The organism is Streptomyces bambusae (assembly GCF_020532645.1).
Lineage (GTDB): Bacteria > Actinomycetota > Actinomycetes > Streptomycetales > Streptomycetaceae > Streptomyces > Streptomyces bambusae.
The window spans coordinates 1-57,377 of the sequence record NZ_JAJAUZ010000024.1; the positions used below are offsets into that span (position 1 = coordinate 1).

General features: G+C 73.8%; 47 protein-coding genes (1 of these 47 running past the window's edge). 26 read left to right on the plus strand and 21 right to left on the minus strand.

The window, feature by feature from the left end; translation table 11 throughout:
* Positions 1-144: 144 nt before the first annotated feature.
* The 4 genes from LG634_RS18205 to LG634_RS18220 form a co-directional block, all read right to left on the minus strand.
* Positions 145-1,380, minus strand: a complete 1,236-nt coding sequence (locus LG634_RS18205; RefSeq protein ID WP_226734914.1) for a branched-chain amino acid ABC transporter substrate-binding protein — start codon at positions 1,378-1,380, stop codon at positions 145-147.
* 563 nt (positions 1,381-1,943) lie between these two features.
* Positions 1,944-2,363 (minus strand): hypothetical protein, encoded by a 420-nt coding sequence (locus tag LG634_RS18210; RefSeq protein WP_226734915.1) that lies wholly within the window; start codon positions 2,361-2,363, stop codon positions 1,944-1,946.
* A 169-nt stretch (positions 2,364-2,532) separates the two neighbouring features.
* Positions 2,533-3,021, minus strand: a complete 489-nt coding sequence (locus LG634_RS18215) for a PaaI family thioesterase (RefSeq protein WP_226734916.1) — start codon at positions 3,019-3,021, stop codon at positions 2,533-2,535.
* 105 nt (positions 3,022-3,126) lie between these two features.
* Entirely contained in the window at positions 3,127-5,409 is a 2,283-nt protein-coding gene (locus LG634_RS18220) for an FdhF/YdeP family oxidoreductase (protein ID WP_226734917.1), read from the minus strand.
* 112 nt (positions 5,410-5,521) lie between these two features.
* On the opposite strand from LG634_RS18220, the gene polA reads away from it, so the two are divergent.
* Positions 5,522-8,242, plus strand: a complete 2,721-nt coding sequence (gene polA, locus LG634_RS18225) for a DNA polymerase I (protein ID WP_226734918.1) — start codon at positions 5,522-5,524, stop codon at positions 8,240-8,242.
* Positions 8,243-8,467: 225 nt separating this feature from the next.
* Here the strand turns inward: polA and LG634_RS18230 are convergent, their stop codons facing one another.
* The gene (locus LG634_RS18230) at positions 8,468-9,262 is read right to left on the minus strand and encodes a DUF4184 family protein (RefSeq protein WP_226734919.1); all 795 of its coding nucleotides are present in this window, start codon (positions 9,260-9,262) and stop codon (positions 8,468-8,470) included.
* 182 nt (positions 9,263-9,444) lie between these two features.
* Here LG634_RS18230 and LG634_RS18235 point away from each other — a divergent pair, with 182 nt between their 5' ends.
* From LG634_RS18235 to pgfA, 3 genes are all read left to right on the plus strand, one after another.
* The gene (locus LG634_RS18235; protein WP_226734920.1) at positions 9,445-10,593 is read left to right on the plus strand and encodes a lytic transglycosylase domain-containing protein; all 1,149 of its coding nucleotides are present in this window, start codon (positions 9,445-9,447) and stop codon (positions 10,591-10,593) included.
* Positions 10,594-10,952: 359 nt separating this feature from the next.
* Positions 10,953-11,093: an SPW_0924 family protein gene (locus tag LG634_RS18240; RefSeq protein ID WP_226734921.1), complete on the plus strand. Its 141-nt coding sequence runs from the start codon at positions 10,953-10,955 to the stop codon at positions 11,091-11,093.
* A 10-nt stretch (positions 11,094-11,103) separates the two neighbouring features.
* Positions 11,104-12,111, plus strand: a complete 1,008-nt coding sequence (gene pgfA / locus LG634_RS18245; RefSeq protein WP_226734922.1) for a cell envelope lipid trafficking protein PgfA — start codon at positions 11,104-11,106, stop codon at positions 12,109-12,111.
* Here the strand turns inward: pgfA and hrpB are convergent.
* Positions 12,098-14,650, minus strand: coding sequence for an ATP-dependent helicase HrpB (hrpB, locus tag LG634_RS18250; RefSeq protein WP_226734923.1), 2,553 nt, complete (start codon positions 14,648-14,650; stop codon positions 12,098-12,100). The two genes, pgfA and hrpB, sit on opposite strands and share 14 nt — an antisense overlap.
* A 5-nt stretch (positions 14,651-14,655) precedes the next feature.
* On the minus strand, positions 14,656-15,528 hold the full coding sequence (locus tag LG634_RS18255; RefSeq protein ID WP_226734924.1) for a class I SAM-dependent methyltransferase: 873 nt from the start codon (positions 15,526-15,528) through the stop codon (positions 14,656-14,658).
* Positions 15,529-15,856: 328 nt separating this feature from the next.
* Between LG634_RS18255 and rpsA the strand changes: the two genes are divergently transcribed.
* The 3 genes from rpsA to coaE all read left to right on the plus strand — a co-directional run bounded on the left by rpsA (position 15,857) and on the right by coaE (position 19,141).
* A complete protein-coding gene (rpsA, locus tag LG634_RS18260; protein ID WP_226734925.1) occupies positions 15,857-17,362 on the plus strand; it encodes a 30S ribosomal protein S1 in 1,506 nt (501 codons plus the stop codon).
* Positions 17,363-17,559: 197 nt separating this feature from the next.
* Positions 17,560-18,498 (plus strand): PAC2 family protein, encoded by a 939-nt coding sequence (locus tag LG634_RS18265; protein WP_226735000.1) that lies wholly within the window; start codon positions 17,560-17,562, stop codon positions 18,496-18,498.
* A gap of 43 nt (positions 18,499-18,541) precedes the next feature.
* A complete protein-coding gene (coaE, locus tag LG634_RS18270; protein ID WP_226734926.1) occupies positions 18,542-19,141 on the plus strand; it encodes a dephospho-CoA kinase in 600 nt (199 codons plus the stop codon).
* Positions 19,142-19,182: 41 nt separating this feature from the next.
* Here coaE and LG634_RS18275 read toward each other — a convergent pair whose 3' ends face one another.
* Positions 19,183-19,512: a DUF6343 family protein gene (locus tag LG634_RS18275; RefSeq protein ID WP_226734927.1), complete on the minus strand. Its 330-nt coding sequence runs from the start codon at positions 19,510-19,512 to the stop codon at positions 19,183-19,185.
* A gap of 114 nt (positions 19,513-19,626) precedes the next feature.
* Entirely contained in the window at positions 19,627-20,235 is a 609-nt protein-coding gene (locus LG634_RS18280) for a hypothetical protein (protein ID WP_226734928.1), read from the minus strand.
* 155 nt (positions 20,236-20,390) lie between these two features.
* Between LG634_RS18280 and LG634_RS18285 the strand changes: the two genes are divergently transcribed.
* The 4 genes from LG634_RS18285 (at position 20,391) to LG634_RS38245 (ending at position 26,859) form a co-directional block, all read left to right on the plus strand.
* Positions 20,391-21,818 carry a helix-turn-helix domain-containing protein gene (locus LG634_RS18285; RefSeq protein WP_226734929.1) on the plus strand — a complete coding sequence of 476 codons (1,428 nt, stop codon included), beginning with the start codon at positions 20,391-20,393 and terminating at the stop codon, positions 21,816-21,818.
* Positions 21,819-21,927: 109 nt separating this feature from the next.
* On the plus strand, positions 21,928-24,795 hold the full coding sequence (locus tag LG634_RS18290) for an SCO1167/SCO6262 family helicase (protein WP_226734930.1): 2,868 nt from the start codon (positions 21,928-21,930) through the stop codon (positions 24,793-24,795).
* Positions 24,792-26,009 carry an SWIM zinc finger family protein gene (locus tag LG634_RS18295; RefSeq protein ID WP_226734931.1) on the plus strand — a complete coding sequence of 406 codons (1,218 nt, stop codon included), beginning with the start codon at positions 24,792-24,794 and terminating at the stop codon, positions 26,007-26,009. The genes LG634_RS18290 and LG634_RS18295 overlap by 4 nt, the downstream gene beginning before the upstream one ends.
* A gap of 187 nt (positions 26,010-26,196) precedes the next feature.
* Positions 26,197-26,859, plus strand: a complete 663-nt coding sequence (locus LG634_RS38245) for a chaplin (RefSeq protein ID WP_226734932.1) — start codon at positions 26,197-26,199, stop codon at positions 26,857-26,859.
* A gap of 104 nt (positions 26,860-26,963) precedes the next feature.
* Here the strand turns inward: LG634_RS38245 and LG634_RS18305 are convergent, their stop codons facing one another.
* Positions 26,964-27,623, minus strand: coding sequence for a DUF2293 domain-containing protein (locus LG634_RS18305; protein WP_226734933.1), 660 nt, complete (start codon positions 27,621-27,623; stop codon positions 26,964-26,966).
* Positions 27,624-27,690: 67 nt separating this feature from the next.
* Positions 27,691-29,139 (minus strand): WGR domain-containing protein, encoded by a 1,449-nt coding sequence (locus tag LG634_RS18310; RefSeq protein ID WP_226734934.1) that lies wholly within the window; start codon positions 29,137-29,139, stop codon positions 27,691-27,693.
* 92 nt (positions 29,140-29,231) lie between these two features.
* Here LG634_RS18310 and LG634_RS18315 point away from each other — a divergent pair, with 92 nt between their 5' ends.
* Positions 29,232-29,882, plus strand: coding sequence for a nucleoside/nucleotide kinase family protein (locus LG634_RS18315; protein ID WP_226734935.1), 651 nt, complete (start codon positions 29,232-29,234; stop codon positions 29,880-29,882).
* Between the two features lie 231 nt (positions 29,883-30,113).
* Here the strand turns inward: LG634_RS18315 and LG634_RS18320 are convergent, their stop codons facing one another.
* On the minus strand, positions 30,114-31,013 hold the full coding sequence (locus LG634_RS18320; RefSeq protein WP_226734936.1) for a carbohydrate kinase family protein: 900 nt from the start codon (positions 31,011-31,013) through the stop codon (positions 30,114-30,116).
* Positions 31,010-31,945, minus strand: a complete 936-nt coding sequence (locus tag LG634_RS18325; protein WP_226734937.1) for a pseudouridine-5'-phosphate glycosidase — start codon at positions 31,943-31,945, stop codon at positions 31,010-31,012. The genes LG634_RS18320 and LG634_RS18325 overlap by 4 nt, the downstream gene beginning before the upstream one ends.
* Before the next feature lie 169 nt (positions 31,946-32,114).
* Here LG634_RS18325 and LG634_RS18330 point away from each other — a divergent pair, with 169 nt between their 5' ends.
* Positions 32,115-32,483: a cupin domain-containing protein gene (locus LG634_RS18330; RefSeq protein ID WP_226734938.1), complete on the plus strand. Its 369-nt coding sequence runs from the start codon at positions 32,115-32,117 to the stop codon at positions 32,481-32,483.
* 9 nt (positions 32,484-32,492) lie between these two features.
* On the opposite strand, the gene LG634_RS18335 is transcribed toward LG634_RS18330, so the two are convergent.
* The 3 genes from LG634_RS18335 to LG634_RS18345 form a co-directional block, all read right to left on the minus strand.
* Positions 32,493-33,773 (minus strand): MFS transporter, encoded by a 1,281-nt coding sequence (locus LG634_RS18335; RefSeq protein ID WP_226734939.1) that lies wholly within the window; start codon positions 33,771-33,773, stop codon positions 32,493-32,495.
* 95 nt (positions 33,774-33,868) lie between these two features.
* Entirely contained in the window at positions 33,869-34,414 is a 546-nt protein-coding gene (locus tag LG634_RS18340) for a methylated-DNA--[protein]-cysteine S-methyltransferase (RefSeq protein WP_226734940.1), read from the minus strand.
* Positions 34,415-34,463: 49 nt separating this feature from the next.
* Positions 34,464-35,465 carry a glycerophosphodiester phosphodiesterase gene (locus LG634_RS18345; protein ID WP_226734941.1) on the minus strand — a complete coding sequence of 334 codons (1,002 nt, stop codon included), beginning with the start codon at positions 35,463-35,465 and terminating at the stop codon, positions 34,464-34,466.
* Between the two features lie 279 nt (positions 35,466-35,744).
* Between LG634_RS18345 and LG634_RS18350 the strand changes: the two genes are divergently transcribed.
* From LG634_RS18350 to LG634_RS18370, 5 genes are all read left to right on the plus strand, one after another.
* On the plus strand, positions 35,745-36,614 hold the full coding sequence (locus LG634_RS18350; protein WP_226734942.1) for an MHYT domain-containing protein: 870 nt from the start codon (positions 35,745-35,747) through the stop codon (positions 36,612-36,614).
* Positions 36,615-36,665: 51 nt separating this feature from the next.
* Complete coding sequence (uvrB, locus tag LG634_RS18355; RefSeq protein ID WP_226734943.1) at positions 36,666-38,807, plus strand: excinuclease ABC subunit UvrB; 2,142 nt, start codon at positions 36,666-36,668, stop codon at positions 38,805-38,807.
* Positions 38,808-39,000: 193 nt separating this feature from the next.
* Positions 39,001-39,579: a TerD family protein gene (locus tag LG634_RS18360; RefSeq protein ID WP_226734944.1), complete on the plus strand. Its 579-nt coding sequence runs from the start codon at positions 39,001-39,003 to the stop codon at positions 39,577-39,579.
* A gap of 49 nt (positions 39,580-39,628) precedes the next feature.
* Positions 39,629-41,548, plus strand: a complete 1,920-nt coding sequence (locus tag LG634_RS18365; RefSeq protein ID WP_226734945.1) for a TerD family protein — start codon at positions 39,629-39,631, stop codon at positions 41,546-41,548.
* Between the two features lie 250 nt (positions 41,549-41,798).
* Positions 41,799-42,791 (plus strand): TerC/Alx family metal homeostasis membrane protein, encoded by a 993-nt coding sequence (locus LG634_RS18370; RefSeq protein WP_226734946.1) that lies wholly within the window; start codon positions 41,799-41,801, stop codon positions 42,789-42,791.
* A gap of 63 nt (positions 42,792-42,854) precedes the next feature.
* Here LG634_RS18370 and LG634_RS18375 read toward each other — a convergent pair whose 3' ends face one another.
* The 3 genes from LG634_RS18375 to LG634_RS18385 form a co-directional block, all read right to left on the minus strand.
* Complete coding sequence (locus LG634_RS18375; protein ID WP_226735001.1) at positions 42,855-44,150, minus strand: MFS transporter; 1,296 nt, start codon at positions 44,148-44,150, stop codon at positions 42,855-42,857.
* 228 nt (positions 44,151-44,378) lie between these two features.
* Positions 44,379-45,035 carry an MBL fold metallo-hydrolase gene (locus tag LG634_RS18380; protein WP_226734947.1) on the minus strand — a complete coding sequence of 219 codons (657 nt, stop codon included), beginning with the start codon at positions 45,033-45,035 and terminating at the stop codon, positions 44,379-44,381.
* 24 nt (positions 45,036-45,059) lie between these two features.
* Complete coding sequence (locus LG634_RS18385) at positions 45,060-45,758, minus strand: maleylpyruvate isomerase family mycothiol-dependent enzyme (RefSeq protein ID WP_226734948.1); 699 nt, start codon at positions 45,756-45,758, stop codon at positions 45,060-45,062.
* A 174-nt stretch (positions 45,759-45,932) separates the two neighbouring features.
* On the opposite strand from LG634_RS18385, the gene uvrA reads away from it, so the two are divergent.
* A complete protein-coding gene (gene uvrA / locus LG634_RS18390; RefSeq protein ID WP_226734949.1) occupies positions 45,933-48,860 on the plus strand; it encodes an excinuclease ABC subunit UvrA in 2,928 nt (975 codons plus the stop codon).
* A gap of 124 nt (positions 48,861-48,984) precedes the next feature.
* On the opposite strand, the gene LG634_RS18395 is transcribed toward uvrA, so the two are convergent.
* On the minus strand, positions 48,985-49,848 hold the full coding sequence (locus tag LG634_RS18395) for a carbohydrate kinase family protein (RefSeq protein ID WP_226734950.1): 864 nt from the start codon (positions 49,846-49,848) through the stop codon (positions 48,985-48,987).
* An 89-nt stretch (positions 49,849-49,937) separates the two neighbouring features.
* Here LG634_RS18395 and LG634_RS18400 point away from each other — a divergent pair, with 89 nt between their 5' ends.
* On the plus strand, positions 49,938-50,354 hold the full coding sequence (locus LG634_RS18400) for a Rieske (2Fe-2S) protein (RefSeq protein WP_226734951.1): 417 nt from the start codon (positions 49,938-49,940) through the stop codon (positions 50,352-50,354).
* Positions 50,355-50,427: 73 nt separating this feature from the next.
* Here LG634_RS18400 and LG634_RS18405 read toward each other — a convergent pair whose 3' ends face one another.
* The gene (locus LG634_RS18405; RefSeq protein ID WP_226734952.1) at positions 50,428-51,420 is read right to left on the minus strand and encodes a hypothetical protein; all 993 of its coding nucleotides are present in this window, start codon (positions 51,418-51,420) and stop codon (positions 50,428-50,430) included.
* A 243-nt stretch (positions 51,421-51,663) separates the two neighbouring features.
* Here LG634_RS18405 and LG634_RS18410 point away from each other — a divergent pair, with 243 nt between their 5' ends.
* From LG634_RS18410 to whiA, 6 genes are all read left to right on the plus strand, one after another.
* The gene (locus tag LG634_RS18410; protein WP_226734953.1) at positions 51,664-52,287 is read left to right on the plus strand and encodes a papain-like cysteine protease family protein; all 624 of its coding nucleotides are present in this window, start codon (positions 51,664-51,666) and stop codon (positions 52,285-52,287) included.
* A 5-nt stretch (positions 52,288-52,292) separates the two neighbouring features.
* Complete coding sequence (locus LG634_RS18415; protein ID WP_226735002.1) at positions 52,293-53,111, plus strand: hypothetical protein; 819 nt, start codon at positions 52,293-52,295, stop codon at positions 53,109-53,111.
* Between the two features lie 65 nt (positions 53,112-53,176).
* Entirely contained in the window at positions 53,177-55,219 is a 2,043-nt protein-coding gene (uvrC, locus tag LG634_RS18420; protein ID WP_226734954.1) for an excinuclease ABC subunit UvrC, read from the plus strand.
* Positions 55,216-56,166 (plus strand): RNase adapter RapZ, encoded by a 951-nt coding sequence (gene rapZ, locus LG634_RS18425; RefSeq protein ID WP_226734955.1) that lies wholly within the window; start codon positions 55,216-55,218, stop codon positions 56,164-56,166. The genes uvrC and rapZ overlap by 4 nt, the downstream gene beginning before the upstream one ends.
* A gap of 14 nt (positions 56,167-56,180) precedes the next feature.
* Complete coding sequence (locus LG634_RS18430) at positions 56,181-57,212, plus strand: gluconeogenesis factor YvcK family protein (RefSeq protein WP_372482451.1); 1,032 nt, start codon at positions 56,181-56,183, stop codon at positions 57,210-57,212.
* Positions 57,203-57,377: the 5' portion of a DNA-binding protein WhiA gene (gene whiA / locus LG634_RS18435; RefSeq protein WP_226734956.1), read on the plus strand. 815 nt of this gene lie beyond the right edge of the window; the window shows 175 of its 990 coding nt (coding positions 1-175); it begins with the start codon at positions 57,203-57,205; its stop codon lies beyond the right edge, outside the window. Before LG634_RS18430 ends, whiA begins: the two co-directional genes overlap by 10 nt.

The window sequence follows — 57,377 nt, forward strand, 5'->3', positions numbered from 1 at the left end:
GCCGGGCGGGGGGGGGGGGGGGTGTGGCGGGGGGGGGGGGGGCGGGGGCCCCCCCCCCGCGGCGTGGTTCTGGTGTTGAGTCACAGGCCGGGGCCTGTCAGGCCGGGAGGGCCTGGGGGATTACGAGGTGAACCCGGGGGCTGCTTACTCGTTGAAGGTGTCGCTCTTGACGTCGACCCACTTGCCGCCCTTGACCTGGTAGACGGTCAGCTGCTTGTTGGTGGTGTCGCCGTACTCGTCGAACGCGACCTTGCCGGTGACGCCGTCGAAGCTGACCTTGCCGAGGGCCTCGACGACCTTGGCGCGGGCGTCCTCCGGGACCTTGTTGCCGTTGGCGGAGACGACGGCCTTGACGGCCTGGATGATGGACCAGGCGGCGTCGTAGGAGTAGCCGCCGTAGGCCGCGTAGTCGTCCTTGTAGCCGCCGGCCTTGTAGTCGGCGATGAAGTTCTTCGCGGTGGGCAGCTTCTCGACCGGGTAGCCGATCGAGGTGGCGAGGTCGCCCTCGTTGGCCTCGGCGGAGGCGCTGATGAAGGCCGGGTCGTAGATGCCGTCGCCACCGAAGGTGGGGATCTTGGCGCCGGTCTTCTTGATCTGGTCGGAGAGCAGGCCGCCCTCGGGGTACTGGCCGCCGAAGTAGACGGAGTCGGCGCCGGAGGACTTGACGCGGTTGGCCGTGGCGGAGAAGTCGGTCTCCTTGACGGTCACGTGGTCGGTGCCGACGACCTTGCCGCCGAGGCGCTTGAACTCGTCGGAGAAGATCGCCGCGAGGCCGGCGCCGTAGGTCTGCTTGTCGTCGACGACGAAGACCTTCTTCTTGCCGGCGTCCTTGAAGAGGTACTGGGCGGCGAACTTGCCCTGGACCACGTCGGTGGCGGCGGTGCGGAAGTAGGTCTTGAAGGGGCGCTTGAACTCGCCCTTGCCCCAGTTGTCGCCCTGGCTGAGCGAGGGGTTCGTGTTGGCCGGGGAGACCTGGGCCAGGTTGGCGGAGTTGAAGACGCCCTGCATGGACTGGGCGACGCCCGAGTTCAGGGGGCCGACGACGCCGAGGACTTCCTTGTTGCCGACGAGCTTGGTGGCGTTGGCCTGGCCGGAGGCCGGGACGGCCTGGTCGTCGAGGGCCTCGACCTTGAACTCGACTCCGGGGACCTCGTTGTTCTTGTTGGCCGTCTTGGCGGCCAGGTCCACGGAGTTCTTGATGCCCTGGCCGAGGGCGGAGAGCGAGCCGGTGAGGGGGGCGTCGACGCCGATCACGACGACGGTCTTCTTGTCGCCGGAGTTGTCGGACTTTCCATCTTCCCCGCGCGATCCACAGGCGGAGAGGGTCAGCGCCCCGGTGGTGATCACGGTGGTCAGAACGAGCAAAGAACGGTGTCGCACGATTCTTCCTTTCCCTGGCGCGGCTCCCGCTGTGGGGTGCCGTTCGGTCGCCGGGCCGCTCTGGGAGGTACGCGGCCGTGCTGGTTGCGCCCGGCGGCGCGGTGACTGGCCGTGACTCTAGAGCGGAGGTGGCGAACTCGGGGAGCGGGGAAAGGAGGATGTGACGCTCTTGTTATGCCAAGGCCAAGAATGTGTGCCGGGAAGTGCGACAGATCGGACCTTTGGGGGTGTCGTTGATCGTCCGCATGGTGAGAATTCCCAGCTCCGCTAAGGGGCTTGAGGCTTTGATGGTACTGACGCTGATCGTTTTGGCATTTCGGTAGCGCAATGTGTCCGGCGTGATTCCCCGGCGGGGCTCTGATGTGCGAAAACGGGCTTCGGCGGGGCATTCCGCAACGCTGGATGATTACACAGGGTGATGGTGGGTCGGAAGATCATCGGATGGTGCCGGAGCGTTCGAGGGGCGCGTGCAGGGCTCCGACCTGCTGGCCGTGCGCCTGCTGTGCGCCCCCCGGTCGGGTGACCGGAACGCGGACGGCGGGCGCGGCAATCCGGAGACCGGCTCAGCGCGGCGGGCGCCAGTTCTCGGAGCTGCGCAGCGCCCCGCGCTCCTCCGTGCAGCGCTGCCGCGTGCGCCGCTCGATCAGCTCAAGTGCCGCCTCGCGGCCGCGAGTTCGCTGTTCCGCGCGGGCCTCTGCGAGTACCTGCTCGTGGATCTCGAACTGTCCGTTCGACATCCCCTTCTGCTCCCAGTCGAGACCGGCCCACTTACCGCCCGTGAGTGCCTCGCGGGCCCAGTAGGTGATCAGGCTGGTGCAGACGTCGGCGGGGGAGCTGGTGCGCGGGGCGGGGCTGGGGGTGGTGCTCGGGGTGGCGGGGCCGGGCGGGGCGGGCGGGCCGGGTGTGGAGCAGCCGGCGGCGGCCAGGGCGGCGAGGAGCGCGCAGCCGGCGTACCGGGCCAGGGCGTGCGGCGTGGTCCCCATGAAGGGGACGGTAGGACGTCACCTTCGGTGACACAACGGTCGCGGCACGATTGCCGCGCGCCGCCGGGCCCTCCCCGGCGGCCTGGCGGAGGGCCGGGGAGCGCCGCGCGGCGGCTGCGGACGGGGCCGGGTGCGGGTTCCCGTACCGACTTGCCCGTGCGGGTGCGGGTCAGGGGGTGGCGGGCGTCGCCGGCGGTTCGGCGGCGTCCAGCTCGCGGAGCATGCAGGTCAGGCGGGCCGTGCAGACCCGCCGGCCGTCCTCGTCGGTGATGGCGATCTCGTACGTGGCGGTGGAGCGGCCGCGGTGCAGCGGGGTGGCGGTGCCGGTGACCAGGCCGGAGCGGGCCGCCCGGTGGTGGGTGCAGTTCAGGTCCAGGCCGACGGCGATCTTCCGGTGGCCGCCGTGCAGCATCGCACCGACCGAGCCGAGGGTCTCGGCGAGCACGGCGGAGGCGCCGCCGTGCAGCAGCCCGTACGGCTGGGTGTTGCCCTCGACGGGCATGGTGCCGACGACCCGGTCGGGTGCGGCCTCCAGGATCTGGATGCCCATGCGGTTGCCGAGGTGGCCCGCGGAGAACAGGGCGGGCAGGTCGATCCCGAGCCCGGCGTACTCGTCGATGATCTCCTGCGGGAACTTCACGTGCGTCTGCTCGCCCATGGGGCCGGCTCCGTTCGTAAACGACCGTTAACTAGGGTCTTCATATCAGGTGACCGGGGAGTACGGACAGCCGCCCGCACTCCCCGGCCCGCACGTCCGGGCAGGTCAGGCGCCGCCGCCGGCCGGCTCGAAGCGGACGATCACCGACTTGCTGGCCGGGGTGTTGCTGGTGTCGGCGGTCGAACCGAGCGGCACCAGGACGTTCGTCTCCGGGTAGTACGCGGCGGCGCAGCCGCGCGCGGTCGGGTAGTGCACCACCCGGAACCCCGGAGCGCGCCGCTCCACCCCGTCCTTCCACTCGCTCACCAGGTCCGTGTACGCGCCGTCCGCCAGGCCCAGACCGCGGGCGTCGTCGGGGTTGACGAGGACCACGCGGCGGCCGCCGGTGATGCCGCGGTAGCGGTCGTCCAGTCCGTAGACCGTGGTGTTGTACTGGTCGTGCGAGCGCAGCGTCTGCAGCAGCAGCCGGCCCTCGGGCACCTCGGGGTACTCGACCGGGGCGGCGGTGAAGTTGGCCTTGCCGGTGGCGGTCGGGAAGCGGCGCTCGTCGCGGGGGGCGTGCGGCAGGGTGAAGCCGCCGGGCCGGGCGACGCGGGCGTTGAAGTCCTCGAAGCCGGGCACCACCCGCGAGATCCGGTCGCGGACCGCCCCGTAGTCGCGCTCGAACTCCTCCCACGGGGTCGCCGACGCCTCGCCGAGGACGGCGCGCGCCATCCGCGCCACGATCGCGGGCTCGGACAGCAGGTGCGGGCTGGCCGGGACGAGGTTGCCGCGGGAGGAGTGCACCATGCCCATGGAGTCCTCGACGGTCACGAACTGGCGGCCGGTGGCCTGCACGTCCTTGTCGGTGCGGCCCAGGGTGGGCAGGATGAGGGCGCGGCGGCCGGTGACCGCGTGGGAGCGGTTCAGTTTCGTGGAGACGTGCACGGTCAGGGCGGCCTTGCGCATGGCGGCCTCGGTGACCTCGGTGTCGGGGGTGGCGCCGACGAAGTTGCCGCCCATCGCGAAGAACACCCTGGCCTCGCCGTCGCGCAGCGCCTCGATGGAGCGGACCACGTCGAAGCCGTGGTGCCGGGGCGAGGTGATGCCGAACTCCTTGTCGAGGGCGTCGAGGAATGCCGGTGCGGGCCGCTCGAAGATGCCCATCGTGCGGTCGCCCTGCACGTTGGAGTGGCCGCGGACCGGGCAGACGCCGGCGCCGGGGCGGCCGATGTTGCCGCGCAGCAGCAGGAAGTTGACGACCTCGCGGATGGTGGCGACGGCGTGCTTGTGCTGGGTGAGGCCCATCGCCCAGCAGACGATGGTGCGCTTCGAGGCGAGCACCATGCGCAGCGCCTCCTCGATCTCGGCGCGCTGCAGGCCGGTGGCCTTCAGGGTCTCGTCCCAGTCGGCTCCGGCCGCCGCCGCGGCGAACTCCTCGTAGCCGTGGGTGTGTTCGCGTACGAAGGTCTCGTCGACGGCGCCTTCGGTGGCGAGGACCAGCTTGTTGAGGAGGCGGAAGAGGGCCTGGTCGCCGCCGATGCGGATCTGGAGGAACAGGTCGTTGAGGGCGGCGCCGCGGATCATGCCGAGCGGGGTCTGGGGGTTCTTGAACCGCTCCATGCCGGCTTCCGGCAGCGGGTTCACCGAGATGATCTTCGCGCCGGCGGCCTTGGCCTGCTCCAGGGCGGAGAGCATCCGCGGGTGGTTGGTGCCGGGGTTCTGGCCGGCCACGATGATCAGATCGGCCTGGTGGAGGTCTTCGAGGGAGACGCTGCCCTTGCCGATGCCGATGGTCTCGACCAGCGCCGAGCCGGAGGACTCGTGGCACATGTTCGAGCAGTCCGGCAGGTTGTTGGTGCCGAACTCGCGGGCGAACAGCTGGAGCAGGAACGCGGCCTCGTTGCTGGTGCGGCCGGAGGTGTAGAAGAGCGCCTCGTCGGGGGACGACAGGGCGCGCAGCTCCTCGGCGATGATCGCGAAGGCGCGTTCCCAGGTGACGGCCTCGTAGCGGTCGGCGCCCTCGGGCAGGTACATCGGCTGGGTGAGGCGGCCCTGCTGGCCCAGCCAGTAGCCGGACCGGCCGGCGAGGTCGGACAGCGGGTGCGCGGCGAAGAAGTCGGGGGTGACCCGGCGCAGGGTGGCTTCCTCGGCGACGGCCTTGGCACCGTTCTCGCAGAACTCGGCGGTGTGCCGCTTGTCGCCCTCGGGCCAGGCGCAGCCGGGGCAGTCGAAGCCGTCCTTCTGGTTGACCTTGAGGAGGGTCTGCGCGGTGCGGCGCAGGCCCATCTGGGCCTGGGCGATCTTCAGGGTGTGGCCGATGGCGGGCAGGCCCGCCGCCGCGTGCTTGGGGGGCGCGACCTGCGGTGCGTCCTGGACCGGATCCCCTGCGGGCGGCTTGGTGGCCATGTCGCTCCCCTTTGAACGTGGTGCCGTGCGGTGTGGTGCCACTCCGATCCTGTCACGCCCCGGGAGGCGGGCAGCCGCTGCATTGTCGGCGGGGCCGACTAGGCTCGGGGGCGTGGCAGAGACAGCAGCGAAGCAGACCGACCAGACCCCAGCGGAGCAGCGCCCGCGCCTGATGCTCATGGACGGGCATTCCCTGGCGTACCGGGCGTTCTTCGCGCTGCCCGCGGAGAACTTCACGACCGCTGCGGGCCAGCCGACGAACGCGATCTACGGGTTCGCTTCGATGCTGGCGAACACCCTGCGGGACGAGGCGCCCACGCACTTCGCGGTGGCGTTCGACGTGTCGCGCAAGACCTGGCGGTCGCAGGAGTTCCCCGAGTACAAGGCGAACCGCTCGAAGACGCCCGACGAGTTCAAGGGGCAGGTCGAGCTGATCGGCGAGCTGCTGGACGCGATGGCGGTGCCGCGGTTCGCGGTGGACGGCTTCGAGGCCGACGACGTGATCGCGACGCTGGCCACGCAGGCCGAGGCGGCCGGCTTCGACGTCCTGATCGTCACCGGTGACCGCGACTCGTTCCAGCTGGTCAGCGGGCAGACCACGGTGCTGTACCCGACCAAGGGCGTCTCCGAGCTGACGCGGTTCACGCCGGAGAAGGTCCAGGAGAAGTACGGGCTGACGCCCTCGCAGTACCCGGACTTCGCGGCGCTGCGCGGCGACCCGTCGGACAACCTGCCGGGCATCCCGGGCGTCGGCGAGAAGACCGCCGCCAAGTGGATCAACCAGTTCGGTTCGTTCGCGGAGCTGGTGGAGCGGGCCGACGAGGTGAAGGGGAAGGCCGGGCAGAACTTCCGCGACCACCTGGACGCCGTGAAGATGAACCGCGTCCTGACCGAGATGGTCCGTGACGTGGAACTCGGCAGCACCCCCGCCGACCTGGCCCGCAAGCCGTACGACCGGAAGGCCGTCACGGGCGTCCTCGACGTCCTGGAGATCCGCAACGCCTCGCTGCGCGAGCGGCTGCTGGCCGTGGACCCGGGCGCCGAGCAGGACGAGGAGCCGGCACCGGCCGCCGGGGTGGAGCTGGACGGCAGCGTGCTGGGCGCGGGCGAGCTGGCCCCGTGGCTGGCGGCGCACGCGTCGGGCCCGCTGGGCGTGGCCACGGTCGACAGCTGGGCGCTGGGCGCCGGCCGGGTCGCCGAGGTGGCGCTGGCCGCCGCCGGCGGGGCGGCTGCCTGGTTCGACCCGGCGCAGCTGGACGAGGCCGACGAGCAGGCGTTCGCCGCGTGGATCGGCGACGCCGACCGCCCCAAGGTGATGCACAACGCCAAGGCCGCGATGCGGGTGTTCCCCGAGCACGGCTGGACCGTCGCGGGCGTCGCGATGGACACGGCGCTGGCGGCGTACCTGGTCAAGCCGGGCCGGCGGTCGTTCGCGCTGGACGTGCTGTCCGTCGAGTACCTGGGCCGCGAGCTCCAGCCGGCCGCCGCCGACGGGCAGCTGGCGTTCGGGGCCGACGAGTCCGCGGAGGCGGACGCGCTGATGGCGCAGGCCCGCGCGGTCCTCGACCTCGGTGACGCGTTCACCGGCCGGCTCGCTGAGGTCGGCGCGGTCGAGCTGCTGCACGAGGTGGAGCTGCCGACGTCCGAGCTGCTGGCCCGGATGGAGCGGTACGGCATCGCCGCCGACCGCGACCACCTGGAGGCGATGGAGCGGCAGTTCGCGGACGCCGTGCAGCAGGCGGTGAAGGAGGCCCACGCCACGGTGGGCCACGAGTTCAACCTGGGCTCGCCCAAGCAGCTCCAGGAGGTGTTCTTCGGCGAGCTGGGCCTGCCCAAGACGAAGAAGACCAAGACCGGCTACACCACGGACGCCGACGCGCTGGCCTGGCTGGCCTCGCAGACGGACCACGAACTCCCCGTGATCATGCTGCGGCACCGGGAGCAGGCGCGGCTGCGGTCCACCGTCGAGGGCCTGATCAAGACGGTCGCGGCCGACGGCCGGGTGCACACCACCTTCAGCCAGACGGTCGCCGCCACCGGCCGGCTGTCGTCGACCGACCCGAACCTGCAGAACGTCCCGGTGCGCACCGACGAGGGCCGGGCGATCCGCCGCGGCTTCGTCGTCGGCGACGGCTTCGAGTCGCTGATGACGGCCGACTACAGCCAGATCGAGCTGCGCGTGATGGCCCACCTGTCCGAGGACGAGGGCCTGATCGAGGCGTTCCTGTCCGGTGAGGACCTGCACACCACGGTCGCCTCGCAGGTGTTCGGCGTGGAGCGGTCGGCCGTCGACGCGGAGATGCGGCGCAAGATCAAGGCGATGTCGTACGGGCTGGCGTACGGGCTGTCCGCGTTCGGCCTGTCGCAGCAGCTGGGCATCGACCCGGCGGAGGCGCGCGGGCTGATGGACACGTTCTTCGAGCGGTTCGGCGGCGTGCGGGACTATCTGCAGCGGGTGGTCGACGAGGCCCGGGCGACCGGGTACACGGCGACGATGCTGGGCCGCCGCCGGTACCTGCCGGACCTCAACAGCGACAACCGGCAGCGGCGCGAGGCGGCCGAGCGGATGGCGCTGAACGCGCCGATCCAGGGGACGGCGGCGGACATCGTCAAGGTCGCGATGATCCGCGTCGACCGCGCGCTCGTCTCGGCGGGACTGTCCTCCCGGATGCTGCTCCAGGTCCACGACGAAATCGTCCTGGAGGTCGCGCCGGGGGAGCGGGCGCAAGTCGAGGAGCTGGTCCGCCGGGAGATGGCGGCCGCGGTGGAACTCCGCGCGCCGCTGGACGTCTCGGTCGGCGCCGGCCCCGACTGGGAGTCCGCCGCCCACTGACCCCCGGGTTCCCTCAATCGCCGGACGGGCCGGAGTCTGCCGGCGGGGGCCGCCGGACTTCCCTGTAGCGCTGGATGCTGCGGGGCAAGATCCAGCCCCGCCGGCGATTGAGGCGCGGGGTCCGGGGCGGAGCCCCGATCTTTCAGCCCGTCCGGCGTTTGAGGACCGGGGGTCCCGGGGCCGAGCCCCGGTTCGGGGAAGGGGCGGGGGAGAGGCCCCGCAGGGTCAGGGGTGGCGGAGCCGGAGGGCGGCGGCGTACAGGAGCAGCCCGCACAACAACCCCGTACCGGCCCCGAAACACAGCGCCGGCACCATGTCGAGCACGGTCGAGACCGGCGGGTCATAGGACAGCCACAAGAGCAGCCGCTGCCCGGCCCCCACCACCACCGCCCCGCCCAACAGGCACAGCACCCCCATCCGCCCCCGCCCGCTCAGCGCCACCCCCGGCACCCCCACCGGCTCGACCTCCCGCAATGCACGCCCCACGAACCACCCCAGCACCACCAGCCCCACCACAGAAGACCCGTACTGCAGCACGGCGAACCAGGGCTGCCCACCCCACCCGGTCCGCGCCAGTGCCGGAAACGCATCGGTCCCCCACCGGTCGTGGTGCGTGAAGCTGTCCCACACCACGTGCGTGGCCGCCCCCGCCACCGCCGACACCCAGAACGCACCGGCCAGCGGCAGCACCCGCCGCCCCCGCCACACCTCGCCCCGGACCACCCCGTACACCCGCCCCCGCCACCGCCCCGGCAGCAGTGCCACCACCGGCTCCCGCACCAGCAGCCACACCCCCGCCAGCACTCCCGCCAGCAGCACGTCCACGGTCAGCACCCCGGTCACCGAGTGCGTGAACGTCCCGAACGCCATCGCACCCGGCACCGCACTCGCCGCGAAGAACGCCAGGTCCGGCGCGAAGGACCCGGCGACCAGTCCCGAGGCGACCAGCAGCCCCCGCCCCCGCCCGCTGCGCCGCAGCCCCGGCAGTACGGCCGCGGCATGGCTGAGTGTGAACGGCATGGAACCGCCTTCCTGGCTGGATCTCGGGCGTCCCAGTATGCGCAGGCCACAGCACACGTGGGGGATTGGTGAACGCCCCCGCCAACCAGTGCCGTTTCACAGCGAACTGTCGTACTGTCACGCGGACGCAGGCCGTCGAGGGGGAGAGGGCCAGGGCCATGGCAGCAGCACGTTCAGCACGCATGCGGCACCGCGGAGGCGCGGCCGCCGTCCTGTCGGCGCTCGTCGCCGGCGTCGCCGTGGCCTCGCAGGGACCGGCCGGGGAGGCGGCGGCGAGTCCCGCCGTGCAGCCGGTGGCGGCGGCCTGGCAGCCGCCCGTGGCGAGCACCGAGTACTACACGGCCCTGCCGCCGCTGGACTCCCCGCTGCCGCCCGGCGACCCCGCACCCCAGCCCGCGCCCACGCCGTCGGCCACGCCCGCGGCCCCGCGCCCGGCGGCACCCCCGCGTACCGCGCCGGTGCTGCGGACCCCGATGGCCGGGCCCGGCAGCCGCGGGATACCCGCCACCGTGCTCGCCGCCTACCGGCAGGCGGAAGCGACCGTCGCCGCCGGCGACCCCGGCTGCGGCCTGCGGTGGCAGCTGCTCGCCGCGATCGGCAGGGTCGAGTCCGGGCAGGCGCGCGGCGGGCTGGTCGACGCCGCGGGCACCACCTACACGCCGATCCTGGGGCCCGTCCTCAACGGCAACGGCTTCGCGGACATCTCCGACACCGACGGCGGTGCGTACGACGGCGACAGCCGGTGGGACCGGGCCGTCGGCCCGATGCAGTTCATCCCGTCCACCTGGCGCACGTGGGGCCAGGACGCGAACGGCGACGGCGTCCGCAACCCCAACAACATCTTCGACGCGGCCCTCGCGGCCGGCCGCTACCTCTGCGCGGGCGCCCGCGACCTGCGCACCCCGTCCGACCTCGACCGCGCGGTCCTCAGCTACAACCACTCGACGGAGTACCTGAACACCATCCGCTCCTGGTACGCGTACTACCTCACGGGCACCCGCGAACTCCCCAACCCGAAGCCGCCGCTGAATCCCACCCCCAAGCCCAAGCCGAGCCCGACCCCCACGCCGACGCCCAAGCCGACGCCCACGCCGACGCCGACCCCGACCCCCACGCCGACGCCCACGCCCACGCCCAAGCCGACTCCGAAGCCGACCGCGACGCCCACGCCCACGCCGACGCCGACGCCCACGCCGACGCCCACGCCGACTCCGACCTCGAAGCCGACCGCGATGCCCACGCCCACGGCCACACCCACGCCGAGCGTGACCCCCGCGCCCGAGCCCACGGCGACGTCCAAGCCGTCGGCGAATCCGAGCCCGTCGGCCTAGGGGTCTCCCCCACCTCGCCCCTTCCCGAAGCGGGGGCTCCGCCCCCACGCCCCCGGTCCTCAAACGCCGGACGGGCTGGAGTCTTCCCTGCCCGGACTTCGGCCGCCGCCCGCTGAGGGGCAAAATCCAGCCCCGCCGGCGTTTGAGGCGCGGGGTCCGGGGCGGAGCCCCGATCTTTCAGTCCGTCCGGCGTTTGAGGACCGGGGCCCGGGGCGGAGCCCCGGTTCGGGAAGGGGCGGGGAGGGGAACGGCCCCGCAGGGTCACAGCCGCCCGCACACCACCGGCCTGTTCAAATCTGCGGGCCGCGTTGCTACGGTGCCCGCCCTGACACCCCGTCACATCCCGGAGGTGCACCCCCGTGCGCGCACTCCTCGCCGCAGCCACCGGCCTGGCCGCCGCCCTGCTCCTGGTGTTCCTCGCCACGGCGATCGGCCCGCCGGAACCCGGCACCTCCCCCAAGCCGCTCCTCACCACCATCCCCTCCGCCCCCGGAAAGTGAGGAGGCCGGCATGCGCCGCAGAGCGAGCCTCGTCCTGCTCTCCCTCGCCGTGTTCTGCACCGCGCTCGCCCCACTGCTGCGCTGGTGGATGTACCCGAGCTTCGCGAAGATCCCCCCGGGCCAGTACCAGGAGGCCGTCCTGGAGGCGAAGCCCGCGACCCTGCTCGACTACGGCACCCTCACCCCCCGCAAGGTCCCCAGGATCACCATCGTGCAGACCCTGAAGGGCAACGTCGAACGCTCGAAGGAGATCGAGGCGAGCGCCGGCCGCGACGTCGTCGTCTGGGACGCGCTCTCCTACATGGCCGGCCCCGACGGCAAGATGGTCTCCGCCATCCCCGAGCGGTACATCTTCGACGCCCACACCCAGGACCCCGTACACGCCACCGGCGAAATGGTCGACGGCGACCCCGTCCGCCGCACCGGCATCGAGTTCAAGTGGCCGTTCTTCACCGAGCCGCGCGACTACCTCTACTTCGACGCCCAGACCCGCACCTCCGCGCCCATCCACTACGTCGGCCCCCGCAAGTTCCGCGGCCTGGACGTCTACTACTACGAGCAGACCATCCCGTGGACCAAGGTGCCGTTCCCGAAGAAGATGCCGCTGCCCGGCTTCGACGCGTCCACCATCGAGAAGACGTTCGGCACCAGCCGCTGGTACACCACCAAGCGGATGTTCTGGGTGGAGCCCGTCACCGGCGCCCCCGTCAACGGCGAGGAGATCCACACCGAGGAGCTGCGCGGCGGCACCCTCGCCGCCAACGCGCCGGACCAGCGGCTCGTCGTGTTCGACGGGCACGTCAAGATGCGCGAGGACTACCTCCGGCACACCGTCGACCTGGTCGCCGCGAACCGCATCAAGGTCCTCGCCCTGCACACGTACGCCCCGGTCGGCTCCGCCGTCTGCGGCGCCGTCCTGCTCGGGCTCGCCCTCTGGCTGGAGGCCCGCGGCCGGCGCCGGGACGCCGCCTGCCGGCCGGCCCGGGACCCGGCGGGCGAGCCGGTCAGCGCCCCCTGAGCCGCGCGTTCGTGAACCGGGTGGGCTCCGCGCCCGCGGGGTCCTCCGGCCACGGGTGCTTCGGGTAGCGGCCGCGCAGCTCGGCGCGCACGGACCGGTAGCCGTCCGCCCAGAACGACGCCAGGTCCGCGGTCACCGCCGCGGGCCGCCCGGCCGGCGACAGCAGGTGCACCAGCACCGGTACGCCCGGGGCGCCGCCCACCCGCGGGGTCTCCCGCAGGCCGAACATCTCCTGCAGCTTCACCGCCAGCACCGGCTGCTCGGCCGAGTAGTCCAGCCGGATCCGGGAACCGCTCGGCACCTCAAGCCGCTCCGGCGCCAGCTCGTCCAGGCGGGCCGCCTCCCCGGTGGCCCACGGCAGCAGCCGGTTCAGGGCCTGGCCGGCGTCGATCCGGGCCAGGTCCGCCCGCCGCCGGGCCCGCGACAGCTCCGGCTCCAGCCAGTCGTCCGGCCGGGCCAGCAGGGCGGCGTCCGACACGTCGGGCCACGGGCCGCCGGCCACCCGGTGCAGGAACGCCAGCCGCTCCCGCAGCCCGGCCGCCTCGGCGGTCCAGCGCAGCAGGCCCGGACCCTCGCGCCGCAGCCCGTCCAGCAGCGCGGCCCGCACCAGGGCCGGATCGGGGTCCCGCAGCGGCCGCACCGCCAGCTCCACCGCACCCAGCCGCTCCACGCGGCGCGCCACGACCTCGCCGTCCGCCCAGCCGACCTCCTCGCCCGCGGACAGCAGGTGCCCGGCCGCCTCCCGCGCCGCCGCCTCGTCGAGTACGGCCCCCAGCCGCACCCGCGCGGACGCCGCGTGCACGCCCCGGTCCGCCACCGCGACCGCCAGCCACGGCGCACTCCGCAGCGCGGACCCCTCCGCCACCTCGGCCCCCGTGCCGGAGGCCATCAGATACGCACCCCCGGCCCGCGCCCGCGCCACCCGCTCGGGAAACGCCAGCGCCACGACCAGCCCGGCCGCCACGTCATCCGACAGGGTCCCGGCGGCCCCGCCGCCCGAAGCCCCGGGAACGCCGTCCGCCGCCCCGCTCAGCCGCCGCACCTCCGTCCGCCAGCGGGCCGCGTACGCGTCGCCGCCCAGGCGGGCCGTGCGCCAGGCGGCGGCGAGGTCGTCGCCGTACTCGCGCGGCGGCTCCTCGCTCAGCAGTGCGACCAGCTCGGCCGCCCGCCGGGCGCCGGTCCGCGGGGCCGCGTCGAGGAGGGCGCGGGCCAGCCGCGGGTGCAGTCCGAGCCGGGCCATGCGGGTGCCGCGGGCGGTGGCCCGGCCGGCCGCGTCCACCGCGCCGACCGCGGCCAGCACCTCGCGCGCCGCCGCCAGCGCCCCCGCCGGCGGCGCGTCCAGCAGCGCCAGCCCGGTCGCCTCCGGATCGCCCCAGCACGCGGCCTGCAGCGCGAAGGACGCCAGGTCCGCAAGCCTGATCTCCGGCGCCGGGAACGCCGGCAGCCGGTCGTGCTCCGCCTCCGCCCAGCACCGGTACACCACGCCCGGCGCCTCCCGCCCGGCCCGTCCCGCCCGCTGCCGGGCCGCCGCCCGGGAGGCCCGTACGGTCGTCAGCGAGCCCAGCCCGCGCGCGTGGTCGGTGCGCGGCTCGCGGGCCAGCCCCGCGTCCACCACGATCCGCACCCCCGGCACGGTCAGGCTGGACTCGGCGACCGCGGTCGCCAGGATCACCCGCCGCCCGGCACCGCCCGCCAGCACCGCGTCCTGGACCGCGGCCGGCGCCCGCCCGTGGACTTGGAGCACCTCGGCCGGCACTCCGGCCAGCTGCCCCGCGACCCGGGAGATCTCCCCGACGCCGGGCAGGAAGCACAGCAGGTCGCCCTCGTGTTCGGCCAGCGCCCGCCGGACCGTGCCCGCGACGTGCGCGAGCAGCGCCGGGTCCACCCGCATCCCGTGCGGCGGCCGCACCGGCCGGGCCGGCGGCGCCCACACCACGGACACCGGGTGCGCGACCCCGGCCGCCGTCACCACGGGGGCGTCGCCCAGCAGCCGGGCCCAGCCCTCGGCGTCCGTCGTCGCCGACGCCGCCACCAGCTCCAGCTCGGGCCGCAGGGTGGCGCGCACGTCGAGCAGGAACGCGGCGACGGTGTCCGCGTCCAGATGCCGCTCGTGGCACTCGTCGAGGACCACCACGTCCACCCCGGACAGCTCCGGGTCGCGCTGCAAGCGCTGCAGCAGCACACCGGTGGTCACCACCTCCACCACCGTGTCCGGCCCGGCCACCCGCTCCCCGCGGACCGTGAAGCCCACCGCGCCGCCCGGCTTCCCGCCCAGCAGCCAGGCCATCCGCCGCGCCGCAGCCCGGGCCGCGATCCGCCGCGGCTCGGCCACCACGACCCGGCGCACCGGCCGCGGCGCCGCGGACCCGGGCGCCGGCACCAGTCCGGCCAGCACCAGCGGCACCAGCGTCGTCTTGCCGGTGCCGGGCGGCGCGCACAGCACGGCGGCGCCGTGCCCGGCCAGGGCGTCGGAGAGGGCCGGCACGGCCTCCCGGACCGGGAGGGCGGCCAGCGCGTCGGAGCGTATGGCGGCGGCCACGGCGGTCAGTCCCGTTCGCAGACGAAGACCGCCGTGCCCGGGATCAGGTTGCCGCGCAGCGGGGACCAGCCGCCCCACTCCTGCGCGTTCCACGCCGGCCACTCGGGCTCGACCAGGTCCAGCAGCCGGAACCCGGCCGCCACCACGTCGCGGACCCGGTCGCCGACCGTGCGGTGGTGCTCGACGTACACGGCCCGGCCGGTCTCGTCCTGCTCCACGTACGGGGTCCGGTCGAAGTAGGACGCGGACACCGACAGGCCCTCGGGGCCCGGCTCGTCCGGGAACGCCCAGCGGATCGGGTGGGTGACCGAGAAGACCCAGCGGCCGCCGGGCCGCAGCACCCGGTGCACCTCGCGCATCACCTTCACCGGGTCCGCCACGAACGGCACCGCGCCGTACGCCGAGCACGCCAGGTCGAAGGAGCCGTCGCGGAACGGCAGCGCCCCGGCGTCGGCCTGGACCAGCGGGAGGTCGCCCTCGCCGATCCGCAGGGCGTGCTGGAGCATCCGGTGCGACAGGTCCAGCGCGACCGGCCGGGCGCCCCGGGCGGCCAGCCAGCGGCTGCACTGCGCGGCGCCGGCGCCGATCTCCAGGACGTCCTTGCCGTGCAGGCCGTCGGCCGGGCCGAGGAGCGCCGCCTCGGCCTCGTCGAGTCCCTCCGGGCCCCAGACGAAGCGGTCGTCGCCGAGGAAGGCGCCGTGCTCGCTCTGGTACTCGTCGGCATTGCGGTCCCACCAGCCGCGGCTGGCCCGGCTGCTCTCCGCGTCCCCGGCGTCACGCCGGGTGGCCTCGGCGTCGTCGGAGTCGTCCCAGGCGCCCTCCGGGCCCCCGTGCGTCGCGTCGTACACGCCTTCGGTGGCGTCATCCTCTTGGTTCATCGGGCCCGCCGTCGTAGTCTTCGCAGCACGCAGCCGCGCCTGTCTGCACACGAGTTGTGCCGGGAGTGCGGTGTTCCGCCCGGGGTGGGCGCCTTCGCGCATTGACCCTGTCCGGCTGCCCCCGTATGCTACAAGTTGCGCTGCGAGCCTGTGCTCCTCGGACCTAGCAGGCTGCGCTCGCATCTGTTGCAACCTCTCGGTTTTCGAGGCTTCCGTGCCGCCCCGGCGGCGCCGGCCTCTTTGGCTGTCCGGCTCAGGCAGACGCGATAAAGGCTCCCGGCGTAGCAGTACCTACGACTTTCTGTCCGTAACCGGAGCCCTTTCCCACATGACGAGCAGCACCGAGACCACCGCCACCACCCCGCAGGTTGCGGTCAACGACATCGGTAACGAGGAAGCCTTCCTCGCCGCGATCGACGAGACGATCAAGTACTTCAACGACGGCGACATCGTCGACGGCGTCATCGTGAAGGTCGACCGGGACGAGGTCCTGCTCGACATCGGTTACAAGACCGAAGGCGTCATCCCGAGCCGCGAGCTCTCGATCAAGCACGACGTCGACCCGAACGAGGTCGTCAAGGTCGGCGACGAGATCGAGGCCCTTGTTCTCCAGAAGGAGGACAAGGAAGGCCGCCTGATCCTCTCGAAGAAGCGCGCCCAGTACGAGCGTGCCTGGGGCACCATCGAGAAGATCAAGGAAGAAGACGGCATCGTCACCGGTACCGTCATCGAGGTCGTCAAGGGTGGTCTCATCCTCGACATCGGCCTCCGCGGCTTCCTCCCGGCCTCCCTGGTCGAGATGCGCCGTGTCCGCGACCTCCAGCCCTACGTGGGCAAGGAGCTCGAGGCGAAGATCATCGAGCTGGACAAGAACCGCAACAACGTGGTCCTGTCCCGCCGCGCCTGGCTCGAGCAGACCCAGTCCGAGGTCCGCCAGACGTTCCTCACCACCCTGCAGAAGGGTCAGGTCCGCTCCGGCGTCGTCTCCTCGATCGTCAACTTCGGTGCCTTCGTGGACCTGGGTGGCGTCGACGGTCTCGTCCACGTCTCCGAGCTGTCCTGGAAGCACATCGACCACCCGTCCGAGGTTGTCGAGGTCGGCCAGGAAGTCACCGTCGAGGTCCTCGACGTCGACATGGACCGCGAGCGTGTCTCCCTGTCGCTGAAGGCGACCCAGGAGGACCCGTGGCAGCAGTTCGCCCGTACCCACCAGATCGGCCAGGTCGTTCCGGGTAAGGTCACCAAGCTGGTCCCGTTCGGTGCGTTCGTCCGCGTGGACGAGGGCATCGAGGGCCTGGTCCACATCTCCGAGCTGGCCGAGCGCCACGTCGAGATCCCGGAGCAGGTCGTCCAGGTCAACGACGAGATCTTCGTCAAGGTCATCGACATCGACCTCGAGCGTCGCCGGATCTCGCTGTCGCTGAAGCAGGCCAACGAGTCCTTCGGTGCCGACCCGGCGTCGGTCGAGTTCGACCCGACCCTGTACGGCATGGCCGCGTCCTACGACGACCAGGGCAACTACATCTACCCCGAGGGCTTCGACCCCGAGGCCAACGACTGGCTGCCGGGTTACGAGAAGCAGCGCGAGGAGTGGGAGCGCCAGTACGCCGAGGCGCAGGTCCGCTTCGAGCAGCACCAGGCGCAGGTCATCAAGAGCCGCGAGGCCGACGAGGCCGCCGCTGCCGAGGGCGCTGCCGCCCCGGCCGCCGGCAACGCCGGTGCGGGCATCTCCGGTGGCTCCTACTCCTCGGAGTCGGACGACACCTCCGGCGCCCTGGCCTCCGACGAGGCCCTGGCCGCGCTCCGCGAGAAGCTGGCCGGCGGCCAGAGCTGATCGCAGCGCATCGCGCTCCGGCGCGAGCCTGAGCTGAAACGGTAAGGCCCGTCCCCTCTGGGGGGCGGGCCTTACCGCGTTGTGCGGCGCATTCCCCGGCGCACTTCACTGAGTGTTCACGGGCGGTGCCCCCGCCCGGGGGAATGGCTGCGGCTCCTCGTACGTTCATTGCATTGACGCGAGGAGGAGTGGTGACGGTGCTTGATCCACAGGGTTTGTACGAGTGGGACGCGAAGGGTCTGGCGGTGGTGGACCTGGCGCTGGCCCAGGACTCCGCCGGACTGGTCATGCTCTACCACTTCGAGGGCTACATCGACGCCGGCGACACCGGCGAACAGATCGTCGGCCGGATGCTGGAGACGCTGCCCCACCAGGTGGTCGCCCGGTTCGACGCGGACCGGCTGGTCGACTACCGCGCCCGGCGGCCCGTCCTGACCTTCCAGCGCGACCGCTGGACGGCCTTCGAGGCCCCGCAGCTCGACGTACGGCTCGTCCAGGACGCCACCGGAGCGCCGTTCCTGCTGCTGTCCGGTCCCGAGCCGGACGTGGAGTGGGAGCGCTTCGCCAAGGCGGTCGAGCAGATCGTCGAGCGGCTCGGCGTGCGGCTCTCCGTGAACTTCCACGGCATCCCGATGGGCGTCCCGCACACCCGGCCGGTGGGCCTCACCCCGCACGGCAACCGCACGGACCTGATGCCCGGCCACCGCAGCCCGTTCGACGAGGCGCAGGTGCCCGGCAGCGCCGAGTCGCTCGTCGAGTTCCGGCTCGCGCAGGCGGGGCACGACGTGCTGGGCGTCGCCGCGCACGTGCCGCACTACATCGCCCGCTCCCCGTACCCGGACGCCGCCCTGACGGCCCTGGAGGCCATCACCGCGGCCACCGGCCTGGTGCTGCCGGGCGTCGCGCACTCGCTGCGCGCCGAGGCGCACCGGACGCAGACCGAAATCGACCGGCAGATCCGCGAGGGCGACGACGAGCTGGTCTCGCTGGTGCAGGGACTGGAGCACCAGTACGACGCGGCAGCCGGGGCCGAGACCCGCGGCAACATGATCGCGGAGCCGGCGGAGATCCCGTCCGCGGACGAGATCGGCCGCGAGTTCGAGCGCTTCCTCGCGGAGCGCGAAGGGGACGCCTGACCCGCAGGGCCCGGACGGGCGTGCGGGGCATAGGCTTCGGCCCATGCTGAGAGTGGGCCTGACGGGCGGGATCGGTGCCGGCAAGAGCGAGGTCTCCTCGCTGCTGGCGGGGTACGGAGCGGTGGTCGTCGATGCCGACCGCATCGCTCGGGAGGTCGTGGAGCCCGGTACGCCGGGGCTCGCGGCCGTGGTCGAGGCCTTCGGGGAGTCCGTGCTGACCCCCGAGGGAAGCCTGGACCGGCCGGGTCTGGGTGCGATCGTCTTCGCCGACCGCGAGAAGCTGCAGACGCTGAACGCGATCGTGCACCCGCTGGTCCGGGACCGGTCCGCCCGACTGGAGGCGGCCGCCGGGGCGGACGCGATCGTCGTGCACGACGTACCGCTGCTGACGGAGAACGGGCTCGGGCGGCTCTACGACCTGGTGGTCGTGGTGGACGCGGCGCCCGAAACGCAGCTCGCGCGGCTGACGCAGCGGCGCGGGATGACCGAGGACGAGGCCCGGTCGCGGATGGCGGCCCAGGCGACGCGCGCGGAACGGCTCGCCGTGGCCGACCTCGTCATCGACAACGACGGCCCGCTGGAAGCGCTGGAGCCGCAGGTCAGGAAGGTCTGGGAGGAGCTGGTCGGCCGCGCGGGCCACTGAGCCCGGCTTTCGCAGCGCCCCCAGGTCTCCGGCCTCCGCCGTCACCGGGCCCCGTCGCGGTGGTCCGGCTGCTGCCCGTACGGCGGGCCCGGGTGCCCGGGCGGCGGCGGATCGTCGTCGTGCAGCGGCTCGTACGGCGGGACGTCGCGGCCCGGCTGGTAGTGCGGGCCCTGGTGCAGGCGGTGCACCACCATCATCAGGTCGGCGCCGACCACGATCGTCAGGACGGCGCAGGTGATCGCCCACCCCATCCGGTCCGCGAGCGCGAAGGCGGCCGTGCCGGCCACGCCCCACAGCAGCCCCCAGATGCTCAGCCAGAAGCGCAGCCGCAGCGGGCTGCGGGCGGTCAGCGGTTCGTTTCCGGTACGCATCGGGCATCGCCTCGTCCTGCGTCCATCGTCTCACCGCTGCTGCCCGCAGCGCCGCCGCTCACGCACGGAGCGCGGGGCCGGTGCGTGCGACCGGCCCCGCGCGGTCCGGGGCGCCTACGGGTTGAGCTTCTTGACAGCCGTGATCGTCGTCTTCTTGAAGGCGGCGACCGGGACGTCGTTCAGGGTGCCCATGCGGGTGAAGTCGACGACCGTGACGGTGGAGCCGTCGCGGCCGATGCCGAACAGGTTCACGCCGTGCTCCGACTCCGGGACCGCGGTGTGGACGCCGTAGACGTGCGCGCCCTCCTCGACGGCCAGCTTGCCGTAGTCCTGCCAGCTGGCGGTGCCGCCGGGGGTCTTGCGCAGCCAGTCGGCGGCGCAGGCCGCGACCTTCTTCTCCAGGGTGGCCGTCAGCTTCTTGGCCTCGGTCACCGAAGCGGCGCGCACGGAGACCTGGCGGGCGCCGGTGTCCAGGTCGGTGCCGAAGGTGCGGTGCCAGGTGCCGGCCACCGGGAACGCCTTGGCCAGGCAGAACAGGCCGGGCGACGGAGCTCCCTTCCTGACCGGGCCGGTGCTCCAGGAGGTGCCCGGGACGGCAGGCAGGTCGCTGCCCTTGAGGAAGCCGGGCGCCGTGGGCGCGGCGGTGGCCGCCGGGACGGTGACGGCGGTGACGGCGGCCGCGGCGAGGGCGGCGACGGCGAGGGCGGTGGAACGCTTGAACACGATGGTGCTCCCCGTTTCATGCAGTGTGTGTCGCTGTTGCCTCCGAGCCTGTCCGGGGTGGCGGGTGCCGCACAATGGAACGGCGCCGATCCGGGACGATGGAACGGCCGCACAGGGGCTGACCTGGGGGAACGCCCTCTGCATGGAACGGTGTCATGGGACGGGGGGAAGCCGTGGGCAAGGCGGAACGAGCCGCGGAGACGCAGGAATTCGCGCGTCTGATGCGGCAGGTGAAGGAACGGTCGGGACTCAGCTACGGGGTGCTCGCCAAGCGCCTGCACACCGGCACGTCGACGCTCCACCGGTACTGCAGCGGGGACGCCGTACCGGCCGAGTTCGGGGCGGTCGACCGGTTCGCGCGGGCCTGCGGGGCCGGCCCGGAGGCGGCCCTGGAACTGCACCGCGCCTGGCTGCTGGCCGACGCCCGGCGGCGGTCGGCGGCGCGGGCGGGGGCCGAGGGGGGAGAGCCGGCGGCCGAGGAGGACGGCTCGGCCGCCGGAGCCGCCGAGCCGGCCGGACTCGCTCGACCCGTCGAAGCCGTGGCCGTGGCCGAAGCCGTTGTCGATGCCGTTTCCGGACCCGTGGATGCCGGCGTCCGGGCGGAGGCCGGGGAGCTGCCGGACGTACGGGTGGGGCCGCCCGCGGCGGACGTGCGTACGCCCTGGTACCGGCGGGGCGGCAGGTCCGCGGCCGCGGCGGCCGTGGCCCTGGCGGTCGGTCTGGTCCTCGCGCTGGTGCTGGCGATCGGCCTGCCCGCCGGGGGCGGCGAGCGGACGGCCGGCGGGCTGCGGTCGCCGCAGCCGCTGCCGCCGGGGCCGGCCCTGTCCTCGGGCGGCCCGGCCGCGCCGACCACGGAGCCGGCCGGCGCGCCTTCGGCGACCCCGTCCGGCAGTCCTCCGGCCGGCTCCCGTACGGCGAGCCCGGTGCCCACGCCCGCCCGGAGCAGTGCCGTGCCGCCACCGGTGCCCGCGCGGCCGCTGACCGTCGGCGTCCGCTCGCACGTGTGGCAGGCCGGCTGCGACCACGCCTACCTCATCGGCCGGCCCCCGTCCGCGGTGCCCGCGCCGCCCGTCGAACAGGACGCCCCCGGCTGGGCGCGGGCCCAGCGGGCCGTGCACGCCGAGCGGCAGATCGTCGAGGCCACCGTCGGCGGGCGGACCGGGCAGCCCGTGGTGCTGCAGGCCTTGCACGTACGGGTCACCGGGCGCGGCACCCCGCCGCCCTGGAACGTGTACGAGATGTCCCCGGGCTGCGGGGGTTCGCTGACGCCCGCCGTGTTCAGCGTGAACCTGGACGCCCCGCGCCCCCTGGCCCGGCCGGTCGCAGGGCACGACGGCGAGCACGACCTGCCCGCGCCGTCGTTCCCGCTGAAGGTCTCGGAGCGGGAGCCGGCGGTGCTGCGGGTGGAGGCGGCCGCGAGCGGCTGCGACTGCAGCTGGTACCTGGAGCTCCAGTGGACCGCGGGCGGCCGTTCCGGCACCACCCGGATCGACGACGGCGGCCGGCCGTTCCGCACCAGCGCGGTCGCGGGCCGGCCCGTCTACGGTTACGCAGCGGAGTCGGGGCGCTGGGCCACGGGCTGAGCCGATCCGCGGCAGCCGGACGATATCCACAGGCCAGGCCCGTTGTCAGTGCCCGCGCCTAGACTCGCAGTGAGTGACCGACCGGCTGCCCATGGGGAGGGAGGCTGCGATGGACCCGCGTGAGAGCGGACGCGCGCTGCTGCGCCATGCCGCCGTCTTCATGCCCGCGGAGGTGCCGCGGGAGGGGCGGGTGGCCTTCTGGTCGCCCGCCGCCGAACCGCTGCCCGGAGCGCTGCCGGACGACGCGCGGCACACCCTGCTGACGGTGGCCGGACCACACGGTTCCGGAGCGCGCCGCAGATCCGTGCCGGCCGTGCTGCTGCCCGTGGCGGCGGCCGTCCCCCTGCTGTCGCGGGCCGCGTCCGAGCCGGGCGCCCACCTCGCGTCCCGCTGCTGGGGCGCGGCAGCCCGGCAGGCCCTCCAGCTCACCGCGCGGGGCCTGCTGCTGCCGGGGGTGACGGCCGGCGGCGAGGACGCCTGGCGGGCCGGGCCGCTCACCGCCGACGACCTCGCCCACCTGCGGGCGGTCGCCGCCGCGATGCCGTACGAGGCGCACGCGATGCCGCTGCCCGACGGGCGCCCGCTGCTGCTGCCGGAACCGGAAGCGCTGCTGCGGGCGTTCCTCGACGCGGTGGCCGACAGCCTGCCGCGCACCCCGGCGGCCCCGCACGCGGCGGGCCGGCCGTTCGCGGCCGCGGAGCCGCAGCAGGTGCCGGAGATACGCGAGTGGGCGGTGCAGGTGGCCGCGGGCGCCGATGCCGGTGTGGGCGTCTCGCTCCGCCTCGACCTCAATGCCTTCGGCCTCTTCGAGGCCTCCGCCGACACCGGGCAGGAGCCCGCGGGCGGCCGGCGGGCCGGGGACGCGGAAGAGGTGCGGCGGGCCGGGGCGGCCGTGGTGCAGGTGCACAGCCTGGCCGATCCGACCCGGATCACGGACGCGGGACTGCTGTGGGCCGGGCAGGCGGCGAGCGACAGCTTCGGGCCGCGGTCGCGGATCGACGCCGTGCTCGCGCTGCGCCGGGCGGCCCGGGTCTGGCCGCCGCTGCTGCGGCTGCTGGACCAGCCCGTGCCCGACGTCCTCGCCCTGTCGGATTCCGAGCTGGAGGACCTGCTCGGGGCGGCCGCGCCGCGGCTCGCCGCCGCCGGGGTGCCCGTGCACTGGCCGCGCGAGCTCGCCCGCACCCTGACCGCCACCGCGGTGGTGCGTGCCGCGCCCGGCTCGGCCGCCGACGGGACCTCGTTCTTCGACGCGCAGAAGCTGTTCGCGTTCGAATGGGAGGTGGCGCTCGGCGGCGACCGGCTCACCCCCGGCGAGCTCGACCTGCTGGCCGAGGCCCACCGGCCCGTCGTCCGGCTGCGCGACCAGTGGGTGCGGGTGGACCCGGAGCTCGTCCGCAAGGCCCGGCGGCGGCACCTGGGGGTCCTCGACCCGGTGGACGCGCTCGCGCTGGCGCTCACCGGCGAGACCGAGGTGGACGGCGAGGCCGTGGCGGCGGTGCCGGTCGGTGCGCTCGCCGCGCTGCGCACCCGGCTGACCTCCGACCTGACGCCGCTGCCCGAACCCCCGGGGCTGTCGGCCGTACTGCGGGAGTACCAGCGGCGCGGCCTGGCCTGGCTCGACCTGATGACCTCCCTCGGCCTCGGCGGCTGCCTCGCCGACGACATGGGTCTCGGCAAGACGGTCACCCTGATCGCCCTGCACCTGCACCGGGCCCGTCCCGAACCGACCCTCGTGGTCTGCCCCGCCTCGCTGCTGGGCAACTGGCAGCGGGAGATCGAGAAGTTCGCGCCGGGCGTGCCCGTGCGCCGGTTCCACGGCAGCGGCCGTACCCTCGACGGCCTCGCCGGTGGTTTCGTGCTGACCACGTACGGGACGATGCGGGCCGGCGCCGCCCGGCTGGCCGAGCAGCGCTGGGGGATGGTCGTCGCCGACGAGGCCCAGCACGTGAAGAACCCGCACTCGGCCACCGCGAAGGCGCTGCGGACCATCCCCGCCCCGGCCCGGGTGGCACTCACGGGCACCCCGGTGGAGAACAACCTGTCCGAGCTGTGGGCGCTGCTCGACTGGACCACCCCGGGGCTGCTCGGCCCGCTCACCGCGTTCCGCGCCCGGCACGCCCGGGCCGCCGAACAGGGCGAGCACCCCGGGCACGAGCAGGCCGTCGCCCGGCTCGCCCGGCTGGTGCGGCCGTTCCTGCTGCGCCGCCGGAAGTCCGATCCGGGCATCGCACCGGAGCTGCCGCCGAAGACCGAGACCGACCACCCGGTGGCCCTCACCCGTGAGCAGGTGTCGCTCTACCAGGCCGCCGTCACCGAGACGATGGCGCTCATCGAGGCCAGCGAGGGCATCGCCCGCCGCGGCCTGGTGATGAAGCTCCTCGCCTCGCTGAAGCAGATCTGCAACCACCCCGCGCAGTTCCTCAAGGAGGAGCGGCCGCGGATCGCCCACCGGTCCGGGAAGCTCGCCCTGCTCGACGAACTCCTCGACACCATCCTGGCCGAGGACGGCGCCGTGCTGGTCTTCACCCAGTACGTCACCATGGGCCGGATCCTCGCCGACCACCTCGCCGGCCGCGGCGTGCCCTGCCAGCTGCTGCACGGCGGCACCCCGGTGGCCCGCCGGGAGGAGATGGTCGACCGGTTCCAGTCCGGCGAGGTACCGGTGTTCCTGCTGTCCCTGAAGGCCGCGGGCACCGGGCTGAACCTCACCCGCGCCGGACACGTCGTGCACTACGACCGCTGGTGGAACCCGGCCGTGGAGGAGCAGGCCACCGACCGGGCCTACCGGATCGGCCAGACCCAGCCCGTGCAGGTGCACCGGCTGATCGCCGAAGGCACCGTCGAGGACCGGATCGCCGAACTCCTCGCCGCCAAGCGGTCCCTGGCCGACGCGGTGCTGGGCAGCGGCGAGGCGGCCCTGACCGAACTGACCGACGCCGAACTCTCCGACCTCGTCTCCCTGCGCAGGCCCTCATGATCACCGCGCGGGACGACCGCCGCCGCACCTTCGACGCCCTGCCCGCCGGGGCACAGGCCGCCACCTGGTGGGGGAAAGCCTGGGTGGCCGCCCTCGAAGCCCTCTCCCGGGACCAGGGACGCCTCGCCCGAGGCCGCAGCTACGCCGAGGAGGGCCGGGTCGAGGCGGTCACCGTGACCCCCGGCCGGCTGGTGGCGTACGTCCGCGGCAGCCGGTCCCGCCCGTACCGGACCGAGATCGCCCTGGACGTCTTCGCCGCCGAGGACTGGGAGGTGTTCCTGGAACGGACCGCGGCCGACCCCGGGTACCTGGCCGCGCTCCTCGAAGGGGAGGTGCCGCAGGGGCTCGCCGAAGCGCTGCTGCCCGGCCCCGGCGAGCTGCACCCGCGCTGCTCCTGCCCGGACCCGGGGCGGCCGCCGTGCAAGCACGCGGCCGCGCTCTGCCACCGGGTGGCGCACCTGCTGGACGCCGACCCGTTCGTGCTCCTGCTGCTGCGCGGCCGCGGCGAGCGGGAGCTCACCGAGGAGCTGACGCGGCGCAACGCCGCCCACGCCGCCCGGGAGCAGACCGCGGGCGCCCCGGGCCTGCCGGGGGTGCCGGCCCGGACGGCGGTCGCGCCGCGCAGCCTGCCGCCGCTGCCCCCGCCGCTGCCGGACCCGCCGGGGCCCGGCCATCCGCCGTCGTACCCGGACGGCCCGGGGGCTCCGGACCCGCTGGCGCTGGACCAGCTGGCCACGGACGCGGCGGCGCGGGCGTACGCGATCCTCGCCACCGGGCGGGATCCGATGGCGGGGCTCACCCTGTGGCAGGACGCCGTGCGGCTGGCCGCCGCCCACCCCACCCAGGGGCTGACCGGGGCGGCCCGCGCCCTGTACCGGGACCTGGCGCGGGCCGCCGGGCGGCCGGTGCACGACCTGGCGCGGGCGGCCACCGCCTGGCGGCACGGCGGGCTCGCCGGCCTGGAGGTCCTGGAGGAGCCGTGGGACCCGCCGGCCGGTCCCTTCGACCGGGCCCGGCCGGCCCTGCTGGCCGCCGGCGAGGGGCAGTTCCGGCCGGAGCGCAACACCCTCACCCTGGGCGGCCGCCAGCTGCGCCTGGGCCGCGACGGCCTCTGGTACCCGTACACGGGCACGCCCGGCGCCTCGCCGGGGCCGGACTGGTGGCCCGCCGGTCCGTCGGCACCGGACCCCGTCGCAGCGCTGCACCGGCCTTGACCTGCGGAATTTCATAGGCAGACAGGGAAGTCGCAGTACACGATGGAGTGAAATGCATACCGGCTCTATAACCCGAACGGGTTTACCGCGTTGTTCCCGGTGCGGGTGGAACACCCGTCAACTCCTCCGGAAGGCAGGGAAACTGATGCGGCAGAGTCGGCCGAGTCGGCAGCTTCGTCGGAACGGTGTGATCGCGGCGGTCGTCGCGGGTGGTGCGCTGTCGGTTGCGGGAGCCACCGGGTACGCCTTCGCCGATGCGGACGCGGAGGGCGCGACGGTGCGCTCGCCCGGGCTGCTGTCCGGGAACCTGGTGCAACTCCCCGTCCACGCGCCGGTGAACGTGTGCGGCAACACGGTCAACGTGGTCGGGCTGCTCAACCCGGCTGCCGGCAACACGTGCGTGAACGAAGGCCGCCATACCGGCCCCGCCCCGCACGGGAGTTCCAAACCGGAGCCCCGGCCGGCCGGGGGAGCGGTGGCCCAGGGCAGCGGAAAGGATTCGCCCGGCGTGCTGTCCGGCAACGGCATCCAGCTCCCGGTCGACGTCCCGGTCAACGTGTCCGGCAACTCCGTGAACGTGGTCGGCATCGGCAACCCCGCCACCGGCAACACCTCGGTCAACACCACCGAGCCCGGCCGCAGCGGCGCGAAGCCCCCGCAGCCGCACCGGCCCGTGCAGCAGCCCAAGCCGCCCGCCGAGCGGCCGGTGACCCCGCCCGCCCCCGAGCGCCCCGGCCCGGTGCTCGCGCACACCGGCGCCGACGCCGTCGGCCTTGCCGTCCCCGCGGGCGCCGCCCTGCTCCTCGGCGGCGCCGTCCTCTACCGCCGCTTCCGCCCGGCCGGCCGCTGACCCCGGCGGCGCCGGGCGCCTGCCGGGCGGCCGCGAGGCACCGCCGGACGTCCCGGCGGCCCGCAGGTGCCGCCGCCGGCCCGCCTCAGGCCGCCAGGATCGCCTCAGGCCGCCGCCGGCCGCCGCCAGGCCGCCAGGATCGCCTCGATGCGCGGAGCCAGCCGGGCGCGTGCCCGATGGCGCGGTACCCCCGCCATCAGCAGCGCGTCGTACTCCGTGTCGACGTGGCGCACGGAGGCCCGCACCGCGACCGAGACCGCGTCCTCGTCCAGGGCGCGGCCGGCCGCGGTGCGGCCCACCCGCCCGCTGCCCCGCACCGACGCGTGCGCGGCCACCGCGAGCGCCCGCTCCGGCGGGATGCCGGGGAACAGCCGCCGTATCTCCGCGGCGAACGCGGCCGTGAACCGGGCGTCCGAGGCCTCCCGCAACACCCGGTCGCGCTCCCGCCGCCGCGCCCGCGCCTCGGCGTCCGCGAGGCAGCGGACCTCCGCGCGCGCCAGCGCTTCTTCCTCGACCAGCAGGCCCTGCCGCTCGTGGCGCCGCCGCCGCTTCTCGTACCGCACCACCACCGCGTACAGCGAACTGCCCTCACGGGCCCGCCGGGTGAGCGCGGCATTGCCCCGCGGCAGGTAGACGAGATGACCGAGATCGACGCAGTGCAGGCAGCGCGGCACCCCGTCCTCACGGACGAGCATCGGCAGCGGCCCCTGCCGGCAGCCCGCGCACCGCACCGGCTTCAGCGCCTCGAACACGACGAGGTTCATGCCTGGTTGATACCGCCGCCGGACCGCCCTCTCACCTCTGCCCGGCCCCGTTTTCGCCCGCCGCCGCTCAGATCAGGCGGCGTATTTCCCCGCGGACGCGGTAGAAGCCTCCGGCCGCCGGGTGCAGGCCGTCCACCACGTACCGCGCCCCGGGCTCCCGGATGCCCCGCGGGAACTGCACGTGCCAGCCCGTCTCGTACCCCCCGGAGATCACCTGCACCCGCAGCCGGCCGCCCTGCTGCACGCACTCGACGACCACCCCGCCCGCAGCCGCCACCGAGGCCGCCGGAACCGCGGCCACCGCCGCCGGGGAGGCCGGCGGGGCGTAGGTCGGCAGCGCCGCCGCGGACTTCACGTCCACCGTCGCCGGCAGCGAGCCCTGCTCGGCCGCCGCGATCGCCGACTCGCTCGCGTCCACGCACAGCAGCGAGCCGTCCGAGGTGACCAGGTACAGCTTCCCGGCCAGGTACTGCATCGACAGTGCCGCCCCGGCACCAGTGCCCAGCTTCCACAGCCGCTGCCCGGACGCGTCGAAGCAGTACACCGACGAGGCCAGGTCGCCGGCGAACACGTACCGGCCGTCGGGCGACGTCGCGCACGAGTACACCGCCGCATCGCACCGGTACGTCGCCTCCACCGCGCCGGTGGTCTTCGACAGCCGCTGCACGGTGTGCCGCCCGGTGCCCGCGTACACCGCGTGCTCCTCCTGCCAGCCGAACAGCACTCCGCCGTCGGTCCGGGTGTGCCACAACTCCCCGCCGCCGTCCGGCCGGTACGCCGTGACGCCCTGGCTGTGGCCGTGGTAGACGGCGCGGTCGTCCGCCCGCACCATCCACGCGTGCGCCCCCGCGGAGCGGCGCGACCACTGGAACTCGTCCTCGTGGTCGATGACCGTCAGGCCGCCGTCGCGGTCCGACACGTTCAGCACGCCCTCGCGGATGTCCAGCCAGAAGATGTCCACGTCCGCCGCGATGTCGTAGGCGCCGAAGGGCACCTTCGACGACAGGTCGTACACCGTGCCGTCGTCACAGCCCGCGTAGATCCAGAACTCGTCCGCGACCAGGCACTTGACGCCGTCCGGCAGCGAGTAGCGGGCCAGCACCTCGCCGCCGTGGCTGAGGGTGTACACGTCGCCGTCCTGGTTGCCGACCCAGCAGCGGTCCTCGTCCACATGGATGCCGAACGCCGCGGCGCCGGTCCGGAACCGCCACAGCACCGGTGCCGTGGCCCGCGCCGTCGACGGAGTCGCCGTCACCTGGCGGCGCGTCACCGCCCGGGCCGCCCGCTGCCCCCGGACCGCCGGCGCGTACCCCTTGCGGACCTTCTCGGCGATCTTCTTCGCCGCGGCCGCCCGGGCCTTCTCGACCGTGGGGAAGGAGGAGCTCTGCAGCTGGCCGTCCGCGCCGATCCGCCCGTAACGCACCGAGACCGCGGTCCCGTCGACCGTCACCTCGTAGAACTTGTGGGCGCCGCCGCCCTCTTGCGACAGCTCCAGATACGTCGTGTTCCGAGACATGGCAGACCCCTCCCCAGGCCGGGATCCGACGGGTTCGTCCCGCCGCAGATCCACTGATCACCACGCTAGGGGGGACCACTGACAATGGACGGGTGCAGCTCGAACCGATCACCTGGGAGCGGATGGCCGAGGCGCTCGCCCGCCATCTCGACGGACCCGCCCGCGCCGCCGCGGCCCCCGGCGGCTGGACCCGGGTGGCGGTGGACGGGGCGCCCGCGGCCGGTACCGGAACGCTCGCCGCCGCGACCGCCGACGCGCTCCGGCTGCGCGGCCGCCCGGTCCTCGTGGTCGCCACGGACGGGTTCCTGCGGCCCGCCTCGCTCCGCTTCGAGTTCGGCCGGGAGGACGCCGAGGGCTACCCGGACGGCTGGTACGACGTCCCCGCGCTGTGGCGGGAGGTGTTCGGGCCACTGGAGCCGGGCGGCAGCGGTCGGGTGCTGCCGGACCTGTGGGACCCGGCGGTGGACCGGGCCACCCGCAGCCCGTACGTGACGCTGCCGACGGGCGGGGTGTTGTTCGTCCACGGCCCGATGCTGCTGAAGCACTGGTTCCCGTTTGACTTCACCGTCCACATCGGGCTGTCGGCCGGCGCGCTGGCCCGCCGTACCGACCCCGGCGCCCGGTGGACCCTGCCTGCGTTCGCCCGCTACGAGGCGGAGACAGGCCCGGCGGCCGCCGTCGACGTCCTGGTCCGCGCCGACGACCCGCGCCATCCGGCCTGGTCGGGGCTGCCGACCGCCTGAATCCGCGCGCCGGGCCCCGCCGCGTCCGGGCCGCCCCGCCATGCCACCCGCCGCCACAACCCACATGCCGCCAGAGCCCACGGGCTGTCCGAGTCCACCGGCCACCCGCCGCCACCGCCCGCCCGGGGGCACCTCGCGCCACCGGCCGCACGTCTGACCCACCGGCCGTCCGAGCCCAGGCCCGCCCGAGCCCGCAGCTCACCCGCCCCCGCCGCCCGCCCGGGGGCACGCTCACGCCGGTCGGCCGCCCGTCCGGGACACGGCTGCCGCGCCCGCCCGGCAGCCGGCCGCCGCGGCTGCTGCCGGGGCCGCGCCCGCCAGCCGGGCTGCCAGGAAGCCGCCGGTGAAGGCGTCGCCCGCGCCCGTCGAGTCCACCGCCGCCGGGGCCGGAGCGCCCGGCACCCGGGCGGTGACCGCGCCGCCCTCGGCGACCAGCGCGCCCGCCGCCCCCTGCGTGACCACGACCAGCGGCACCCGCCGGCTCAGCGCGGCCGCCGCCTCCGCCGGGGCCGCACCCGCGGGCTGCCCCGCCAGCAGGGCCGCCTCCGCCTCGTTGGGCAGCAGGATCCCGGCCCCGGCGACGTCGTCGAGGAACCGTTCGGGCCCGGCCGTCCGCAGGAAGCCCGCGGACGCCGGGTCCACGCTCACCGGCACGCCCCGGTCCCGAGCCGCCCGCAGCACCAGCCGGGCCAGGTCCCGGCTCGGCACCGCGAAGAACAGATAACCGGACAGGTGCACGTGCGCCACCCCGTCCAGCAGCCCGTCCGACCAGTCCGCCGGCGACAGCCGCAGCGCCGCCCCGCTGTCCGTCAGGAACGTCCGCTCGGCCGCCGCGTCCACCAGCGACACCACCGTGCCCGTCGGCTCCTGCGGATCGACCACCAGCCGCGGCCGCACCCCCGCCCGGCGCAGCGCCGCCTCGTGCCAGGCGGCCGAATCGGCGCCGACCCGGGCCAGCAGCGCGACCTCGGCCACGCCCGCATGCGCCGCCCAGCAGGCCGCGTTCGCCCCCGCCCCGCCCGGCAGCGTGCGGATCCGGGCCGGGGTGTCGGTGGCCGGCGCCAGCGGCTCCGGATGCAGCGCCACCACGTCCGTGACGACGTCCCCGACGACCAGCAGCGACCCGGTCACCGGGCGGACCGCTCCGCCCAGGCCGCGGCGATCCGCGCCGCCAGCCGCACGTTCCCGCGGACCGCCGCCAGGTTCGCCTCCAGCGAGGCCCCGCCGGTGTGCGCGACCAGCCGCTCCAGCAGGAACGGCGTCACGGCCTGCCCCGTCACCCCGCGCTCCCGGGCCTCAGCCAGCGCCTCGGCGAGGACCCGGTCGTGCAGCTCCGGATCGAGCTGCTCGGACTCGGCGACGGGGTTGGCCACCAGCAGCGCCGACGACGGCCCGCCCAGCGCGTCCTGAGCGGCCATCACCTCCGCCACCTCGCCGGGCCGGTGCACCGTCCAGTCCACCGGCTCCCCGGAACTGGCCAGGTAGAAGCCGGGGAACCGGTCGGTGCCGTAGCCCAGCACCCCGATTCCGAGGGTTTCCAGCCGCTGCAGGGTGGCCGGCACGTCCAGGATCGACTTCACGCCCGCGCACACCACCGTGATCCGGGTGCGCGCCAGCAGCGCCAGGTCCGCCGACTCGTCCTGAGTCCGCGTCCACTCCCGGTGTACGCCGCCCAGCCCGCCGGTCGCGAACACCCGCAGCCCGGCCCGCGCGGCCAGGAACGCCGTCGCGGAGACGGTGGTCGCCCCCGACACCCCCGCGGCGACCGCAGGCGCCAGGTCGCGGTGGCCGAGCTTGCGCACCGGGTCGTCGCCCGCGACCCGCTCCAGCTGCTCCTTGTCCAGGCCCACGTACGGCACCCCGTCGAGCAGGGCGACGGTGGCGGGCACCGCCCCCTCGGCGCGGACCAGGGCCTCCAGCTCCCGGCCCGCGAGCAGGTTGCGGGGGCGGGGCAGGCCGTGGGCGAGGATCGTCGATTCGAGGGCGACGACCGGCCGCCCCGCGGCGACCGCCTCCCCGACTTCCTCCGACAGGACCGGTACGACAGGTGAAGTAAGTGGCATGTCCCCATCCATGGCACGGCGGCCGGGGCGGCAAACGCCCCCGCCGCGGACCGGCACCACGGTGGCGCGAACCCGCCGCCGCGCTGGACAGGATGACGGGCCGACGCGCCCGATCATGGACGCGTTGGCCGCCGTGGCGGCCCGGCCGGGCGGGCTAGGGTGACCCGCCATGAGCACCAGTGAGCACCACCCCGGCCCCGGTTCGTTCGCCGTCTCCGTGACGGACGCCGAGCTGGAGGCCGAAGCACTCGACCCGAGTCAGATCGTGTCCGGCAATCCCGTGATCACCGGAAAGGTGCTGTGGGAGTCCCCCGACGGGAAGCAGCTGCGCGGGATCTGGCAGATCACTCCGGGTGTGGTCACGGACACCGAGGCCGACGAACTGTTCGTCGTCGTCAGCGGCCGCGCGACGATCGAGGTCGAGGGCGGCGAGACCCTGGAGGTCGGCCCGGGCACGGCCTGCGTGCTGCGCGAGGGCGACCGGACGACGTGGACGGTCCACGAGACCCTGCGCAAGGCGTACCACATCACCCTCTGACCGCCCCGGTCACTCCGAGGCGGACCGGCGCGCCGTGAACAGGGCGAGGCCCGCCATCGGCACCAGCAGCGCCGCGCCGATCGCGTTCAGCCAGCCGTAGCCGGCCTGGGCCACGACCAGGCCGGCCGCGGTGCCGCCGACCCCGGCCGCCGTGTTCATCGTCAGATCGGACAGGCCCTGCACGCCGGCCCGGGCGGCCTGCGGTACGGAGTCCGTCAGCAGGGCCGAGCCCGACACCATGCCGGCCGACCAGCCCAGGCCCAGCAGGAACAGGCCCGCCGTGGTCTGCCCGTGCCGCGGCCCGGCGGTCCCGGCGAGCAGCGCGGCCAGCGAGAACAGTCCCGCCGACAGCCCGATCACGGACAGCCGGCCGAGCCGGTCGGCGAGCCAGCCCATCACCGGCGAGAAGGCGAACATGCCGGCGATGTGGATGGAGATCACCAGGCCGATCAGCTCCAGCCCGGCGCCGTGGTGGCCGAGGTCCAGCGGGGTCATCACCATGATCGACACCATCGTGGTGTGCGAGACCGCGATGGTCACCAGCGCGAGCCGGGCCCGCGGGGACGCCTTCACGGCGGCGAAGGCCGCCTTCAGCGAACGGGCCGCCGCCGTCTGCCCGGCAGGACCGGCCAGGGCGCGGGCGGTCAGCAGCGGATCCGGCCGCAGCAGCACCCCCACCACCACGGCGGCCAGCACGAAGATCCCGGCGGCCCACACGAAGGGGCCCGCCGTCCCGGGTATGGAGGTGCCGTCGAAGCTGCGGCTGGCAGGGGCCGACAGGTTCGGGCCGAGCACCGCGCCGAGCGTGCTCGCCCACACCACCGTGGAGATAGCCCGCGCCCGGTGGTCGGGCTCCGCCAGGTCGGCCGCCGCAAACCTGGCCTGCAGGTTCGCCGAGGAGGCGGCACCGAACAGCGCCATGCCGAGCAGCAGCAGCGGGAAGCTCTCCGCCATCGCCGCGACGACCACCAGGACGCCGCCCAGCGCGCCCGTCAGGTACCCCAGCACCAGGCCCGGCCGCCGGCCGCGCGCGGTCATCAGCGCCGCCAGCGGCAGCGAGACCAGTGCGGTGCCCGCCACCGCGGCGCTCGACGCCAGTCCCGACAGCTCCTCGGTGCCGCTGATCTCGGTGGCGAGCACCGGGGCCAGCGCGATGCTGATGGGCACCCCCAGACCGCTGACGATCTGGCTGGCCATGAGCACCCGGGAGATGCGCCGCTGCAGGGCGGGCAGCGCCTCGGCGGACACCGCGGGCCCGGGCTGCGTACTGGGAGAAGAGTCGGTAGTCACGGCCGCAGTGTCGCACTCGTGTCCGACCGGGGCGCGACGGCGGAACCCCGGCCGACCACGCCTTCCGCGCCCGGAACCGGCCGCGGCCGCCGCCCTCAGAACAGCGGCTGCGGGAGGACGCCCTCCAGCGCCAGCAGGATCCGCTTGGCCTCCGCCCCGCCGCCGAAGCCGCCCAGCCCGCCGTCGCTCTCCACCACCCGGTGGCAGGGCACGACCACCGGCAGCGGATTGGAGCCCATCGCCGCCCCCACGGCCTGGGCCCCGCCCGGCCGGCCGGCCCGCGCGGCCAGCTCCCCGTACCCGATGACCGTCCCGTACGGCACTCCGGCTGCGAGTTCCCGCAGGCACAGGCGGTTGAAGCCGGCGCTCAGCCGCCAGTCCAGGGGGATCCGGAAGTCCCGCAGCCGGCCGTCGAAGTACGCCGCGAGCTGGCGTATCGGCTCGGCCAGCAGGACCTCCCGGCCGGCCGGCGGCCGGACCGCCGGCGTGCCCAGCCGTGACTCCAGCGCCTCGGCCATCCGCTCCCTGCCGTGGAACTCGACCCGGACCAGGCCCGTGCCGGTGGCGGCGAGGAACAGCGGACCGACGGCGCTGTCGACCAGGGTCCATTCGAGCTGCTGCGCGTCGCTGTTCTCGTTCACGCCACCACGGTACGGCCGGCCGCCGACAGCGCCCCCGGACCCTGTGGACTCAGAAGCCGCCCACCGCGTCCCGGACCACGTCCGGCGTGTTCGAGATGATCCCGTCGACGCCCTGGTCCCGGACCCGGCGCGCGAGGTCCGCGTTGTTGACCGTCCACGTGTTCACGTCCAGCCGCTTCCCGTGCGGCCCCCGCAGGGCGTGCACCGCGTCCACCCACTCCTTCGAGAGCGTGTTGTACGCCGGGTTGATCCGGTCGGTGAAGGCCGCGTAGTCGCGCAGCTGCGAGACCGGCGGAGTGCCCAGGAAACCGGTGGTCAGGTCGGGCCGCTCTCGGTGCACGGTGCGGATCGAGTCGGCACTGAAGCTCTGCACCACCAGACGGTGCGTCACGTGGTGCTCGTCCAGCCAGCCCGCCCGGTCCAGCACCCGCAGCAGGTCCTCCTCGATCCCCGGGTACAGCTCCGGCTTCTTGATCTCCAGGAGCAGCCGCTGCTGGTTGAAGCCGATCCGCCGCAGGTACTGGTCCAGCGTCGGCACCCGGGCCCCCCGGTACGCCGCGCCGAACCAGCTGCCCGCGTCCAGCCGGGCGATCTCCGCCGCCGTGAAGTCCCCGACCCGCCACGGGGACCGGCCCGGGAAGACGGTCTCGACGTCGGTCGTGCGGGCCAGGGTGTCGTCGTGGATGACCACCAGCTCTCCGTCGCGGGTGCGCTGGACGTCGTTCTCGACCCAGTCGATGCCCAGGCGCTCGGCGTAGTCGACGGCCTCCAGGGTGTTCTCCGGGGCGTACGCCGAAGCCCCCCGGTGAGCGACCGCGACCGGCGCGCCCAGCCGGAACGGGTCCCGGCCGCGGGCGGCCCGCCCGCGGGGCCCGCCGGGCCCGGCCGCATCCGGCGCGGGGGCTCCGGACAGCACGCCCGGCACCGTGGTGGCGGCCGCGGCCGCCACCACGGACGAGGCGGAGGCGGGGCCGTCGGAGGCGCCCTGCGGCACGGCGAAGGTGAGGCCCAGCAGCGCGGCGGCGGCCGCCGCGAAGGATCGTACGAACATGGCGTTCTCCTCGGTGTCGGCTGCCGGACGACCGGCGGGCGACGCGGTGGTGACCACGGGTCAGCGTGACAGCGCACCTGCAACGGGGGACGGGCCGCGGGTGGCCACGGGATGAACGAATCCGTCCGGAACGTCGCGGTGGCGGAAATCAGGCGGGGCCAATCTGGGCGGAGGCGGTGCGCGGGTGCACCCACTCGGCCTAATCTCGCCATCAATCGGGCCCGTACCAGCGAAAGTTGGACCGGCAAGCGGCCTGACGCGGCGGAAGGGCGGGCAAGGATGCACGGCACGGACGCGGTGTCCGGCGGCTACGGGGTGATCAACGGCTTCAGTTATGGCCTGATCACGCCCCTCGCCGCATATCTGATGGCCTGTCTGGGCGGCGCGCTCGGACTGCGGTGCACTACCCGGTCCCTCCTCGTCGAGCGCTCCTGGCGGCCCGGCTGGCTCGCCCTCGGGGCGACCGCCATCGGATCCGGAATCTGGACAATGCACTTCATTGCGATGATGGGCTTTTCCGTCGCGGGGTCGCCACTGAACTACGACAAACGGATCACCTTCGCGAGCCTCGGCGTCGCGATCGTGATGGTGGGAATCGGGATCTTCATCGTCGGGTACCGCGGCAGCACCCCGATGTCCCTCGTGACCGGAGGCACCATCACCGGTCTCGGCGTGGCCTCCATGCACTACCTCGGCATGGCCGGCATGCGGCTGCACGGACGCATCGAGTACGACACGAAGATCGTCGCGCTGTCCGTCGTCGTGGCCGTCGTCGCCGCCACCGCCGCGCTCTGGGCCGCCGTCAGCATCCGCGGCTTCCTGCCCGCCGTCGGCGCCAGCCTCGTGATGGGCCTGGCCGTCACCGGCATGCACTACACCGCGATGGCCGCCGTCCGGGTCCGCATGGTCGGCGGCCTCGGCCGGCTCGGCGGCGACGAGCCGACCACCCTGCTGGCACCCCTGCTGGTCGGACCGGTGGTCTTCCTGGTGCTGGCCGGGGTGGTGGTGATGTTCGACCCGCTGCTCGTCATGGGCAACCAGGACTGGCAGAAGCCCGGCGAGGTCCGCCGGCCCGTCCCCGCCCCGCCGCGGCCGGTCTGGCCCGCGCGACCGCCCTGGGAGGAGGCTTCCTACCAGCGGGAACGCTGATCCGATGGGCAACGCGGCAAGACTGTCGGTGCAGCGTCGTACGGTGGAGCCATGCGGCCCGTATCGAAGATCGAACAGCTCCGCCGGAGCAGTGGTGCCCCTTTCGAGGTGGTCAGTCCCTACCAGCCCAGCGGCGACCAGCCCGCGGCCATCGCCGAGCTGGAGCGGCGCATCCGCGCGGGGGAGAAGGACGTCGTCCTGCTCGGCGCCACCGGCACCGGCAAATCGGCGACCACCGCGTGGATGATCGAGCGGCTCCAGCGCCCGACCCTGGTCATGGCACCGAACAAGACCCTGGCGGCCCAGCTGGCGAACGAGTTCCGCGAGCTGCTGCCGAACAACGCGGTCGAATACTTCGTCTCGTACTACGACTACTACCAGCCCGAGGCGTACGTCCCGCAGTCGGACACCTACATCGAGAAGGACTCCTCCATCAACGAGGAGGTGGAGCGGCTGCGGCACTCGGCGACGAACTCGCTCCTGACCCGCCGCGACGTGATCGTCGTCGCCTCCGTCTCCTGCATCTACGGCCTCGGCACCCCGCAGGAGTACGTGGACCGCATGGTCCCGCTGAAGGTCGGCGAGGAGATCGACCGGGACGCCCTGCTGCGCCGCTTCGTCGACATCCAGTACACCCGCAACGACATGGCGTTCACCCGCGGCACCTTCCGGGTCCGCGGCGACACCGTCGAGATCTTCCCGGTGTACGAGGAGCTGGCCGTCCGCATCGAGATGTTCGGCGACGAGATCGAGGCCCTGTCCACGCTGCACCCGCTGACCGGAGAGGTCATCAGCGAGGACCGCGAGCTGTACGTGTTCCCCGCCAGCCACTACATCGCCGGCCCCGAGCGCATGCAGAAGGCCATCGCCGGGATCGAGGCCGAGCTCGCCGGGCGCCTCGCCGAACTGGAGAAGCAGGGCAAGCTCCTGGAGGCGCAGCGCCTGCGCATGCGCACCACGTACGACCTGGAGATGATGCAGCAGATCGGCTCCTGTTCCGGCATCGAGAACTACTCGCTGCACATGGACGGCCGCGAGCGCGGATCCGCGCCCAACACGCTCATCGACTACTTCCCCGAAGACTTTCTGCTCGTCATCGACGAATCCCATGTCACCGTCCCCCAGATCGGTGCCATGTACGAGGGCGACGCCTCCCGCAAGCGGACCCTCGTCGACCATGGGTTCCGGCTGCCGTCCGCCCTCGACAACCGGCCCCTGAAGTGGGAGGAGTTCCAGGAGCGGATCGGCCAGACCGTCTACCTGTCCGCCACCCCCGGCGCGTACGAGCTGGCCCGCGGCGACGGGTTCGTCGAGCAGATCATCCGCCCGACCGGCCTGGTCGACCCGGAGGTCGTGGTCAAGCCCACCGAGGGCCAGATCGACGACCTGGTCCACGAGATCCGCACCCGCACCGAGAAGGACGAGCGGGTCCTCGTCACCACCCTCACCAAGAAGATGGCCGAGGACCTCACCGACTACTTCCTCGAACTCGGCATCCAGGTCCGCTACCTGCACAGCGACGTGGACACGCTGCGCCGCATCGAGCTGCTGCGCGAGCTGCGCGCCGGCGAGTACGACGTCCTGGTCGGCATCAACCTGCTCCGCGAGGGCCTCGACCTGCCCGAGGTGTCGCTCGTCGCGATCCTCGACGCCGACAAGGAGGGCTTCCTGCGCTCCGGGACCTCGCTGATCCAGACCATCGGCCGGGCCGCGCGCAACGTGTCCGGGCAGGTCCACATGTACGCGGACAAGATGACGCCGGCGATGGTGAAGGCCATCGACGAGACCAACCGGCGCCGCGAGAAGCAGATCGCGTACAACACCGAGCACGGCATCGACCCGCAGCCGCTGCGCAAGAAGATCAACGACATCGTCGCGACGATCGCCCGCGAGGAGGTCGACACCGAGGAGCTGCTCGGCACCGGCTACCGGCAGGCCCGGGAGGGCAAGGGCGCCAAGGCGCCGGTGCCCGCGCTCGGCGGCAAGGCGCCGGGCAAGGGCGGCAAGGCGGGCGCGGCCGCGGTGCCCACCGACCGGCCCGCGGCCGAACTGGCGCAGCTGATCGAGGAGATGACCGAGCGGATGCGGGCCGCGGCGGCGGACCTCCAGTTCGAGGTCGCCGCCCGGATCCGGGACGAGGTCGGCGAGCTGAAGAAGGAACTGCGGCAGATGAAGGAGGCCGGCCTCGCCTGAGGCGCGCAGCCGCAGCGGCCGGCCGGGTTTCGGCGCTGTGTCTCAGGAGAGACACAGAATCGGGCGGGCCGAGCCGCTCGGCGGGCGGCCGTGCATAGGGTTGGCCGGCAGGGCAGGACCCGCGGTACGGGGTCCGCGGCGCAGGCCGCGGGCGGCCGCCGCGGGCGGGAACACATCAGAGAGGGGACAGCGCGTGACGGTCAACATGACCAAGGGTCAGGCCATCAGCCTGGCGAAGGCCGACGGGGGAACCCTGACCGCGGTGCGGATGGGCCTCGGCTGGCAGGCGGCCAAGCGCCGCGGCCTGTTCGGGTCGCGCACCCGGGAGATCGACCTCGACGCCTCGGCCGTGCTGTTCGCCGACCGGCAGCCCGTGGACGTCGTGTTCTTCCGCCACCTGATCAGCGAGGACGGATCGGTCCGGCACACCGGCGACAACCTGGTCGGCGGCGTCGGCCAGGGCGGGGACGACGAGGCGATCCTCGTCGACCTCCAGCGGGTTCCGGTCCACGTTGACCAGATCGTGTTCACCGTGAACTCCTTCACCGGGCAGACCTTCCAGGAGGTCGAGAACGCCTTCTGCCGGATCGTCGACGAGACGAACGGCCAGGAGCTGGCCCGCTACACGCTCAACGGCGGCGGCCAGTACACGGCGCAGATCATGGCGAAGGTCCACCGGGCGGGCGGCGGCTGGAAGATGACGGCCCTGGGCGACGCGGCCAACGGCCGCACCTTCCAGGACCTCCTCCCGGCGATCGTCCCGCACCTGTAGGCGAGCGGCGCACGGCGGCGGGAACCAACGGGAACGACGGGGGCAGGCGATGACGGCCGAGCTGGTGCGGGGACAGAACCACCCGCTGCCGCACACGCAGGTGGAGATCCGGATCTCGGCGGGCACCCCGGTGCTCGCCGGCGTCCTCCTGGGCGACGAGGCGGGCCGGATGCTGCCCGGCGCCGATGCCGCCGCACATCCCGGCCGGCCGCGGATCCCGGGCGCCGTGTGCCCGGTGGCCGCGGCCGCCGGGCAGCGGATCGAGGTCGACCTCGCCGCCGTGCCCGACGCCGCCCACCGGGTCGGGGTCCTGCTCGCCCTGCCGCCGGGCGGGCCCGCCCGGTTCGGGACCGTGGCGGCGCCGCACCTCGCCGTCCTGGACGCCGGCGGCACCGAGGCCGTGGGCTTCACCCTCACCGGACTCGACACCGAATCCGCCGTCATCGCCGTCGAGCTGTACCGGCGGCAGGGCGCGTGGAAGGTGCGCGCCGTCGGCCAGGGGTACGCGGACGGCCTCGCGGGCCTGTTCGCGGACCACGGGCTCGACCCCGTCGCGGCCGCCGCGCTCGCCGCCTCGGCCGTGCCCGCCGCCGCCGAAGCGCCGCCGCAGGCCGTGCGCACCCTCGGCGGGACCACGGCCGGCCCCCAGGGCCCGGCTGCCGCCACGGAGCCGGACCGCGGCCGGGAGGCGCCCGGCCCGGTGCCCGTCTCCGGCGTCCCGTACCCCGGCACGCCCGGCCCGGCCCCCGCCGAGCCGCCGGCCGCCGTCAGCTACGAACACCCCCGCCGGGCCCGTACGCAGCCCCCGGCGCCCGCCCCGCAGCCCGCCCCCGCCCGGCCCGGGGAGCAGCCGCGGCCCGTGGCCGGCGACGCCAACGGCTGGACGATGGAGGAGCGCCTCCACAACCAGGTCTGGGGCATGTTCGAGGACCTGGCCCGGGTGGTCGCCGCGTACCGCAGTGCGGTGGCCTTCGCGGAGGACCGTATGGACCGCGAGCTGGACCAGGCGCTCGCCGACCCGCGCGACCGGCTCGGCGGCGGCTCCGGCGCCGCCCGCGAGGCCGCGCAGGCCCGCCACGACGACCTCGTGCTCCAGGCCCGGGCGGTGCTCGACCGGGACCTCGCACAGCTGACCGCCGAAGCCGAGGTGGTCGAACCCGCGCTGCCGGCCGCCTTCGCCGGCTGGGACCACCCGCTGTGGCAGGACCACCGGCTGCCCTCCGAGCCCCCGATGTCCCTGCGCCTGGGCGACCTGCACCTGCCGGAACGCCCGGACCTGCGCATCCCCATGCTGGTCCGGCTGCCGCTGGAGCGCGGGCTGTGGATCGACAGCGGCCGTACCGGCTCGGAGGCTGCGATGGCCATGGACACCGACCGGCTGCGGCGGCTCGCCCTCGACACCGCCGTCGCGCACGCGGCCCGGCTGCTCGCCGTCCATCCGGCGGGCGGGTTCCGGGTGCACGCCGTCGACGCGGCCGGTGCGGGCGCGGCGGCCCTGGAGCCGCTGCGCAGGGCCGGACTGCTGGCCGGACCCCCGGCCACCGGGGCGGCCGGGGTCTCGGAGCTGCTGGCCCGGCTCACCGAGCGGGTGGACCTGGTGCAGATGGCCCTCGGCAGCGGCGCGGCCGAGTCGCTGCCGCCGCACGTGGACACCGCGCCTCAGCTGCTGATCGTCCACGACTTCCCGCACGGCTTCGACGACCGGGCCGTGACCCGGCTGCGGTACCTCGCCGACGAGGGGCCGGCCGTCGGCGTCCACCTGCTGATGGTCGCCGACCGCGACGAGGCCTCGGCGTACGGGCCGCTGCTGGATCCGCTGTGGAAGTCGCTGCTGCGGCTCTCGCCGGTGCCCGACGACCACCTCGCCGATCCCTGGGTCGGGCACGCCTGGACCTTCGAGCCGAGCCTGCCGCCGGCGGGGAGCGCCGTACTGGAGCAGGTGCTCGCCCGGATCGCCGAGGAGCGATGACCGTCCACTGACCCGACACTGACTCCCCGCTGACCTTTCTTTGGGTATCCCTTTACCTTTTCCCTGGGGTGCCGGTACTCTTATGTGCGCGGAGGGGAGTATTCCTGCTGTTTCGCTACGTCGTGCCCGTCAGTACGGACTGCAACCGGTCCCGGGGCGGCGGCCCGCGGCCGGGAGGCCGTCGGGTGGAAGAGACCTCCGGCAGCGATGACGCTGACCTTGAGCCGTAGCGATCTGCCGGAGGCGTGAAGTGGACGTTTCGTTGTACACGTGGGTGCTGACCATTGCCGGTCTGGGCATCCTCATCGGGGCCGACTTCTTCATCGGCCGCAAACCGCACGACGTGTCGGTCAAGGAGGCCGGCATCTGGACGGTCGTCTGGATCGTCCTCGCCATCCTCTTCGGCCTCGGCCTGCTGGTCTTCGGCAACAGCCAGGCCTCCGGCGAGTTCTTCGCAGGATTCATCACCGAGAAGTCGCTGAGTGTCGACAACCTCTTCGTCTTCGTCCTGATCATGGCGAAGTTCGCGGTCCCGTCCCACCTCCAGCAGCGCGTGCTGCTGGTCGGCGTGCTGATCGCCCTGGTGCTGCGCGCGATCTTCATCGCCGCCGGCGCCGCGATCATCGCCAGCTTCTCGTGGATCTTCTACATCTTCGGTGCGTTCCTGATCTACACCGCCTGGAAGCTCATCCAGGAGGCCCGCTCCGACGACGAGGACGAGGAGTTCGAGGAGAACCGCCTCCTGAAGTCCGTCGAGAAGAAGTTCGGCGTCGCCGACCGCTACCACGGCACCAAGCTCTTCATCCAGTCCAACGGCAAGCGCATCCTGACCCCGCTGATGGTCGTCATGCTCGCCATCGGCACGACCGACGTGCTGTTCGCCCTGGACTCGATCCCCGCGATCTTCGGCCTGACTCAGGACCCGTACATCGTCTTCACCGCGAACGCGTTCGCCCTGATGGGCCTGCGCCAGCTGTACTTCCTCATCGGCGGCCTGCTCAAGAAGCTGGTCCACCTCAGCTACGGCCTGTCGATCATCCTCGGCTTCATCGGCGTCAAGCTCGTGCTGCACGCCCTGCACGAGAGCGGCGTCCACGTCCCCGAGATCTCCATCCCGTTCTCGCTGGCGGTGATCTGCGCCGTCCTCGTCGTCACCACCATCACCAGCCTGATCGCCTCGAAGAAGCAGGCGGCGGCCGAGGCCGCCGAGGCTTCGGACGGCAAGGAGTCCGTCGAGGCCTGACCTCGGCAACAACGACCGGGCCGGTCGGGGCGGCAGCCCCGGCCGGCCCGCGTGCGTCCCGGCTCAGGCGGCCGCCGGCTCGGTGGCCGCCTCCGGGGCCGCGGCCGGTCCCGCCGCCGGTGCGGTCTCGGGCAGCAGCGCGAAGCAGCACAGGCTGACCAGGGCGATCCCGGTCAGGTACGCGGCCACCCTCCAGGGCGGCCCGCCGTCACCGGCCAGCGCCGTCGCCACGATCGGGGTGAGCGCACCGCCGAGCACCCCGCCGAGGTTGTAGCCGACCGCCGCGCCCGTGCAGCGCACCCGCGGCTCGAACAGTTCCGGCAGGTACGCCGCGATCACCGACAGGATCATCACCATGGTGACCAGGGCCACCGTGAAGCCGAGCGCCATCGGCAGCGGGCGGCCCGTGCGCAGCAGCGCGGCCATCGGGAACATCCACAGGGCGGCCGCCGCGCAGCCTGCCAGGCACACCGGCCGCCGGCCCCAGCGGTCGCCGAGCAGCGCGAACACCGGGGTCAGCGGGGCCTTGATCACGACCGCGGTCATGATGCACGCGAGCATGGTGGTCCGCCCCACGCCCAGGTGCTCCGTCCCGTACGCCAGGGACCAGGTGGTCACCGTGTAGAAGATCGCGTACCCGATGGCCAGGCCGCCGCCGCTGAGCAGCACCGGCCGCCAGTGCCGGCGGAACACCTCGGTGAGCGGGGCCTCGGCCCGCCGGCCGGACTCGGCGAGCGCGCGGAAGGCCGGGGTCTCCTCCAGGGAGGCCCGCAGCAGCAGCCCGCCGGCCGCCAGCAGGCCCGCGAACCAGAACGGCACCCGCCAGCCCCAGGTGCGGAACTGGTCGTCCGTGAGGGCCGCGGACAGGACCAGCATGATCCCGTTGGCGAGCAGGAAGCCGACCGGCGGGCCGGTCTGCGGGATGCTCGCCCACAGACCGCGCCGCCGCGCCGGGGCGTGCTCGGCGGTCAGCAGCACGGCCCCGCCCCACTCGCCGCCGAGCCCGAGACCCTGCAGGAAGCGCAGGACGAGCAGCAGTACCGGGGCGGCCACCCCGATCGAGGCGTACGACGGCAGGCAGCCGACGGCGACCGTGGCGACGCCGGTGAGCAGCAGCGAGGCGAAGAGCACCGGCCGGCGGCCGTGCCGGTCGCCGATGTGGCCGAAGACGAGGGACCCGAGCGGGCGGGCCACGAACCCGACGCCGAACGTGCCGAACGCGGCGAGGGTGCCGGCCAGCGGGGAGAAGGTGGGGAAGAACAGCGGTCCGAGGACGAGCGCAGCCGCCGTCCCGTAGACGAAGAAGTCGTAGAACTCGATCGCGGTGCCGGCGAGCGAGGCCGCGGCCAGCCGGGGCATGGAGGGGCCGGTGCGGGCGGCGGGGGCCGGGCCGGGGGTGCCGGCCGGGGCGGAGGAGGGGCCGTCGGGAGGGGCTTCGTACATGAGACTCCGTGTACCCGGTCGGAGCCGGTCACGGAGCGGGTACGGCCATCCTCGACCCGAACGGGTTTCCGGCGGATCGTGATTGACGCCGGGGGCCCGGTCCGCCGGTCCCGTGGTACGGGCGGCGGGCCGGGCCGGGCGGGATCACCAGCCGCGCTCGCGCCACTCCGCGAGGTGCGGGCGCTCGGCGCCGAGCGTGGTGTCGCCGCCGTGGCCCGGGTAGACCCAGCTCTCGTCCGGCAGCCGGCCGAAGAGCTTGGCCTCGACGTCGTCGAGCAGGCTCGTGAAGTCGGCCTTGTCGCCGCGCGTGTTGCCGACGCCGCCCGGGAAGAGGCAGTCTCCGGTGAACACGTGCGGGTGCCCGTGCGGGTCGTCGTAGACCAGGGCGATCGAGCCCGGGGTGTGCCCGACCAGGTGGCGGGCGGTCAGCTCGACCCGGCCCACCCGGATGACGTCCCCGTCCTCGACGGGCACGTCGGTGGGCACCGGGATCCCCTCCGCGTCGTGCCGGCCCGCGTACGTCCGGGCGCCGGTCGCGTCGACGACCTCGCGCAGGGCGCCCCAGTGGTCCCCGTGCCGGTGCGTGGTGACCACGGAGGAGATGCCGTCGTCACCGATCAGTGCCAGCAGGGTGTGCGCCTCCGCGGCCGCGTCGATCAGCAGCTGCTCGCCCGTGGCCCGGCACCGCAGCAGGTACGCGTTGTTGTCCATCGGACCCACCGCGACCTTGGAAATCATCAGGTCCGCGAGCTCGTGCACATCCGCCGGCCCGCCCACCTTCACCGCTCCGCTGTATGTCATGGCGGCAGCCTAATTCGTCGCCGGCTACAGCGGGGGGAGCAGCGGGAGGTCCCCGCCGTCGACGACCGTGTGCGCGCCCTTGTCCCCGCGGCCGGCCAGCCAGCCGAGCAGTTCGGCGCCCGTGCCGCTGACGGTCACCGGGGTGCCCTCGCTGCCGCCGGTGCGCCAGGTCGGGGCGGGGTCGTCGTGGCCGAGCCGGAGGGTGACGGGCGGGACGTCGGGGCGGCCGGACCAGCGGTCGGCGAGGAAGGAGATCTCGCGGGCGGTGAACTCGTCCGGCAGGTCCGACAGCTCGTAGCCGACGCCGAGGTCGACGTGGTGCAGCTCGACCTCGATCAGGCGGCGGAACGGGATGTTGGCCGCGGCGTCCTTGACGCCGTTGCGCAGCTCCACGGTGCGGGCCCAGTCCTGCGCGGGCTCCGTGGTGGCGGTGAAACGGGCGTGGCTCTCGCGCAGGTCGGCGAGGTGCGCGTCGAGCGGCCGCGGGGCGTCGCGCTCGATGTCCGCGTCGCGGGCGTCGCCGCTGACGTACATGGGACGGCCCTCCAGCACGTTGACGAGGGCGTCGGCGTTGCGGGCCAGGTGGGCCAGGACGTGACCACGGGTCCAGCCGGGCAGGCGTGACGCCTCGGCCAGTCCCGCGTTGTCGAGGGTGGCGAGCGAGGCGAGCAGACGGTCGGTCGCCGCATCGAGGAGCGCCAGGTCGTGCACATGATCGTTCATGGGGCCGACGATAGCGCCGCCACTCCTTCGGGTGAAGGAACTCTCCGGGCACCGTAAATCGAATGCGCGTGCTATAGGCTCGGAAACCTGACCGCGGCGCACCGCTGTGGCCGCCCCCATACCCTGGGACGGGGGGCTCCGTCCCCCGCTCTCTCAAGAAAGGTGCGGACCGGCGTGACCGACCGTCTCATCGTCCGCGGCGCTCGCGAGCACAACCTCAAGAACGTCTCGCTCGACCTGCCCCGCGACTCGCTCATCGTCTTCACCGGGCTGTCCGGGTCGGGCAAGTCCTCGCTCGCGTTCGACACGATCTTCGCCGAGGGCCAGCGCCGGTACGTGGAGTCGCTGTCCTCGTACGCCCGGCAGTTCCTCGGCCAGATGGACAAGCCCGATGTCGACTTCATCGAGGGCCTGTCCCCGGCCGTGTCCATCGACCAGAAGTCGACCTCGCGCAATCCGCGCTCCACGGTCGGCACCATCACGGAGGTCTACGACTACCTCCGCCTGCTCTTCGCCCGCATCGGCAAGCCGCACTGCCCCGAGTGCCGGCGGCCGATCTCCCGGCAGTCGCCGCAGGCCATCGTCGACAAGGTGCTCGCGCTGCCTGAGGGCAGCCGCTTCCAGGTGCTCTCGCCGCTGGTGCGCGAGCGCAAGGGCGAGTTCGTCGACCTCTTCGCGGACCTCCAGACCAAGGGGTACAGCCGGGCCCGGGTGGACGGGCAGACCGTCCAGCTCACCGAGCCGCCGGCCCTGAAGAAGCAGGAGAAGCACACCATCGAGGTGGTCGTCGACCGCCTCACCGTCAAGGAGAGTGCCAAGCGCCGGCTCACCGACTCGGTGGAGACCGCCCTCGGCCTGTCCGGCGGCATGGTCATCCTCGACTTCGTGGACCTCGCCGAGGACGACCCCGAGCGCGAGCGGATGTTCTCCGAGCACCTCTACTGCCCGTACGACGACCTGTCGTTCGAGGAGCTGGAGCCGCGCTCGTTCTCCTTCAACTCGCCCTTCGGCGCCTGCCCCGACTGCACCGGCATCGGCACGCGGATGGAGGTCGACCCCGAGCTGATCATCCCGGACGAGGAGAAGAGCCTCGACGAGGGTGCCGTCTCGCCCTGGTCCCTCGGCCACACCAAGGACTACTTCCAGCGCCTGGTCGGCGCCCTCGCCGACGAGCTGGGCTTCCGTACGGACATCCCGTGGGCCGGGCTGCCGCAGCGGGCGAAGAAGGCCCTGCTGCACGGGCACAAGACGCAGATCCAGGTCCGCTACCGCAACCGGTACGGCCGCGAGCGCGCGTACACCACCGCCTTCGAGGGTGCGGTGCCGTTCGTCAAGCGCCGGCACTCCGAGGCGGAGAGCGACAGCAGCCGGGAGCGGTTCGAGGGCTACATGCGCGAGGTGCCCTGCCCCACCTGCGAGGGCACCCGTCTGAAGCCGATCGTGCTGGCCGTGACGGTGATGGAGAAGTCCATCGCCGAGGTCGCCGGGATGTCGATCAGCGAGTGCGCGGACTTCCTCGGCCGGCTCCGGCTGGACGCGCGCGACAAGAAGATCGCCGAGCGGGTCCTGAAAGAGGTCAACGAGCGGCTGCGCTTCCTGGTCGACGTCGGCCTCGACTACCTCTCGCTCAGCCGGGCCGCCGGCACCCTGTCCGGCGGCGAGGCCCAGCGGATCAGGCTGGCCACGCAGATCGGCTCCGGCCTGGTCGGCGTGCTGTACGTGCTCGACGAGCCGTCCATCGGTCTGCACCAGCGGGACAACCACCGGCTGATCGAGACCCTGGTCCGGCTCCGCGACATGGGCAACACCCTGATCGTCGTGGAACACGACGAGGACACCATCAAGGTGGCCGACTGGGTCGTGGACATCGGCCCCGGGGCCGGCGAGCACGGCGGCAAGGTCGTGCACAGCGGCTCGCTGAAGGAGCTGCTTGCCAACAAGGAGTCGATGACCGGGCAGTACCTGTCCGGCCGGAAGTCGATCGCGGTGCCGGACACCCGGCGGCCGGTCGACGCGGACCGCCGGCTCACCGTGCACGGCGCCCGCGAGAACAACCTCCAGGACATCGACGTGTCCTTCCCGCTGGGCGTGCTCACGGCCGTCACCGGTGTCTCCGGCTCCGGCAAGTCCACGCTGGTCAACGACATCCTGTACACGCACCTGGCCCGGGAGCTCAACGGCGCCCGGTCGGTGCCGGGCCGCCACACCCGGGTGGCCGGCGACGACCTCGTCGACAAGGTCGTGCACGTGGACCAGTCGCCGATCGGCCGGACCCCGCGGTCCAACCCGGCCACGTACACCGGTGTCTTCGACCACGTGCGCAAGCTGTTCGCGGAGACCATGGAGGCGAAGGTCCGCGGGTACCTCCCGGGCCGGTTCTCCTTCAACGTGAAGGGCGGCCGCTGCGAGAACTGCTCCGGCGACGGCACCATCAAGATCGAGATGAACTTCCTGCCGGACGTGTACGTGCCGTGCGAGGTCTGCCACGGGGCGCGCTACAACCGGGAGACACTGGAGGTCCACTACAAGGGCAAGTCCATCGCCGAGGTGCTGGACATGCCGATCGAGGAGGCCCTGGACTTCTTCGAAGCGGTCCCGACCATCGCCCGGCACCTGCGGACGCTGAACGAGGTCGGCCTCGGGTACGTCCGACTCGGGCAGTCCGCGCCCACCCTGTCCGGCGGCGAGGCGCAGCGCGTGAAGCTGGCCTCGGAGCTGCAGAAGCGGTCCACCGGGCGGACGGTGTACGTGCTGGACGAGCCGACGACCGGGCTGCACTTCGAGGACATCTCGAAGCTGATCAAGGTGTTGTCGGGGCTGGTGGACAAGGGGAACTCGGTGATCGTCATCGAGCACAACCTCGACGTCATCAAGACGGCGGACTGGGTCATCGACATGGGCCCCGAAGGCGGGTACGGCGGCGGCCTGGTGGTCGCCGAGGGCACGCCGGAGCAGGTCGCGTCGGTGGGCGCCAGCCACACGGGCAAGTTCCTGCGGGACATCCTGGGCGCGGACCGGGTCAGCGATGCGGTCCGCGCGGTGCCGGCGGCCCGGAAGTCGGCGAAGAAGACGGCCGCCAAGCGGCCGACGAAGCGCGCCTGACCCCGGGGCTCCGCCGCGGACCCAGGGTCCTCGAACACCGGACGGGCCGGACGGGGCACATCCGGCCTCGCCGGCGTTTGAGGCGCGGGGGTGCGGGGGCGGAGCCCCGGGGCCTCCTGGCCGGTCAGGCGAGGTCCGCGGCGGAGGGAGGGTCGGCGCCCGGGCGGGTGCAGGTCACGGCGGCGGCGCGGGCGGCGAAGGACAGGACGGCGGGCCAGTCGGGCGGTCCCGGCAGAGACAGACGGTGCAGGAGGGCGGCACTCACCGTGTCGCCCGCACCGATCGTGTCCGCCACGGCGACCCGAACCGCAGGGACGGACCACCGCCCGCCCGCCCGCGTCGTCACCGACAGCCCGGCCGCACCCCGCGTCAGGACGACCGCCGACGGCCCCGCCGCCAGCCAGTCGTCCACCCCGCCGCCCAGCCAGGCCGCGTCCTCCTCGGACAGCTTCAGCACGGACACGTACGGCAGCCAGGACCGGAACCGCGCCCGGTACGCCTCGGGGTCCGGGATCAGGCCGGGCCGGATGTTCGGGTCCAGCAGCGTCAGCAGCCCCCGCCCCGCCTCCCGCCGCAGCAGGGCCTCGTACGCGCTCGCCCCCGGCTCCAGCACCAGCGAGCACGTGCCGAGGGCCAGCGCCCGGGCGCCGTCCGGCAGCGCGGGCGGCAGCCGGAACAGCCGGTCGGCCGTGCCCTCCGCGTAGAACCCGTACCCGGCGGAGCCGTCCGGTCCGACCGAGGCCACCGCCAGGGTCGTCGGCTCCGGCCCGCGCTGCACCGGCGACAGGTCCACGCCCGCCGCCCGCAGCCCGGCCAGCAGCGTCTCGCCGAAGCCGTCCGTCGACACCCGCGAGCAGAAGGCCACCGGCGAGCCGAGCCGGCCCAGCGCGAGCGCGGTGTTGTACGGCCCGCCGCCCGGCCGGGGCGCCAGCAGGCCCCCGGCCGCCGGGACCAGGTCGATCAGTGCTTCTCCGCCCACGACGATCACGCGGGCGAAGGTAACGCATCACGGGCCCCCGGGTATGGTCGGGAGGCGCACCCGCCGCACACCCATTCGCCGCCATCCGTGGAGAAGCCATGCCCGAGCAGTCCGCAGCCCGCCGTACCGTCCTCAAGGGGGCTGCACTGGCCGGTGCCGGGGTCGCGCTCACCGCCTGCTCCACGGAGACCAACAGCGGCTACGGCAGCCCCGCCGTCCCCACCGCCCCGGTGGAGCTCGGCGACGCGGCCGACGTGCCGGTCGGGGGCGCCAGGCTGTACCGCGAGAACAAGCTGCTGGTGAGCTGCCCGGCCGAGGGCCAGTACAAGGCGTTCAGCGCCCAGTGCACCCACGCCGGCTGCGTCCTCGACAAGATCGAGGACGGCGAGGGCAACTGCCCCTGCCACCGCAGCCGCTTCGACGTGACCACCGGCAAGGTCATCCAGGGGCCGGCCACCGACCCGCTGCCCGCCGTCCCGGTGAAGGCCGTGGGCGGCAAGCTGATCGCGGGCTGACCACGGGCTGACCACGGGCTGACCACGGGCTGACGGGCGGGCTGACCGGGGGCGGGCCGCGCGCCTGCCGCGGTCAGTCCCAGTCCCAGGCGATCCCCACCAGCCCGCGCCGCACGCTCGGCTCGACCAGGTGCACCGCCCGGTGCCGGCCGTTCGGCGTGAGGTCCGCCAGCTCGGTGCGCGGAGTGCCCGGCGCGGTCCGCGTGAACCGCCGGCAGCGCACCGGCAGCGCCGCCTCGTCGAAGCGGACCTGGAGCATGTACTGCCCGCCCGCATAGCTGAACCCGCGGACGTACTCGCTGCTGCACCCGCCGGTGCCGTCCTCGAAGCCGTAGCCGAAGACGTACGTGTCCCCGGCCCGCAGCCGCGCGTCGAACAGCAGCTCCGCCACCACCACCCCGGTCGCCCGGTCCCAGCGGACCCGCCCGGTCCGGCAGTTCTCGTACGCCCGCACCTCCACCCGCGCCGGATCGCAGCCGGGATCGCCGGCGTGGATGGCCAGGTAGCGGTCCACCCCGTCCCGGTGCGCGCGCAGCACGTGCTGAGAGTCGCGGCCCTGCAGTTCGCGGGCCGGGCCGATGCGCACCCACTCGTGGTGCCCCACCGTGTGCAGCCCGCCGTCCGCCGGCACCTCCAGCTCCGCGAGCAGTTCCTCGACGGTGGCGCCGTCCGCCACCAGACTCCGGTACGGGCGGGCGGCCGGGCGCACCGCCCGGTCCGCGTCGGCCGGCGGACCGCCCGGGGCCAGCAGCCGTACGAGCGACCCGGCAGGCAGCTCCAGGATCTGCTCCAGGGCCCGCACGGCCCGCAGCGACTCGGCGCGCTGCGGCCGCCGGGCCCCCTGCTGCCAGTAGCTCAGGCTGGTCACCCCGACCTTGATGCCCCGGCCCGCCAGCCGGTGCTGGACCCGGTGCAGCGGCAGCCCGCGGGCCGCCAGCGCCGCCCGCAGCGCCAGGTGGAAGGGGCCGGTGCGCAGCAGTCCGGCCAGCTCCGCGCCGGCCGCGCCGGCCGCGCCGGCCTGCCGCGCGGCGTCCGGGACCCCTGCCGGTCCGGTGGTCCGCGCCATGGGGTCTCCTCTTGTGAACGTTCACGTGCGGCGGGGCCGGGCGGGCCGGGGGACCGCGCCGGCGGCGCCGGGGAGCCAGGTGGTGCGACCACGGCCGTTCACACCGCAGTCTCGCCGTTCACACTGCAATGTCACCGCGTATTGAACCGTGTTGACCTGATCGCGACAACACCCTGATGCTCCTCCACACGCGTCCGGACGCGCTCCTCCATCCCCACGGATCCCCACTTCGGGAGGAACGCGATGCTCAACCGATCGAGGCGGCCGGCGCTGGCCGCCCTCGTCACCGCACTGCTGCTCGCCCTGCCCCTCGGCACCGCAACCGCCGCGCCTGCCGCAGGTCCGCAGGACGCGCAGCAGTCCGCCCCGGCCCCCACCGCGGCACTCGCCTCCAAGCGACTCGACATCACCATGCAGGAACAGCAGAAGACCAACTGGTGCTGGGCGGCCGGCGGCAACACCATCGCCACCTGGTTCGGCCGCAATTACAGCCAGAACCAGTTCTGCAACGCCGCCTTCAACCGCCAGCAGGGCTACGACTGCCCGAACAACCAGGCCACCCTCGGCAACGTCCAGACCGGCCTCAACTGGGCGGGCATCAGTTCCGGTTCGTACGTGAACGGCTGGCTGCGCTACACCACCGTCCAGAACGAGATCAACTACAACCGCCCCATCGAGACCCGCATCCAGTGGTCCAACGGCGGCGGCCACATGCACGTCCTCTACGGCTACGACACCGCGAACAACTGGGTCTACTGGGGCGACCCCTGGCCCTCCAGCTACCGCTACAACTGGGCCTCGCACGACTGGTACGTCAACAACAGCACCTTCTCCTGGACCCACTCGCTCTACCGGATCGGGGCGTGACCGCGATGGACCCGATGACCGTCCCCGCCCCGAAGCGGCTGCGGGCCGCTGCCCTCGGCGCCGCCGTCGTCGCCGCCCTGCTCGGCCTCGCCCCGCAGGCCGCGGCCGCCGCTCCCGCACCTCCGTCCGCCGACGCCGGCAGCCGGGCCGCCGCCCACCGGGCGGCCGCCGCGCCCGCCAGCCTCGCCACCCTGTCCCGGTTCTTCGCCCGCGAGGGCCGGGTCTCCCTCGCCGCCGCCAGGCCCCGCATCGACGGCGCGGCGCTGCCCGTCCACTACCTCTCGCCCGAGTTCGTCGCGGGCAAGGCCGGCGCCCCGGTGGCCCGGCTGGAGTTCCTCGCCAGCAAGGCGGTCTCCGCCGACGGCCAGACCGCCGCCCTGTGGACCGCGAAGACCCCGGCCGGCTGGCAGGTCGTGAACATCGCCGCCGGCGACGACGAGTTCCGCTACACCGCCCGGGGCGCCCGGAAACTCCCGGGCGGCACCGTCTTCCGCGAGCCCCAGATCGACGCCTGGTACGTGGCCGGGGGAACCCGGGTCCTCCCGCTCGACGAGGACGCCGTCCGGGCCGTCGGGGCCCGCGGCACGACCCTGGCCGCGTACCGGACCCGCGTCGCGAAGGCGTACGGCGACAAGCTGCCCGGCTCCGCCTACGCCAAGGCCGGCAAGGCGGGCGGCTACGCCCCGGCGGCCGCCACCGCGGCCCCTGCGGCGGCCGCCCCGTCCGCCGCCCCCCTGGCGGCCGGGGCCGCCGCCGGCGCCCTCGCCCTGGGCGCCCTCGGCACCCTGGCGGTCCGCCGCCGCCGGGCCGCCGCACGCCCGTAGCGGCACCCCGCAGCCGGGCCCGGCAACGGGCCCGGCTGTCGGCCCCCGCCAGTAGGGTGGACGGCATGGCCGACCCCTCCAGCTACCGCCCCCAGCCGGGCCAGATCCCCGATTCCCCCGGGGTCTACAAATTCCGCGACGAGCACCGCCGGGTGATCTATGTCGGGAAGGCCAAGAGCCTGCGCCAGCGCCTGGCCAGCTACTTCCAGGACCTCGCCGGACTGCACCCGCGCACCGCCACCATGGTGACCACCGCGGCCTCCGTCGAGTGGACCGTCGTCTCCACCGAGGTCGAGGCCCTCCAGCTCGAATACTCGTGGATCAAGGAGTTCGACCCCCGGTTCAACGTCAAGTACCGGGACGACAAGAGCTACCCCTCGCTGGCCGTCACCCTGAACGAGGAGTACCCCCGGGTCCAGGTCATGCGCGGCCCGAAGAAGAAGGGCGTGCGCTACTTCGGCCCGTACGGGCACGCCTGGGCCATCCGCGAGACCGTCGACCTGATGCTCCGGGTGTTCCCCGTCCGCACCTGCTCCGCCGGGGTGTTCAAGCGCTCCGCCCAGATCGGCCGGCCCTGCCTGCTCGGCTACATCGGCAAGTGCTCCGCCCCCTGCGTGGGCCGGATCAGCCCCGAGGACCACCGCGAACTCGCCGAGGAATTCTGCGACTTCATGGCCGGCCGCACCGGCGCCCAGCTCTCCCGCCTGGAACGGCAGATGCACGAGGCGGCCGAGGAGATGGAGTACGAGAAGGCAGCCCGGCTCCGCGACGACCTGGGCGCCCTGCGCCGCGCCATGGAGAAGAACGCGGTGGTGCTCGCCGACGCCACCGACGCCGACCTGATCGCCCTCGCCGAGGACGAGCTGGAAGCCGCCGTGCAGATCTTCCACGTCCGCGGCGGCCGGGTCCGCGGCCAGCGCGGCTGGGTCACCGACAAGGTCGAGGCCGTCGACACCGCCGGCCTCGTCGAACACGCCCTCCAGCAGCTGTACGGGGAGGAGCAGGGCGAGGGCGTACCCAGGGAGGTCCTGGTCCCCGCGCTGCCCGAGGACCCGGCGGCCGTCGCCGAGTGGCTGGGCCAGCACCGCGGCTCCCAGGTCAGCCTGCGCGTCCCGCAGCGCGGCGACAAGAAGGACCTGATGGAGACCGTCCGGCGGAACGCCCAGCAGTCCCTCGCCCTCCACAAGACCAAACGGGCCGCCGACCTCACCACCCGCTCCCGGGCCCTGGAGGAGATCGCCGAGGCCCTCGGCCTCGACAGTGCGCCGCTGCGCATCGAGTGCTTCGACATCTCCCACCTCCAGGGGCAGGACGTCGTCGCCTCCATGGTCGTCTTCGAGGACGGGCTGGCCCGCAAGGGCGAGTACCGGCGCTTCCAGGTCAAGGGCCGGGTCGGCGACACCCAGGTGTGGCACGGGGAGGGGCAGGACGACGTCCGCTCCATGCACGAGGTCGTCTCGCGCCGCTTCCGCCGCTACCTCCAGGAGAAGCTGAAGACGGGGGAGTGGACCGCGGAGGACGGCGAGGACGAAGGCCCCCGCGAGGCCGAGGACGGCCGCCCCCGCCGCTTCGCCTACCCGCCCCAGCTCGTGGTCGTCGACGGCGGGCAGCCGCAGGTCGCCGCCGCCCAGCGGGCCCTCGACGAGCTGGGCATCACCGACGTCGCCGTGTGCGGCCTCGCCAAGCGCCTCGAAGAGGTGTGGCTGCCCGGCGAGGAGGACCCGGTCGTCCTCCCGCGCACCAGCGAGGGGCTGTACCTCCTCCAGCGGGTGCGTGACGAGGCCCACAGGTTCGCCATCCAGTACCAGCGCAACAAGCGCGGCAAACGCATCAAGGCAAGCCCCCTCGACGCCGTGCCCGGTCTGGGGGAGACCCGCAAACAGGCCCTGGTGAAGCACTTCGGTTCGGTGAAGCGGCTCCGGCAGGCGACAATCGACCAGATCTGCGAGGTCCCCGGGATAGGCCGCAAGACGGCCGAGACCGTCGCGGCGGCCCTCGCCCGGGCAACCCCCGCCGCTCCTGCCGTCAACACGGCGACAGGAGAGATCATTGAAGACGAGGCCCCCGCACCCGCGGGGATCCCGTCCGACCGGGGGAACCGACCATGACCGAGCACGACCGAACAGCGCACGACCGAGACGGAGCACAGGTGAGTACGGGCCCGAGCGTGGAGGCCGGTGAAGCCGCCGAGGCGGCCATCCCCGAGCTGGTGATCATCTCCGGCATGTCCGGAGCCGGCCGCAGCACGGCCGCAAAGTGCCTGGAGGACCTCGGCTGGTTCGTCGTCGACAACCTGCCGCCGGCCCTCATCCCCACCATGGTGGAGCTGGGCGCCCGGTCCCAGGGCAACGTGGCGCGCATCGCCGTCGTCGTCGACGTCCGCGGCCGCCGCTTCTTCGACAACCTCCGCGACTCGCTCGCCGACCTCGACACCCGCGGCGTCACCCGGCGCATCGTCTTCCTGGAGTCCTCCGACGAGGCCCTGGTGCGCCGCTTCGAGTCGGTCCGCCGCCCGCACCCGCTGCAGGGCGACGGCCGGATCGTCGACGGCATCGCCGCCGAGCGCGACCTGCTGCGCGAGCTGCGCGGCGACGCCGACCTGGTGATCGACACCTCCAGCCTCAACGTGCACGAGCTGCGCGCGAAGATGGACGCCCAGTTCGCGGGCGACGAGGAGCCCGAGCTGCGGGCCACCGTCATGTCCTTCGGCTACAAGTACGGCCTGCCCGTCGACGCCGACCTCGTCGTCGACTGCCGCTTCATCCCGAACCCGCACTGGGTCCCGGAGCTGCGGCCCTTCACCGGCCTGAACCCCGAGGTCTCGGACTACGTCTTCGACCAGCCCGGCTCCAAGGAGTTCCTGGACCGCTACACCGAGCTGCTCCAGCTGATCGCCGCGGGCTACCGCCGCGAGGGCAAGCGGTACGTGACCATCGCGGTCGGCTGCACCGGCGGCAAGCACCGCAGCGTGGCCATGTCCGAGAAGCTCGCCGCCCGCCTCGCCTCCGAGGGAGTCGAGACCGTCGTCGTACACCGGGACATGGGGCGCGAGTGACCAGGAGCCTGCGGCTGCGCCGCCTGCGCCGGCTCGGCCCGGGGCGCGACGACTCCGCGCCCCGGGCCGCCCGGCGGCGCGGCGCCCAGCCCAAGGTCGTCGCCCTCGGCGGCGGCATGGGCCTGTCGGCGTCGCTCGCCGCGCTGCGCCGGATCACGGGCGACCTGACGGCCGTGGTCACCGTCGCCGACGACGGCGGCTCCAGCGGCCGGCTCCGCGAGGAGCTGGGCGTGCTGCCGCCGGGCGACCTGCGCAAGGCGCTGGCCGCGCTGTGCGGGGACGACGACTGGGGCCAGACCTGGGCCCGGGTCATCCAGCACCGGTTCGCCAGCAAGGGCGAGATGCACGGCCACGCCGTCGGCAACCTGCTGATCGTGGCCCTGTGGGAGCAGCTCGGCGACCACGTCAGCGCCCTCGACCTGGTCGGGAGGCTGCTGGGTGCCCAGGGCCGGGTGCTGCCCATGTCGGCGGTCCCGCTGGAGCTCCAGGCGCTGGTGCGCGGCCACGACCCGGCCCGCCCCGACGACGTGGACACCGTCCGCGGCCAGGCCACCGTCGCCCTGACCCCGGGCGAGGTCCAGTCCGTGCACCTGGTGCCGCACGACCCGCCGGCCGTGCCGGAGGCCGTCGAGGCGGTCCTCGACGCCGACTGGGTGGTGCTCGGCCCGGGCTCCTGGTTCTCCTCGGTCATCCCCCACCTGCTGGTGCCGCAGCTCCTCGACGCGCTCGTCGAAACCAAGGCGCGCCGGGTGCTGTCGCTGAACCTCGCCCCGCAGCCCGGGGAAACCGACGGGTTCTCTCCGCAGCGTCATTTGGAGGTTTTGGCCCGACACGCCCCTAAACTCGCCCTGGACGTGGTGCTGGCCGACGAGGCTGCCGTACCCGACCGCGAGTCCCTCGCCGACGCCGCCAAGCGGTTCGGCGCCGCGGTCGAGCTGGCGCCCGTGGCCAGGAAGGACGGTTCTCCGAAGCACGATCCGGAGCTCCTGGCCGCCGCGTACGACCGTATTTTTCGGATGCATGGAAGGATCGGCCCATGGCGATGACGGCAGCGGTGAAGGACGAGATCTCCCGGCTCCCCGTCACCCGCACCTGCTGCAGGAAGGCGGAGGTCTCGGCGATCCTCCGGTTTGCCGGCGGCCTGCACCTGGTGAGCGGCCGGATCGTGATCGAAGCGGAGCTGGACACCGGGATCGCCGCGCGCCGGCTGC

What these genes read in the sequence shown, in the direction of transcription:
- LG634_RS18330 (WP_226734938.1), top strand. Translation starts at nt 32,115, where the DNA reads ATGAGCACCAGTGAGCACCACCCCGGCCCCGGTTCGTTCGCCGTCTCC.
- LG634_RS18325 (WP_226734937.1), bottom strand. Translation starts at nt 31,945, where the DNA reads ATGCCACTTACTTCACCTGTCGTACCGGTCCTGTCGGAGGAAGTCGGG.
- LG634_RS18405 (WP_226734952.1), bottom strand. Translation starts at nt 51,420, where the DNA reads ATGGCGCGGACCACCGGACCGGCAGGGGTCCCGGACGCCGCGCGGCAG.
- rapZ (WP_226734955.1), top strand. Translation starts at nt 55,216, where the DNA reads ATGACCGAGCACGACCGAACAGCGCACGACCGAGACGGAGCACAGGTG.
- LG634_RS18275 (WP_226734927.1), bottom strand. Translation starts at nt 19,512, where the DNA reads ATGCGTACCGGAAACGAACCGCTGACCGCCCGCAGCCCGCTGCGGCTG.
- rpsA (WP_226734925.1), top strand. Translation starts at nt 15,857, where the DNA reads ATGACGAGCAGCACCGAGACCACCGCCACCACCCCGCAGGTTGCGGTC.
- LG634_RS18220 (WP_226734917.1), bottom strand. Translation starts at nt 5,409, where the DNA reads ATGGCCACCAAGCCGCCCGCAGGGGATCCGGTCCAGGACGCACCGCAG.
- LG634_RS18305 (WP_226734933.1), bottom strand. Translation starts at nt 27,623, where the DNA reads ATGAACCTCGTCGTGTTCGAGGCGCTGAAGCCGGTGCGGTGCGCGGGC.
- LG634_RS18295 (WP_226734931.1), top strand. Translation starts at nt 24,792, where the DNA reads ATGATCACCGCGCGGGACGACCGCCGCCGCACCTTCGACGCCCTGCCC.
- LG634_RS18350 (WP_226734942.1), top strand. Translation starts at nt 35,745, where the DNA reads ATGCACGGCACGGACGCGGTGTCCGGCGGCTACGGGGTGATCAACGGC.
- LG634_RS18345 (WP_226734941.1), bottom strand. Translation starts at nt 35,465, where the DNA reads ATGTTCGTACGATCCTTCGCGGCGGCCGCCGCCGCGCTGCTGGGCCTC.
- LG634_RS18290 (WP_226734930.1), top strand. Translation starts at nt 21,928, where the DNA reads ATGGACCCGCGTGAGAGCGGACGCGCGCTGCTGCGCCATGCCGCCGTC.
- LG634_RS18365 (WP_226734945.1), top strand. Translation starts at nt 39,629, where the DNA reads ATGACGGCCGAGCTGGTGCGGGGACAGAACCACCCGCTGCCGCACACG.
- LG634_RS18235 (WP_226734920.1), top strand. Translation starts at nt 9,445, where the DNA reads ATGCGGCACCGCGGAGGCGCGGCCGCCGTCCTGTCGGCGCTCGTCGCC.
- LG634_RS18410 (WP_226734953.1), top strand. Translation starts at nt 51,664, where the DNA reads ATGCTCAACCGATCGAGGCGGCCGGCGCTGGCCGCCCTCGTCACCGCA.
- LG634_RS18415 (WP_226735002.1), top strand. Translation starts at nt 52,293, where the DNA reads ATGGACCCGATGACCGTCCCCGCCCCGAAGCGGCTGCGGGCCGCTGCC.
- LG634_RS18400 (WP_226734951.1), top strand. Translation starts at nt 49,938, where the DNA reads ATGCCCGAGCAGTCCGCAGCCCGCCGTACCGTCCTCAAGGGGGCTGCA.
- coaE (WP_226734926.1), top strand. Translation starts at nt 18,542, where the DNA reads ATGCTGAGAGTGGGCCTGACGGGCGGGATCGGTGCCGGCAAGAGCGAG.
- LG634_RS18285 (WP_226734929.1), top strand. Translation starts at nt 20,391, where the DNA reads ATGGGACGGGGGGAAGCCGTGGGCAAGGCGGAACGAGCCGCGGAGACG.
- LG634_RS18380 (WP_226734947.1), bottom strand. Translation starts at nt 45,035, where the DNA reads ATGACATACAGCGGAGCGGTGAAGGTGGGCGGGCCGGCGGATGTGCAC.
- LG634_RS18215 (WP_226734916.1), bottom strand. Translation starts at nt 3,021, where the DNA reads ATGGGCGAGCAGACGCACGTGAAGTTCCCGCAGGAGATCATCGACGAG.
- LG634_RS18385 (WP_226734948.1), bottom strand. Translation starts at nt 45,758, where the DNA reads ATGAACGATCATGTGCACGACCTGGCGCTCCTCGATGCGGCGACCGAC.
- uvrB (WP_226734943.1), top strand. Translation starts at nt 36,666, where the DNA reads ATGCGGCCCGTATCGAAGATCGAACAGCTCCGCCGGAGCAGTGGTGCC.
- LG634_RS18230 (WP_226734919.1), bottom strand. Translation starts at nt 9,262, where the DNA reads ATGCCGTTCACACTCAGCCATGCCGCGGCCGTACTGCCGGGGCTGCGG.
- LG634_RS18375 (WP_226735001.1), bottom strand. Translation starts at nt 44,150, where the DNA reads ATGCCCCGGCTGGCCGCGGCCTCGCTCGCCGGCACCGCGATCGAGTTC.
- pgfA (WP_226734922.1), top strand. Translation starts at nt 11,104, where the DNA reads ATGCGCCGCAGAGCGAGCCTCGTCCTGCTCTCCCTCGCCGTGTTCTGC.
- LG634_RS18210 (WP_226734915.1), bottom strand. Translation starts at nt 2,363, where the DNA reads ATGGGGACCACGCCGCACGCCCTGGCCCGGTACGCCGGCTGCGCGCTC.
- LG634_RS18255 (WP_226734924.1), bottom strand. Translation starts at nt 15,528, where the DNA reads ATGAACCAAGAGGATGACGCCACCGAAGGCGTGTACGACGCGACGCAC.
- LG634_RS18310 (WP_226734934.1), bottom strand. Translation starts at nt 29,139, where the DNA reads ATGTCTCGGAACACGACGTATCTGGAGCTGTCGCAAGAGGGCGGCGGC.
- uvrC (WP_226734954.1), top strand. Translation starts at nt 53,177, where the DNA reads ATGGCCGACCCCTCCAGCTACCGCCCCCAGCCGGGCCAGATCCCCGAT.